This window comes from Paraburkholderia ultramafica, assembly GCF_902859915.1.
GTDB lineage: Bacteria > Pseudomonadota > Gammaproteobacteria > Burkholderiales > Burkholderiaceae > Paraburkholderia > Paraburkholderia ultramafica.
The window spans coordinates 1-57671 of record NZ_CADIKK010000033.1; the positions used below are offsets into that span (position 1 = coordinate 1).

53 protein-coding genes and 1 pseudogene (1 of these 54 running past the window's edge) are annotated in these 57671 nt (G+C 57.8%); 27 read left to right on the top strand and 27 right to left on the bottom strand.

The genetic code is table 11. The features are described from left to right. Window positions 1-348: 348 nt before the first annotated feature. The 10 genes from HV744_RS28000 (at window position 349) to HV744_RS28045 (ending at window position 11397) form a co-directional block, all read left to right on the top strand. Window positions 349-699: a hypothetical protein gene (locus HV744_RS28000; protein WP_175152614.1), complete on the top strand. Its 351-nt coding sequence runs from the start codon at window positions 349-351 to the stop codon at window positions 697-699. Continuing rightward, window positions 696-1733 (top strand): aKG-HExxH-type peptide beta-hydroxylase, encoded by a 1038-nt coding sequence (locus tag HV744_RS28005; RefSeq protein ID WP_175152615.1) that lies wholly within the window; start codon window positions 696-698, stop codon window positions 1731-1733. Before HV744_RS28000 ends, HV744_RS28005 begins: the two co-directional genes overlap by 4 nt. An 88-nt stretch (window positions 1734-1821) precedes the next feature. Further along, a complete protein-coding gene (locus HV744_RS28010) occupies window positions 1822-2955 on the top strand; it encodes a radical SAM protein (protein ID WP_246279228.1) in 1134 nt (377 codons plus the stop codon). After that, complete coding sequence (locus HV744_RS28015; protein ID WP_175152617.1) at window positions 2940-4031, top strand: hypothetical protein; 1092 nt, start codon at window positions 2940-2942, stop codon at window positions 4029-4031. The genes HV744_RS28010 and HV744_RS28015 overlap by 16 nt, the downstream gene beginning before the upstream one ends. After that, window positions 4028-5923, top strand: coding sequence for a RiPP maturation radical SAM C-methyltransferase (locus tag HV744_RS28020; RefSeq protein WP_175152618.1), 1896 nt, complete (start codon window positions 4028-4030; stop codon window positions 5921-5923). Before HV744_RS28015 ends, HV744_RS28020 begins: the two co-directional genes overlap by 4 nt. 68 nt (window positions 5924-5991) lie before the next feature. Then, window positions 5992-6882, top strand: a complete 891-nt coding sequence (locus tag HV744_RS28025) for a hypothetical protein (protein WP_175152619.1) — start codon at window positions 5992-5994, stop codon at window positions 6880-6882. Window positions 6883-6890: 8 nt separating this feature from the next. After that, entirely contained in the window at window positions 6891-8099 is a 1209-nt protein-coding gene (locus HV744_RS28030; RefSeq protein WP_175152620.1) for a YcaO-like family protein, read from the top strand. Then, window positions 8096-9229 (top strand): TfuA-like protein, encoded by a 1134-nt coding sequence (locus tag HV744_RS28035; RefSeq protein WP_175152621.1) that lies wholly within the window; start codon window positions 8096-8098, stop codon window positions 9227-9229. Before HV744_RS28030 ends, HV744_RS28035 begins: the two co-directional genes overlap by 4 nt. Before the next feature lie 466 nt (window positions 9230-9695). Further along, a complete protein-coding gene (locus HV744_RS28040; protein WP_175152622.1) occupies window positions 9696-10073 on the top strand; it encodes a RidA family protein in 378 nt (125 codons plus the stop codon). Between the two features lie 307 nt (window positions 10074-10380). Then, entirely contained in the window at window positions 10381-11397 is a 1017-nt protein-coding gene (locus tag HV744_RS28045) for a PIN domain-containing protein (protein ID WP_246279229.1), read from the top strand. 156 nt (window positions 11398-11553) lie between these two features. Here the strand turns inward: HV744_RS28045 and gfa are convergent, their stop codons facing one another. The 10 genes from gfa to ltrA all read right to left on the bottom strand — a co-directional run bounded on the left by gfa (window position 11554) and on the right by ltrA (window position 22843). Continuing rightward, window positions 11554-12129, bottom strand: coding sequence for an S-(hydroxymethyl)glutathione synthase (gfa, locus tag HV744_RS28050; RefSeq protein WP_175152624.1), 576 nt, complete (start codon window positions 12127-12129; stop codon window positions 11554-11556). Window positions 12130-12359: 230 nt separating this feature from the next. Beyond that, window positions 12360-13466 (bottom strand): S-(hydroxymethyl)glutathione dehydrogenase/class III alcohol dehydrogenase, encoded by a 1107-nt coding sequence (locus tag HV744_RS28055; RefSeq protein WP_175152625.1) that lies wholly within the window; start codon window positions 13464-13466, stop codon window positions 12360-12362. A gap of 24 nt (window positions 13467-13490) precedes the next feature. Next, window positions 13491-14213 carry an enoyl-CoA hydratase/isomerase family protein gene (locus HV744_RS28060; protein WP_175152626.1) on the bottom strand — a complete coding sequence of 241 codons (723 nt, stop codon included), beginning with the start codon at window positions 14211-14213 and terminating at the stop codon, window positions 13491-13493. Next, window positions 14210-15379, bottom strand: a complete 1170-nt coding sequence (locus tag HV744_RS28065; protein ID WP_175152627.1) for a CaiB/BaiF CoA transferase family protein — start codon at window positions 15377-15379, stop codon at window positions 14210-14212. Before HV744_RS28065 ends, HV744_RS28060 begins: the two co-directional genes overlap by 4 nt. Window positions 15380-15442: 63 nt before the next feature. Then, entirely contained in the window at window positions 15443-16972 is a 1530-nt protein-coding gene (locus HV744_RS28070) for a short-chain fatty acid transporter (RefSeq protein WP_343056469.1), read from the bottom strand. A gap of 57 nt (window positions 16973-17029) precedes the next feature. After that, window positions 17030-18145 carry an aromatic ring-hydroxylating dioxygenase subunit alpha gene (locus tag HV744_RS28075; RefSeq protein WP_175152628.1) on the bottom strand — a complete coding sequence of 372 codons (1116 nt, stop codon included), beginning with the start codon at window positions 18143-18145 and terminating at the stop codon, window positions 17030-17032. A gap of 74 nt (window positions 18146-18219) precedes the next feature. Then, window positions 18220-19236: a PDR/VanB family oxidoreductase gene (locus HV744_RS28080; protein WP_175152629.1), complete on the bottom strand. Its 1017-nt coding sequence runs from the start codon at window positions 19234-19236 to the stop codon at window positions 18220-18222. Window positions 19237-19416: 180 nt separating this feature from the next. After that, window positions 19417-20304 (bottom strand): LysR family transcriptional regulator, encoded by an 888-nt coding sequence (locus HV744_RS28085; RefSeq protein WP_175152630.1) that lies wholly within the window; start codon window positions 20302-20304, stop codon window positions 19417-19419. A gap of 479 nt (window positions 20305-20783) precedes the next feature. Beyond that, window positions 20784-21368 (bottom strand): hypothetical protein, encoded by a 585-nt coding sequence (locus HV744_RS28090; protein WP_175152631.1) that lies wholly within the window; start codon window positions 21366-21368, stop codon window positions 20784-20786. 158 nt (window positions 21369-21526) lie between these two features. After that, a complete protein-coding gene (gene ltrA, locus HV744_RS28095) occupies window positions 21527-22843 on the bottom strand; it encodes a group II intron reverse transcriptase/maturase (RefSeq protein ID WP_217469159.1) in 1317 nt (438 codons plus the stop codon). Window positions 22844-23094: 251 nt separating this feature from the next. Here ltrA and HV744_RS28100 point away from each other — a divergent pair. The 3 genes from HV744_RS28100 (at window position 23095) to HV744_RS28110 (ending at window position 27979) form a co-directional block, all read left to right on the top strand. Further along, window positions 23095-24665 (top strand): IS3 family transposase gene (locus HV744_RS28100; RefSeq protein ID WP_425497864.1). Its coding sequence is split into 2 segments (ribosomal slippage): window positions 23095-23556 and window positions 23559-24665, totalling 1569 coding nucleotides; the frame shifts between segments, so codons are not numbered across the junction. Window positions 24666-24692: 27 nt separating this feature from the next. After that, complete coding sequence (locus HV744_RS28105; RefSeq protein WP_246279225.1) at window positions 24693-26027, top strand: ATP-dependent nuclease; 1335 nt, start codon at window positions 24693-24695, stop codon at window positions 26025-26027. Beyond that, on the top strand, window positions 26024-27979 hold the full coding sequence (locus tag HV744_RS28110; RefSeq protein ID WP_175152632.1) for a UvrD-helicase domain-containing protein: 1956 nt from the start codon (window positions 26024-26026) through the stop codon (window positions 27977-27979). The genes HV744_RS28105 and HV744_RS28110 overlap by 4 nt, the downstream gene beginning before the upstream one ends. A gap of 204 nt (window positions 27980-28183) precedes the next feature. On the opposite strand, the gene HV744_RS28115 is transcribed toward HV744_RS28110, so the two are convergent. After that, window positions 28184-29830, bottom strand: a complete 1647-nt coding sequence (locus tag HV744_RS28115; RefSeq protein ID WP_175152633.1) for a tetratricopeptide repeat protein — start codon at window positions 29828-29830, stop codon at window positions 28184-28186. Window positions 29831-30056: 226 nt separating this feature from the next. Here HV744_RS28115 and HV744_RS28120 point away from each other — a divergent pair, with 226 nt between their 5' ends. After that, on the top strand, window positions 30057-31628 hold the full coding sequence (locus tag HV744_RS28120; protein WP_175152634.1) for a LamG domain-containing protein: 1572 nt from the start codon (window positions 30057-30059) through the stop codon (window positions 31626-31628). 137 nt (window positions 31629-31765) lie between these two features. Here HV744_RS28120 and HV744_RS36850 read toward each other — a convergent pair whose 3' ends face one another. Continuing rightward, window positions 31766-32905, bottom strand: coding sequence for an acyl carrier protein (locus HV744_RS36850; protein ID WP_217469160.1), 1140 nt, complete (start codon window positions 32903-32905; stop codon window positions 31766-31768). A 182-nt stretch (window positions 32906-33087) separates the two neighbouring features. Here HV744_RS36850 and HV744_RS28130 point away from each other — a divergent pair, with 182 nt between their 5' ends. Then, a complete protein-coding gene (locus tag HV744_RS28130) occupies window positions 33088-33531 on the top strand; it encodes a VOC family protein (RefSeq protein WP_175152635.1) in 444 nt (147 codons plus the stop codon). A 35-nt stretch (window positions 33532-33566) separates the two neighbouring features. Here HV744_RS28130 and HV744_RS28135 read toward each other — a convergent pair whose 3' ends face one another. Then, window positions 33567-34508 (bottom strand): DNA-binding protein, encoded by a 942-nt coding sequence (locus tag HV744_RS28135; RefSeq protein WP_175152636.1) that lies wholly within the window; start codon window positions 34506-34508, stop codon window positions 33567-33569. Window positions 34509-34669: 161 nt separating this feature from the next. On the opposite strand from HV744_RS28135, the gene HV744_RS28140 reads away from it, so the two are divergent. Both HV744_RS28140 and HV744_RS28145 read left to right on the top strand, forming a co-directional pair. Then, on the top strand, window positions 34670-35638 hold the full coding sequence (locus HV744_RS28140; protein WP_175152637.1) for a tyrosine-type recombinase/integrase: 969 nt from the start codon (window positions 34670-34672) through the stop codon (window positions 35636-35638). Between the two features lie 61 nt (window positions 35639-35699). Further along, entirely contained in the window at window positions 35700-36338 is a 639-nt protein-coding gene (locus HV744_RS28145) for a hypothetical protein (RefSeq protein ID WP_175152638.1), read from the top strand. Between the two features lie 18 nt (window positions 36339-36356). Here the strand turns inward: HV744_RS28145 and HV744_RS28150 are convergent, their stop codons facing one another. From HV744_RS28150 to HV744_RS28160, 3 genes are read right to left on the bottom strand one after another with little or no spacing between them, the layout of a single operon-like run. Beyond that, window positions 36357-36593 carry a hypothetical protein gene (locus HV744_RS28150; RefSeq protein ID WP_175152639.1) on the bottom strand — a complete coding sequence of 79 codons (237 nt, stop codon included), beginning with the start codon at window positions 36591-36593 and terminating at the stop codon, window positions 36357-36359. Window positions 36594-36611: 18 nt separating this feature from the next. Continuing rightward, window positions 36612-36971, bottom strand: coding sequence for an HVO_A0114 family putative DNA-binding protein (locus HV744_RS28155; RefSeq protein ID WP_175152640.1), 360 nt, complete (start codon window positions 36969-36971; stop codon window positions 36612-36614). Next, complete coding sequence (locus HV744_RS28160; RefSeq protein WP_175152641.1) at window positions 36968-37336, bottom strand: toxin-antitoxin system TumE family protein; 369 nt, start codon at window positions 37334-37336, stop codon at window positions 36968-36970. The genes HV744_RS28155 and HV744_RS28160 overlap by 4 nt, the downstream gene beginning before the upstream one ends. Before the next feature lie 1863 nt (window positions 37337-39199). Between HV744_RS28160 and HV744_RS28165 the strand changes: the two genes are divergently transcribed. The 6 genes from HV744_RS28165 to HV744_RS28190 all read left to right on the top strand — a co-directional run bounded on the left by HV744_RS28165 (window position 39200) and on the right by HV744_RS28190 (window position 45226). After that, window positions 39200-40387, top strand: a complete 1188-nt coding sequence (locus HV744_RS28165) for an ROK family protein (protein ID WP_175152642.1) — start codon at window positions 39200-39202, stop codon at window positions 40385-40387. Between the two features lie 19 nt (window positions 40388-40406). After that, complete coding sequence (locus tag HV744_RS28170) at window positions 40407-40952, top strand: hypothetical protein (RefSeq protein WP_175152643.1); 546 nt, start codon at window positions 40407-40409, stop codon at window positions 40950-40952. A 136-nt stretch (window positions 40953-41088) separates the two neighbouring features. Beyond that, a complete protein-coding gene (locus tag HV744_RS28175; protein WP_175152644.1) occupies window positions 41089-41907 on the top strand; it encodes a 2OG-Fe dioxygenase family protein in 819 nt (272 codons plus the stop codon). 178 nt (window positions 41908-42085) lie between these two features. After that, window positions 42086-42883, top strand: coding sequence for a hypothetical protein (locus HV744_RS28180; RefSeq protein ID WP_175152645.1), 798 nt, complete (start codon window positions 42086-42088; stop codon window positions 42881-42883). A gap of 65 nt (window positions 42884-42948) precedes the next feature. Then, window positions 42949-43866, top strand: a complete 918-nt coding sequence (locus tag HV744_RS28185; protein WP_175152646.1) for a hypothetical protein — start codon at window positions 42949-42951, stop codon at window positions 43864-43866. A gap of 1 nt (window position 43867) precedes the next feature. Then, window positions 43868-45226: a type IV secretory system conjugative DNA transfer family protein gene (locus HV744_RS28190; protein WP_175152647.1), complete on the top strand. Its 1359-nt coding sequence runs from the start codon at window positions 43868-43870 to the stop codon at window positions 45224-45226. Window positions 45227-45230: 4 nt separating this feature from the next. Here HV744_RS28190 and HV744_RS28195 read toward each other — a convergent pair whose 3' ends face one another. The 4 genes from HV744_RS28195 to mobQ all read right to left on the bottom strand — a co-directional run bounded on the left by HV744_RS28195 (window position 45231) and on the right by mobQ (window position 49037). Further along, window positions 45231-45905, bottom strand: coding sequence for a Fic/DOC family protein (locus HV744_RS28195; RefSeq protein ID WP_175152648.1), 675 nt, complete (start codon window positions 45903-45905; stop codon window positions 45231-45233). A 14-nt stretch (window positions 45906-45919) separates the two neighbouring features. Next, window positions 45920-46129, bottom strand: a complete 210-nt coding sequence (locus HV744_RS28200) for a hypothetical protein (protein ID WP_175152649.1) — start codon at window positions 46127-46129, stop codon at window positions 45920-45922. A 161-nt stretch (window positions 46130-46290) separates the two neighbouring features. Beyond that, window positions 46291-46638, bottom strand: coding sequence for a hypothetical protein (locus tag HV744_RS28205; RefSeq protein ID WP_175152650.1), 348 nt, complete (start codon window positions 46636-46638; stop codon window positions 46291-46293). 584 nt (window positions 46639-47222) lie between these two features. Beyond that, window positions 47223-49037 (bottom strand): MobQ family relaxase, encoded by a 1815-nt coding sequence (gene mobQ, locus HV744_RS28210; protein ID WP_175152651.1) that lies wholly within the window; start codon window positions 49035-49037, stop codon window positions 47223-47225. Between the two features lie 372 nt (window positions 49038-49409). Between mobQ and HV744_RS28215 the strand changes: the two genes are divergently transcribed. Further along, window positions 49410-49784, top strand: coding sequence for a hypothetical protein (locus tag HV744_RS28215; protein ID WP_175152652.1), 375 nt, complete (start codon window positions 49410-49412; stop codon window positions 49782-49784). Between the two features lie 80 nt (window positions 49785-49864). Continuing rightward, entirely contained in the window at window positions 49865-50488 is a 624-nt protein-coding gene (locus tag HV744_RS28220; RefSeq protein WP_175152653.1) for a hypothetical protein, read from the top strand. A 34-nt stretch (window positions 50489-50522) separates the two neighbouring features. Here the strand turns inward: HV744_RS28220 and HV744_RS28225 are convergent, their stop codons facing one another. Beyond that, window positions 50523-51215: a restriction endonuclease gene (locus HV744_RS28225; protein WP_175152654.1), complete on the bottom strand. Its 693-nt coding sequence runs from the start codon at window positions 51213-51215 to the stop codon at window positions 50523-50525. A 156-nt stretch (window positions 51216-51371) separates the two neighbouring features. Here HV744_RS28225 and HV744_RS28230 point away from each other — a divergent pair, with 156 nt between their 5' ends. Continuing rightward, window positions 51372-51716: a hypothetical protein gene (locus tag HV744_RS28230; protein ID WP_175152655.1), complete on the top strand. Its 345-nt coding sequence runs from the start codon at window positions 51372-51374 to the stop codon at window positions 51714-51716. A 23-nt stretch (window positions 51717-51739) separates the two neighbouring features. Here HV744_RS28230 and HV744_RS38555 read toward each other — a convergent pair. Continuing rightward, a pseudogene (locus HV744_RS38555) lies at window positions 51740-52200 on the bottom strand (DUF6012 family protein). 713 nt (window positions 52201-52913) lie between these two features. Here HV744_RS38555 and trfA point away from each other — a divergent pair. Beyond that, window positions 52914-54029 carry a plasmid replication initiator TrfA gene (gene trfA, locus HV744_RS28240; protein ID WP_175152657.1) on the top strand — a complete coding sequence of 372 codons (1116 nt, stop codon included), beginning with the start codon at window positions 52914-52916 and terminating at the stop codon, window positions 54027-54029. Between the two features lie 10 nt (window positions 54030-54039). Here the strand turns inward: trfA and HV744_RS28245 are convergent, their stop codons facing one another. The 5 genes from HV744_RS28245 to HV744_RS28265 all read right to left on the bottom strand — a co-directional run. Next, window positions 54040-54426 carry a stability/partitioning determinant gene (locus HV744_RS28245; RefSeq protein ID WP_175152658.1) on the bottom strand — a complete coding sequence of 129 codons (387 nt, stop codon included), beginning with the start codon at window positions 54424-54426 and terminating at the stop codon, window positions 54040-54042. Continuing rightward, a complete protein-coding gene (locus HV744_RS28250; protein WP_175152659.1) occupies window positions 54423-55205 on the bottom strand; it encodes a ParA family protein in 783 nt (260 codons plus the stop codon). Before HV744_RS28250 ends, HV744_RS28245 begins: the two co-directional genes overlap by 4 nt. 1027 nt (window positions 55206-56232) lie before the next feature. Continuing rightward, the gene (gene imuA, locus HV744_RS28255; protein WP_175152660.1) at window positions 56233-56949 is read right to left on the bottom strand and encodes a translesion DNA synthesis-associated protein ImuA; all 717 of its coding nucleotides are present in this window, start codon (window positions 56947-56949) and stop codon (window positions 56233-56235) included. A 92-nt stretch (window positions 56950-57041) separates the two neighbouring features. Then, window positions 57042-57275: a hypothetical protein gene (locus HV744_RS28260; RefSeq protein WP_175152661.1), complete on the bottom strand. Its 234-nt coding sequence runs from the start codon at window positions 57273-57275 to the stop codon at window positions 57042-57044. Between the two features lie 271 nt (window positions 57276-57546). Further along, a protein-coding gene (locus tag HV744_RS28265; RefSeq protein ID WP_175152662.1) for a hypothetical protein crosses the window boundary here: on the bottom strand, window positions 57547-57671 show its 3' end. The gene runs 247 nt beyond the window's last position; only the last 125 of its 372 coding nucleotides appear in the window; the start codon falls outside the window, past its right edge; the stop codon is at window positions 57547-57549.

The window sequence follows — 57671 nt, forward strand, 5'->3', positions numbered from 1 at the left end:
AAGATCTGCATGATCTTCCACCTTGGGCACTTTGATGCCGTCGGCCCGTGAGGGTCCACCTTCCTTCTTCGCTTCCACCGCTCACGGGTGGGAGGCGTTCATATCATTCTTATTTAGATCTTTCGTTTGCAAACGTACAAACCTTTGTTCTCGTCAAACGTGTTCGCATCCAAAACGAAACAACGGAAAGAAGCTTGAAAGACGTTGGGTTTTGAACTAGCGTCTTTAGAACTGCCTAGCATCTCCGAAGTTTCGATGCGATATTTCCACTGACCGATTGTTCTGTACAAGAAACCACGGGTACTAACGAAGGTACGTGCGGCCTGTTTTATCCCCTGGGAGATTAACATGGAAGAGAAGAATGTCCCGGTAGCCGTTGAAAAGCGGGTGCAAAACGCCTTGAAGGCGACGATCGAGGCCAATTTGGAGCGAGAGCGCGAGCTAACTGCGAACGCCGGCAAGTGGGCGGGCGCAGCTTTCTTCTCCAATGGGGTTATCTTCAGCAAGTCGGGCAACGGCACACCGTTCTCGAACGGTATTTTTTTCAGTAAGACCGGTGCGCAGACTGTCGACCCCGAGGATCTTGCGGCGATTCAAAACCTAGCGGCGTTTGATAAAGTCGCTTTTACCGAGTTCACGGAGCGCCTGCTGCGATTGAAGGAAGTCAAGGCGATCGGCGTCGGCAAGCGCGAGCGATGAGCACTAACACGCCTTGGGACTGGATTCCCGATCAGCGCGCATGGTGTGAAGACGTCGCTCGAGGCGCCGAAGCTTGGAGCCCCGCCCCCGGTCTGTGCCTTCCGGTCGATGAGTTTCGTAAAGGCATTCGCCGTGCGGCCGACGAGGGTTTAGATTGGATCCTCCACCCCTGCATGAGTCGGCTCACGCAGGCAACGCCCGTGGAACCGGCGCGCGACTTGATTCTTGCAGCTTGGGTGGCGGGCCATACAGGTTGTCCCGGTGAGATCGAATTGACTTCGCCCGTGGAGTTGTGGTCTGCCGCCGGCGACAAAAAGATGCGGGCGGGCCGGTGCGCACTGCGCGCCCTTGGCGCCGCGATGGTCGAGCGTGGACCCACGCAGCTCGCGCTCGATTTGTGGTGTCGGAGTACTGGCGTCGTCACTGCGGGAAGCTGGGCTTCTCTGGACAATACATCTTTGTCGTCCCGACGACCGGAATTGACGCAGTCGATCCATCAGTTCCTTACGCTGATGTCGGCGCTAGCGCAAGCCACCCCGTCGCTATTGGCGTGGGTCTTGGCGGCCACCCGCGTACTGCGCCCGCTCGTGCCCATCGCCGGCTACGCACGCAGTTCGCATGACCCGGAGGTCCCCGGCCTGATTGAGGCAGACCTTAGTCGCGGACCGACGCAAACAATAGAACTGATCGCCCATGAAACCGCTCATCTGCATTTGCGCGCGGCGCAGGCCGCCGCTCCGCTGGTCGACCCACATCATCGCAGTACGTATCATTCTCCCCTTCGCCGCGAGCCGCGGCCGCTGATAGGAATTCTGCTGGCCTATCACGCGCTGGCATATATCTGCGCCGCCTTGCGGCAGGTAACGGCCGCCGCCATCCTCTCGCCCAAAACAGCGGCGCGCGCCCTCGACGATCTCGCGCGCCGCTGTGATGACGCACGAGCAACGATGGACAGAGCTCGGTGTCATCTGACGCCCGCCGGCGCACAATTCTTAGACCGCACCCACAAGGTGGCCGACTTTGTCTTCATCTGAGCCGATCCGCTGGATTCGTACACGGCCTGTGCAGCAGGCCCGCGATCAGACACTTCCTCAAGGCTCAATCGCCTTTGTGCTAAAGGTTATGTCGCGTTGCAACCTCAACTGCAGCTACTGCTATGTCTACAACAAGGGGGATAGCACGTGGCGCACGCGACCGGTGCTGATGAGCGACCTTGTCGTTGACACGGCGACCGAGCGGATTTCCGACTGGTGCCGGCGCAGTGGGCAGTCACGGGTGCGCGTCACTTTCCACGGTGGGGAGCCGCTCATGGCGGGGCGCGAGCGTTTGGACCGGTGGTGCAGGCGTATTCGGGCCAAGCTGGCAGGGATCGCCGACGTAGGTTTCAACGTGCAAACCAACGGCACGCTGCTGGATGACCGCTGGGCCCGGCTCTTTCTCGAACACAACATCGCTGTCGGCGTGTCCATCGATGGACCCGCTGAAATTCATGACACGATGCGTGTCGACCATCGGGGACGAGGATCGCATGCGCGCGTGGTACGCGGAATTGAAATCCTTCGGACGCGGCAGGTGCCAGTGGGTGCGCTCGCCGTGCTGCAATTCGGTGCGGACAGCGTGGCGATTCATCGTTACATCACATCGCTTGGCTTCCCAAATGTCAACTATCTGCTACCGGATTTCACCCACGATACGGTGGACGAGGTGCATCGCCGCTTTGGCGCTACGCCCTGCGCCGACTACCTTATTCCCGTCTTTGACGAATGGTGGTTTCACGACACGATGGATGTGCGCATACCACTCTTCTTGGCAGTTGCCCGCCTAGTGATGGGTGGCCGTTCGAACCTCGACATGGTCGGCAACGAGCCGTTCGGTTTCGTGTTCATCGAGCCCGACGGCGCGATAGAGGATCTTGACGCCCTGCGCGTATGCAGAGAAGGCATGGCCGGAACCGGGCTCAACGTATTTTCGAATGACGTATGGGACGTGGCGGCATTGTCACCGTTGCATCGCGCCGCGATGTTCGATGGACTCGACACACCGCGCGGCTGCGCCGGCTGTCCAGAGGAACACACCTGTTCGGGAGGCTACCTGCCGCACCGCTGGTCACCGAGCAACGGCTTCGACAACCCTAGCGTCTGGTGCGCCGACTTGCTGAAACTGTTCACACACGTGCGCCGGCGCTTGGACGTGGACGTCGACGAGACCGCGCTCCGACGGCGCGTGCTGACGGAGATGTTATGCACGGCGAGTTGAATCCGGACTGTCTCGGCGACGCGCTGAGCTGGATCGGCGACACAGATCTTGCCGAGCGTTTAGACGCAGCATTCACGGCTGAGTCCGAAGCGGCGCTGCGCGTGCGCATCTCACCCTCCGTCGCCGAACGGCTTGACTGCTTGAGCGGCGCTTGCCGGAATCGACTCGTTCGGGCACCGGAGATTACGCGGCAGACTCTGTTCGCCCCAACGTTGACGCCCAGTCAGATCGACGCCTTTGTTGACAGCGCTGTGCAGGTCGAATCGGCCTTGATCGGCGTCGGCCTTCAGCCCACGGCGGCTCGCTGGTCCGCACTGGGCGACGTGATGCTCGCCGACGACGGCACGTTCCTCTGGTGGCCGCAAATCACGGGAGCCAATCCTATCTCACTGGATTTCGGCAGCCCGTGGGCCCAACGCATCGATCTGTCAGGTCGTCTGGAGTTCTGCACGGTGTCTCGGCCAGCGCTGACCGACGTAGAGGTGCATTTCATCCATGGTCGGCTGGTCGGCGCTATGGGTGAACTGCAACAGCTTTCGCCGGTACTTCCGAAGTTCGTCTCACTGTGCACAAGGGTGCTGGTGCTGCAGATTGATCCGCTGAACGCGTACGTCGCTTCGGGGTCGAACGGCCGTTTCGTCGGCCGGTCTTTCATCGCCAATCCGCAGCGCGCGGAGGCGACGACCGACTGCCTAGCCGAAGCTGTCGTGCACGAGGCCATCCACGGGCTGATGTATTGTGAAAGCCTGCACCGGCCATGGGCATGCGGCGACGCGGCGGTCGAGGTGGCGCGCGTGGAGTCACCGTGGACCGGTCGTGCCTTGCCGATTCGGCCCTTCTTGGAAGCGGCATGCGTCTGGTTCGGTCTAGTGCACTTATGGGCGCTTGCGCTGCGCAGTGAGCGCTTCGAACGCAAGGCGGCGCATATGCGACTGATGCGAAGCGTGCGTGGCTTTTGTCGCGGCTCGCTGGTTGACCGGGCGCGGCCGTGGTGGCACGAAATCCGCCCCGATGTACTGACTGCCGTCGATTGCTTGCAGGCGCGCGTTGTCGAAGCTTTAGGAGACGCCACGTGAACGGCGTCGCGCTGGTCGCCATGCCATGGGCGGCACCGGAAACACCGAGCATCCAAATCGGGCTGCTTACCGCGGTCCTGACAAAGGCCGAGGTGCCCGTCACTGCTCATAGCCTACATCTCGAAGCGGCCAGCTTCTTCGTAGAACGCGGCGTGGCGCTGGAATGTGTCGAGGCGGTCGCGCACCAGTGGTGGTGTGTAGGGCTCGGTGAATGGATCTTCGCGCCCACTGGCTCTGACCGGGCATGCGACGATGCCGAGTATCTGCGCTATCTCGCGCAGCAACGAGTGCCAGACGAGATCGTCGATGCGGCGCTGCGAATGCGGCAACTCGTGCCAAAGTTCCTGAGGCAGTCTGCAGACGACATTCTGATGCATGCGCCGCGAGTGGTCGGGTTCACCACGACTTTCGCGCAGACTCTTCCCTCCCTGGCGCTCGCGGCCCACCTCAAAACCGTTCGTCCCGAGGTTACGGTAGTGCTCGGCGGCGCCAACTGCGACGGCGCACTTGGCCAGGCGCTACTGAACACCTACGAGATCGTTGATTTCGTCATCCAGGGTCGAGCCGAAGCCTTGCTGCCGCGCCTGTGCCGCGCGGTGCTGGTCAACCGACCGCCGGCTGTCGAACCTGGGTTGCTGAGCCGCGAGATGACGAGCACATCGGTGCAAACCCCGCACGCCGTTGCAGACTGGTTCCAGCCCATTTATGACGAGTACTACGACCGACTTGACCGCTCGCCTCTGCGCGATGCGCTTCTGCCGCGCACACGGCTCGTCCTCGAGACGGCTCGCGGCTGCTGGTGGGGAGAGCGGCACCATTGCACTTTTTGCGGACTGAACGGAACGTCGATGACTTTCAAGGCGGCCCCTGCAGACCAGGTGCTGGCCGACATCACGGCCCTCGCCGCACGCTATCGGCGCACCGAATTTGATGTCGTCGACAACATCCTCGACCCGGCTTTTTTTAGTAATGTGTTGCCCGAACTGGCTCGTCGCCGCAACGAATTCGACTATCGATTCTTTTGGGAGGTCAAGGCTAACCTGTCGCCAGAGCAAATACGCCTGCTGCGCGACGCCGGCGTTCAGCGGATCCAGCCCGGCATCGAAAGCCTGAGCACGCGCATTCTGCGCCTCATGCGCAAGGGAATCACTGCATTGGAGAACGTCAAGCTGCTCGTGTTCGCGGCCGCCGACGATCTGATGGTGACGTGGAACATTATCTACGGCATTCCGGGGGAGACTGAGGATGACTATCTCGCCATGGCCGAAATGATTCCGTCTCTCATTCATCTGAAGCCGCCCGGTCTCGTGCGACTGCAGGTGCAGCGCTTTAGCCCGTACTTCGACAATCCGCCGGCGCACGGGCTGCGCCTTCTCGGCCCGGCTCCCTACTACAGACATTTACATGCCGTAGACGAGGCACGTCTGTGCGAATTGGCTTACGCCTTCGAGCACGAGTACATAAGCGGATACGATCCCGAACGCGCCGTCGCTCCCTTACGTCGTGCCCTCGAACAGTGGGACCGGTCGTGGTCACCCGGCAAGCATCATTCACTGCGCTATGAGCGCGGGCCGGGCTATCTTCGACTGCGCGAACGGCGCCTTGGGTTTCGCTCGCGCGACATTTTGCTGGATCGCCTCGAGGCCGAACTCTATCTTTCTTGCCGTACTGTAACGACGCCCGCTGCGGCGGCGGCGGTCGTCAAGCGAGTGTGCGATATTCAGCTGGGAGTTGATGAAGTGCGCGCCTTCTTCGCCGAGCTGAGCGAGGGGCGGCTGCTCTTGCGCGAGGGCGATCGTTACCTCGCGCTCGCGTTGCCGATGAACCCCGACGCAGCTCCTCCTCCGATCTCCGCGCCGAAATGGAAGGTGTCATGCGCACCCGCACACTAATCCTACCGCGTGCGGTGTCGGAGCATGCCCAGCCCTTGGCGGCACTAGCGCGCCGATGCTATCCCGACATGGCAATCGCCGTGGAGGACGATGCCGCGAACTGGCTCGTGCACGTCACACCAGCGGGAGAACTGACTCGAGCGCGCGACCGCGGAATCGCTGCGGCGCTGGCGATGACTGGAATTGGTTTCGATGACATGATGACCTGGCACCGCACGGCGGCCGTCGGGCCAGTTGTCTGGCTCGAATCGATGTACCACTCGTGGGCGCTATTGGCGTGGTCGCACAGCTTGCGCGACCACGCGGATGCCCGGCCTTGGTTGGTGCACGTCGCGCCGAACGACGACTTGGGGGTGCCAGCGGTGCTCGGGTGTAATGCGCCCGGATCGCTTCTGGCGATCATGGAGGATTTGACGATCGAACTAGGCAACCCACGCAGCGTCGGCCGCGCGATCGAACACGGCTTAATAGGCGTGGGTTCCTATATCGTCCCTTGGCTACATGCGCAGCCCGCTGACGTGGTGCATCTGGTCCCTGACGCTTTAGCTCCGGCCCAGAACGTCTGTCGTTTCTGCATCGAATCCGAAGCGCCCAATGAGCCATCGCGACTCGTGATGAGCAAACGCGTCGACGGTGCTTGCAGCTATCAGCGAACGGACGATCCAGCCGCACTAGCCTGCGGCTGGACCGCCGGGCAGCCCGTTCTGCTCGACATTGACCTCGCATATTTTGCCCTTATGCGAAACGGACAGCGGAAAGCACCCGCGCAACCCTGCCTGATCAGCCAGTTGGTCGACGGTTTGCGCCCGCTCGTGCCGTGGATCGCGACCGTGACCATCGCTTATGCCCCGGGAAGCTGCCCCGCCGAGCGATGGGCGCCACTGGCCGCTCAACTGCGCGAGGCGCTTACGGACGTGCTTGGTTCTGACTTCGACGCATCAGAGACCCCAACCTCGTGAGGCGCAACATGACACACAAACGCTTCACGGCCGGCACCCATCGGGCGAGCACACCCACAGAGACGCTAGCGCGCATCGCGCCGCTTATGGCGCCGCTCGGCATCACTCGCGTCGCGGACCTCACCGGTCTTGATCGCATCGGCATCCCAGTGATGGCCGCTTACCGACCGGACGCGCGGTCGGTTGTGGTATCGCTTGGCAAAGGCACCACCGCTGCGGCGGCGCGCGCCTCTGCGGTCATGGAGTCGATCGAGCTGTGGCATGCCGAGCATTCGGTGCTCGAACGTCACTGGGGCGCCGCCGATGAACTAGGGGCGCATCGTCGCCTGGTCGACTGGCGACGACTTGCGACGAACGGCGCCGGCTTTACTGCCGAGACGCCGACCGCGTGGGTAGACGCGACGTCGATGCTTGACAACGAGCCTATCCTTGTGCCGTTCGAGAGCGTTCACACCGATGGCACCGTACCGGAGCCTCCTGGCAGCGGCTGGTTCTTATGTACCTCTAACGGCCTGGCGTCCGGCAATCACATTGCCGAAGCTCAGATCCATGGGTTTTGCGAACTCATCGAACGAGACGCAGTCACCCTGTGGCGGGCCAAGAATGAGCCAGCCTCCACCGTGATCTTTCCGCAGACGGTCACTCACCCGGGTTGTCGCGCGCTGATCGAACACTTCGAGGCCGCAGGCATTTTCGTGCTGCTACACGATGCGACCACCGACATCGGCATCCCCGTTGTGATATGCACCGCGTTCGACGAGCTAACCGAGCCTGCGTTGCAGATGGGCATGGGCTGCCATCCGAGCCGGGACGTTGCGGCCTCGCGCGCGCTCACGGAAGCTGCGCAGAGCCGCCTGACGCTAATCAGCGGCGCGCGCGATGACCTATTCCGCGAGAAGTACGTCTCGCCACGCCGAACCGATCTGCTTCGGCAATTCAAAGCCTGGGCGGGCGATCATCAAGGGCGCGGTCACGCACTTTCCTTCGACCGCTTGCCCGACCTCGCCACCGATTCACTAGAGGGAGACCGCGATCTCGTAGTGGCGCGGCTACAAGCGCGAGGTTTGCATCCCTGTTGGGTCGATCTCGGACAGCCCGAGATGGGCGTCGCCGTCGGGCGCGCCGTGGTGCCGGGGCTCGAGCCTCCGAGCGAAGTGGCACACTATAATCCAGGCGCGCGCGCTCGCGCTGCACTGGCGCAACGGTGTGCGGAATGAACCGCGGGCGTTGCGTCGTCTTCATAGGACCCACGCTGACGACCGCCGAGGCCAGATGCGTGCTGGATGCAGAATTCCTCCCGCCGGTGCAACTCGGCGATGTCTGGCGGATGAGTCAGGAGCAACCAGAGGCGATTGGCATCGTTGATGGCTATTTTCATCAGGTGCCCGCCGTCTGGCATAAAGAAATTCTGTACGCGCTTTCGCGCGGAATCGCGGTCTACGGCGCGGCGAGCATGGGCGCACTTCGAGCCGCTGAGCTCGGCGCTTTTGGGATGGTGGGCGTGGGAACCATTGCAGCGGACTACGCAAGCGGCGTAATCGACGCCGACGACGAGGTCACCTTGCTGCACGCTCCCGTAGAATTGGAATACCAGGGCCTATCCGAACCGCTCGTAAACATCCGGGCGACGCTTGATGCAGCGCGGCGCGAGGGCGTGATGTCCACGGCCACGGCCGAGCATCTGCTGTCGCTGGCCCGCTCGCTCACCTATCCGAATCGGGTCTGGCAACGTATTCTTGAGGCCGCGTCCGGCGAAGAGGCGCGCGCACTCGTTGCTTGGTTGCCCGCTGGGCGTGTGAACCAGAAGCGCAATGACGCGCTGTCGATGCTCGAGCGCATGCGCGGCGATTTGGCCGCTGATTCGCACCCCTCAATCCAAGCATCGCCGGTCTTCTTTCCGACCGTGCTATGGCAGCAATTCGTGCTGCGTGAAACTCCGTTCTCTGAGATCCTCGACGAATTCCTGCTTATGGATCCCTTGCCTCCCGAGTTCGGCAACATTCTTGCTCCGGATAGGCGGACCGGGGGCATCGACGATTGCGCGATCCTGTCTAAAGCGCCGCAGTGGCCGATCTGCTGCCGACGTGCTCGGATCAAGAGAAACGCGATTGCGGGGCGCGCCATCGAATGTTATGCGACTGACTCTGACCGGCTATTGTCGTGGTTCTTCGCAGAACGCCTGGGCTGGCCGAGCGATCTCGGCGCCTTTCTGCTATCGCGCGGTTGGACCGATCCACAGAGTGTGTTGCGCGTCGCCGCGCGCGAGGCAATGTTTCTGAGCGCCCGCACCGGCGATGCCCTCGATGCCAAAGCACCGGATTTTGTCGGGCTCGTGCGGCCTGGCTGACGAGGGTTTGACAGCGGTTTTATTGAGTAGGATAACGCTCGATAAATTGGACGTTGAGCCTCCCCGACGGGACCTAGTTAGCAAGGCGACTACTGGCGCCAGTTGGACGGCCCGCGCCGATGGCTGCGTGCCGTGCCCGGTTCGATTATTCCCATGGATTACCTATCCGTGAACCATTGAAAGGACCATAGTTTTTCGCCGCGCGACTGATCTCAGAGCAAATGGCTGATGTCGAAGCGGAAGAGACATTCGAGTGACCAAATCGCCGGGAGCCCAATGACCGGAGGCGGCCACGAGCGGACGCGAGGGAACGTGGCCCCGTCACCGGACTCTCACAGGATTTCGGGGGAAATGGATGGACTGCCGAGCGTAGGCTGTAGAAGGGACCTCGGAGGCTCTTCCGCGATGTGCCCCTTGTTCATCAGCGGTCGCAGGGGCACACTGGTTTTTTGCGGAGGTGGCTCAAATGACGACTCAGTACTTTGCAGAGAGCAATCCGGGCACGCGAACTCTTCCACGCTCGCTAGCGACGAAAGCTGGCGACTTTGTGTTTGTATCCGGTCAGGTAGCCAGAAATGAAGATGGCAGCATCGTCGATGGCGGGATAGAAGCTCAAGCACGTCAGACGTTGACGAACGTCGCTCATGTACTCGCGCTCGCGGGTTGCACGCTCGAGGACGTCGTGAAGACAACTGTCTGGCTTGAAGACGCTCGCGACTTCGATAAATTCAATCGCGTTTACGGAGAGTTTTTCCGCGACAACAAGCCATCACGTTCGAAAATACAGGCGACGAACATGGTCGGCACCAAGATAGAAATCGAGGCCATTGCATATAAGCGTTGAACCAATGCCCGGCGGCTCATGCTCACCCTTGAGAGTCCGCTACTACGCCGAGCGACCGACTCTTTCGGGTCGCGAAGCGCCAAACGCCATAGATACACTGGCGGCTCAGGCACTCGCATGGTTACCAGAGCTCGATAAGGAATGTTCGATCAATAGAACACTCACCAAGTCAGCCGAACCGACCCCTCCATTAACGCTCGCTTGCTTCGCTAGCTTGTGGCCATTCGCCTTCACGAAGCCCAGTTCCACCCTGCCTTAGAATCGTGGCTTTCTCTGCATGGCGAGGGTCGAAATGGCAATACGGCTGATGGTGGACACATGCGTCTGGCTGGACCTGGCAAAGGACTATCGCGAGCAACCCGTCATTACCGCGCTCGAAGAATTGATTGGAAGCGGCGACGTCGAACTAATCGTCCCACAGCAAGTGCTGGACGAGTTCGATCGAAACAAGGCCCGCATCGCAGAGGAAGCGCGGCGCGGCCTCCAGTCACACTTCCGGCTGGTCCGGCTGGCCGTCAACCGCTTCGGCGACAACGCAAGGAGGGCAGACCTGCTTGCCGGGCTGAACGAGGTCGACCACCGAATCGGCGTCGACGGCGATGCGGTCGGCGAGTCGATCGAACGCATCGACGGCCTTCTGCGCGGCGTTCCCGCTCTCGCGACCAACGATGGGGTAAAGCAGCGGGTTACCGAGCGAGCGCTCGCGAAGAAGGCTCCTTACCATCGTGCGAAGAACAGCGTCGGCGACGCTATTCTCGTCGAGATCTACGCCGACATCGTATCGACAGCGACAGCCGACACCCCCTGCGCGTTCATCACACACAATACGAAGGACTTCAGCGACGCGGACGGCGATTTCCGCCAGCCGCACGGCGACCTCGCGCACCTGTTCGAAGCGCCGAAGTCTACCTACCGGATCGCAATGGTCGAGTTCCTGAAGGAACACAGTCCCGACCCGCTCGGGGACCACGACTTCGAGTTCAACTATTCACAGGAGGCGCGCCGGCTATCGGAAATTCTCGAAGCTGAGCATCTACTGTCCCGCCAGGTTTGGTACAACCGGCACTGGAATCTACGCACAAAGATCGAGAAAGGAGAGCATGAGGTCGTCTCAGAACAAGACTACAGTCGGAACCCATACCGCGCCGACCAGACGCTAGATAGCGTGTGGGAACTCGCGCTCGCCGCGGCGAAGAAAACCGAAGACGAGGTCGGCATCGAAAACCTCGGCCCTTGGGACGATTTCGAATGGGGCATGCTTAACGGCAAGCTATCCGCGCTGCGATGGATACTCGGGGACGATTCGGACACGCTCGATGCCTGACCTGCTTACTTCACGGCTGCGACACTAAAAATCCATTGGCCCCGTTGATTTAGCCGGACCTGCGCTGCCGAAAACTAGCGGCGAAGCGCGAAGGCATAGCTGCACTGCAATTCTTCGATTCTGGCGACGCGACCTAACACGCCGCCTAGAAGAACACTATTTCAAAACGCCATTGCGCTTTGCGATATGCGTCGCCATTGCGTCCATCAGAGGAGGATTAAGGCAGTCGTACGGCGGAATACCAAGCTCGGTAAATCGGGCTCGCACGTCGTCCATTTGCTCTGGCCGCGCGCCTCCGCTTTCGATAACCGAAGAGACGAAGGCTGCAAACCGTGGTTCCTCCCAGCCAATGTCCGGCGAAAGTTCGACGTGAATGAAGTCCAGACCGTAAAACGGATGGTCACGGTTTTCGATACGGCCGTACATATGCGCTCCGCAGACCTTGCAGGCATAGCGTTGAATCGGCGCGCTCTTGTCTACGATCTCAAGTTTTTCTGCATGCTGTGTCACTTCGAGTTTGTCCCGCGGTACGACGCCTATGAGAGCGAATGCTGCTCCAGCCGGTTTCCAGCACTTCGTACAACCGCAAACGTGGTTGTGCGCGACGTTGCTTTGTACTCGAACTTCGACAGCGTCGTCATTGCATTGGCAACGCAACGTGCCGCCGGTGAAATCGGGAGAGCCCTTCTTGACACCAACATCCACAGACGGATGTATTGCTACGTTAGTCATTTGAACCTCGAATGTTTCGAATCAAAATCGGCGCCATGAATCGGCGCCGCGGACGCCGCACGCTCATGCTTTAGACTTTAATCACCATGCGAATCGACCTGCCAACGTGCATGAGATCGAACGCTCTCGAAACCATACAGCCTCCTCATCTTTGCTCTCCATGTCACAACATCGTTATCCAGATTGCTCAAAGAATTCAGATACCCTCGCCCTTCCGCGTTGCTTCTCTATCAGTACAGCACGACCGAGCGGATCGACTCGCCCTTCTTCATCAGATCGAAGCCTTCGTTGATGCGTTCGAGCGGCAGACGGTGCGTGATCAGATCGTCGATATTGATCTTGCCTTCCATGTACCAGTCGACGATCTTCGGCACGTCGGTGCGGCCACGCGCGCCGCCGAAGGCCGAGCCCTTCCACTCGCGGCCCGTCACCAGCTGGAACGGACGCGTGCTGATCTCCTCGCCCGCCGCCGCCACGCCGATGATGAACGACTGGCCCCAGCCCTTGTGCGTGCACTCCAGCGCCTGACGCATCACCTTGGTATTGCCGATGCATTCGAACGAATAGTCGGCGCCGCCATCGGTGAGTTGCACGATGTGATCGACCACGTTCTCGACTTCGTTCGGGTTGATGAAGTGGGTCATGCCGAACTTCTTCGCCAGCTCGACGCGGCCCGGGTTCAGATCGACGCCGATGATCTTGTCCGCGCCGACCATCTTCGCGCCCTGGATCACATTCAGTCCGATGCCGCCGAGACCGAACACCACCACGTTCGCGCCCGCCTCGACCTTTGCCGAATACACCACAGCGCCGACCCCGGTCGTCACGCCGCAGCCGATGTAGCAGATCTTGTCGAACGGCGCGTCTTCACGCACCTTCGCGACCGCGATTTCCGGCACGACGATGTAGTTCGAGAACGTGGACGTGCCCATGTAGTGAAACAGCGGCTTGCCGTCGAGCGAGAAACGCGAGGTGGCGTCCGGCATCAGCCCCTTGCCTTGCGTCGCACGGATCGCCTGACACAGGTTGGTCTTGCGCGACAGGCAGAACTTGCACTGGCGGCATTCCGGCGTATAGAGCGGAATCACGTGGTCGCCCTTCTTCAGCGTGCCGACACCGGGACCGGTATCGACGATCACGCCCGCGCCTTCGTGGCCGAGAATCGCCGGGAAGAGGCCTTCCGGATCGGCGCCCGACAGCGTGTAGTAGTCGGTGTGGCAGATGCCCGTCGCCTTCACTTCGATCAGGACTTCGCCGGCGCGCGGCCCTTCCAGATCGACTTCCTCGATCGTCAACGGGGCGCCTGCTTTCCAGGCGATGGCTGCTTTTGTCTTCATTGCCTTCCCTTAATAGTTGCAGCGTTAGCGTTCGCTCATATAGGCCAGGATGCGCGCCTTGAGTCCTGGTCGCGACGCGGAACGGACCAGGTCGGCGAGATCCTTATCTGCTTGTTCGCGATCCAGTACACGATACAGTTGCTGCTGTGTCGTGGGATCGAGCAACGTCGCAATGCGCAGCGCCTCGGTGACGGTATCGGGGCGCTCGTCGGCTCCGACCAGGTTCGTCACGAGGCCGATGCTCACCGCCTCCGATGCGCTCATCTGCCGAGTTTGCTCGAGAATCTCACGCGCTTTCGCATATCCCACAACATCGCCGAAACGCCGAGTGCCGAGCACAAGACCGAAGCGCAAACCTGGCATCCTGAAACTTGCATCGGCGGCGCTACAGCGATGCCGGCACACCGCAAACAAATCCACGCCGGCCCCAAAGTTACGCCCGTGTGCAAAAGCAAGCGTCAGACAGGGCGACGACGCGATCAGATGCAACAGAGTCTCAACCCTCACGAGCCGCAGGAGAAGGTCCGCGTCGCTCTGGCTTTCCAGGTCCCCCTGGTCGAACCCGGCACTGAAGTTCCGGCCAACGCCCTGAAACACGAGTAGTCTTGCGCCACTTGCATGCGCGTCGCCAACGCCTTGTAGCAAGGCCTCAACCAGTTCCCCATTCAGCGCGTTCATCTTGTCCGGACGGTTCAATGTGAAAGTCCAACACTGCGCGCTTTTCTGGATCTCAAGTACACCTGTCATTGCTTCTCCTCGGCGTGCCGCTCTTTGATGTCGGCGATAATTTCGTCCGAATGTTCGCCAAGCGCGGGTGGCGCACGGCGTATCGGCAAACCGCGTCCCGACAGGCTGATGGGTGAGCCAAACGTTCGGGTCTCGACGCCGTTGGGCAGGGTCAACGGCTTAACCCATTGCATATGCTCCACCTGCGGATCGGCGAGCACGTCCGAATACCGGTTGATTGGCGCGCACGGCACACCCGCAGCACGAAACTTGTCGAGCCAGAAAGGAGCGCCATCGTCGGAAAAAATCGCTTCGAGCAGGCCCCGGAGTTGATCCTGATGACGCGCGCGATTACTCGGCGTCGTGAAGCGGTCGTCGTCCAGCCATTCAGGATGGCCGACTGCGCGGCACACTGCTGCCCACAGCCCGTTGTTGCCCGCCGCCATGCCGAAGTAGCCGTCCCGACAGTGAAAAACCTGATAAGGCGCATTGCGCGGATGCGCCGAGCCCATCTTCACGGGGTCGCGCCCGCTGCCGAAATACTCCGACGTCTGCAATGCCGCGATGCCGAGCGTTGCGCCAAGCATCGAGATGTCGATATGTGAGCCGTGGCCGGACTCCGCGACACGCCGCAATTCGGCCGCAATCGAGAATGCAGCGTACAGACCGGCAGAAAAGTCGGCCAACGGTACGCCGCATTTGACCGGTGCTCCGCCCGCCTCCCCCGTGATGCTCATGATCCCGCTCATTGCCTGCAAGGTCAGATCGAAGCCGCCTTCTTGCGACCGCGGCCCGCTCTGGCCGTAAGCGGAAATCGAGCAATACAGCAGGCGCGGATTGAGATCCGTAAACGCGGAATAACCCAACCCAAGACGGTCCATCACCCCTGGCCGGTTATTTTCGATTAGCACGTCGGCGTCCGAAATCAACACTTTGGCCAGCCGTACGTCGTCCGCGTCTTTCAGGTTCAGCGTAATCGAACGCTTGTTCCGGTTCAGCGATGCGAAGTTCTCGCTAAAGCCGTCCGTTATCGGCGGCCACGAGCGCAGCGAATCCCCTCCTTCCGGATGCTCGATCTTGACGACGTCCGCGCCCATGTCGGCAAGCAACATGCCGCAGTACGGACCGGCCGCCACATTGCATATCTCGATGACTTTCACGCCTTCTAGTGCGAGGTGATTGTTCATTACTGTTCCCATGTAAATTGCGTAAGAGTCAATGCGCGGCTGACGTGCGGCGCGAGCGGGGACCTATGCTCCGGAAAATATCGGCACGACAAACAGATAGACGAATCCGAGAAAGCTCCCGGCCGTCAGGAAGATCACCAGCGTGAAGCCAAGTACCCTCTGCACGCCGACGCCTGCAATCGCGACCACTGGAATGGCCCAGAACGGTTGAAGCAGACTGCCCGCCATTTCTCCGGCGGCAATCGCCATTGAAGTGCCCGGTAACGAAGCGCCAAGATGCATCGCTGCGGGAATCGTGAAGGGACCTTGCACCGCCCAATGACCGCCACCGCTTGGAATGAAGAGAGTGATCAAACCGGACGCGATATAGCTCAGAAACGGCAATGTCGTGGCCGACGCGACATGGATATACGCATTGGCGATGACTTCTGCGAGGCCAGTTGCGGCCATGATCCCCATGATCCCGCCATAAAACGGGTATTGAAGCAGCATCGGGCCGGTCACTTTGGCGGCTTCGGTCACCGCTCCCACGTATCGTGCGGGGTTGCCGTGCAGACACAAGCCCGCAAGCAGGAAGATGAAAATCACCGTGTTTATATCGAGGCTGATGCCGTGGCGCGTCCATTCGATCGCCAGATACGCGGCCCCGGCCATCACGAACACCAGCGCGCAGAGCCGCGAACTTTCTAGCCTCCCAGCAAACGAATGCCGGCGCGGCGCGTCGTCGAGTTCTGCTGCCTGGTCCGCGGCATTGAGCGCGTCTGATTTGGCTGCGATGATGTCGCTCTCCGCAGGCCGCATCAGAATGAAAATCACCGGAATCAGTAGCATGGCAGCCAGGCCCGTCAACAGATTCCAGGACGAGAACACCGTATGCGATAGCGGCACGACCATGTGCGTGTGCTGCTCGACCAGATTCAGCGGGTTGCCAGGCGATGCAATCGAGAGCGCAATCGAACTGGACATGCCCGTGAACGCCCACAGCACCCATGAGCTATACCCGGCCGCGACGAGCCATGCGAAGTCCACGCGGACCTGCTTCGCGACCTGCTTCGAAAGCATGGCGCCGACCACCAGACCAAAACCCCAGTTGAGAAAAGTCGCGATTGCGCCGACTGTGAACACCAGCACCACAGCCGAACACGGGCCGACTGCGAGCCGGCTGACACTTTGCAAACCGGCCTTGATGACCGGCGCACTGGCAAGCGCATAGCCAGTGACCAGCACCAGCACCATCTGGAAGGCGAAGGTGAAGATGCCGAAGATTCCCTTGTACCAGCCGCTCAGAATCACATCTGGCGAGCCCTTCTGGGCAAAGGCCATCGCGCATAATGCGGTCATGACCGTCAATAGAATCACGATCACGAAAGGGTCGGGCATTAATCGCTCGAACAGATAAACGCACGATGCAACGGCGCGCTGCATCAACGATCTCCCCACCGGCCGGGCAGGCGATGACGGCGGCGACGCGACGCCTAGCGGCGCCGGAGTTTCATGAGTTTTCACGGTTTGTCTCCAGGCATTGAGCCGAATACTTATGGTGTGCCGGACATTCCCTCGAACGTTGCTAAGTGCAGGCGCCCGCAACACCATCTAGGTCAAATCGTCGCGCGCTGCGAACCGCATTCGCGCGCAACGTCATACTGATGCTCAGGTAGTGACCGGCTCCTTGACTGCCGCCATGACATCGACCGGCTTGATCTGTAGCTCGCGCTCCTTACGCTGCAAGCCCATCAGAATCTGGCGGGCACGGCGCAAGGCCTTGTCGGTTTTAAGGAAGAGTTCGGAATAGCCGTCGTCCGGAAACTCCATCATGGTTTGCTGGCGTTCGAGCGCCCACTGGTCCTGTGCGACGACTTCAGGGAACATTTCCGCGACGCGCTGCGCGGTCGGCATCGTCGGATCACTCAAGGTTCTGTGCGAGTTCTTGCACGACACAGACCAACGCCAGACCAGATTGCGCTCGTCGACTGGCATGTGCAGATGCAGCAGCGAGTAGCCGCGCTCCTTCTCCGTACCGAGCTCGCCAGGTGGCGCGACGCGCATCACGACGCGAGTGAGCCCTGGTGTCACCATGCAATGCGTGTGAATCCGCTCGACGATGTCGTAGAGAAACCATTCCTTCAGATACGGCGGCTGCTGATAGCCGTCAACGTGACGCGTTGTCTTAACGAACGTATAGCCCTCGCTTTCGCCCTCTTCCAGTGCGACCGGAATCTTGCTGTTCTCCTTGTCTCCGATATTGCCGTCATGCAGCGGATAAAAATGCGTGATGTCGAGCAGGTTTTCGATCAGCAACAGATAGTTGGCGGGCACATGCAACGGCGCGGGCGAGCCGATCGACAGGTTCTCGGGGTCAAGAATCTCCGGCGTACGCGGCGGCGCCACGCGTTGGGACGCGGCTGGATTTCCCGGCCAGATCCACACGACACCGTCCTGCTCGCTCACCGGAATCACACTCAAGCGCGCTTGTGGCGGGATCGGCTTGTCCGGCGCTGATGGGATCGCTATGCATTGGCCGCTCGTGTCGTAGCACAGCCCGTGGTAGGCGCACTCCAGACGTCCGCCGTCTAGCAGTTTGCTCTGCGATAGCGGGAAGCGCTTATGGCAGCAGCGATCGTCAAAGGCGACCACTTCGCCCTTATCGGAACGCCACATCACGACCGGCCGACCGACAATCTTGTGTCCCTGCAATTCGCCCTCGGGAAACTCCGACGAGAAACCGATCGGATACCAGCAGTCCTTCACATATTCGAATGTGCTCATGGTGAACCGTCTCCAGTTGATTTTTTAGGCTGGCGCACCGCGCCGGGCAGATGGCGCAAACCCAGTATTAGAAACTACAGGTCGAGAACGAGAGCCCCGCTCTTCGCGCGGCTGCAACAGATCATGATGAATTCCTCGCGGTCGTCTTCGTCGAGCACCGAGTCGCGGTGCAGCGGATCACCCGACAGATAGCGGGTCATGCAGGTGCCGCAATAGCCTTCGCAGCACGACGTATCCACTTCGACGCCTTGCAGCTTCAGCGCATCGACGATCGTCTCGCCAGGATGCACGATAAAGCGCATTTTCGAGCGGGCCAGCTCGACCTCGAAAGGCTGCTCAGGGTCGTCTCCGGCAGTGCGCACTGGTGTACCCGATGCCGAAAAACGCTCGCAGTGAATCGCATCGCGAGGCCAATGTGTACTAGCCGCTTCGATAGCGTCCATCAATCCGGCGGGTCCGCAGTAGTAGAGATGCGTGCCTTCGGACTGCCTTCGCAAGGTGGCCTTCAAGTCGAGCCCCTTACTGGGGTCGCCGTTGTCGTAGTGAATGGAGGCGAGCCCACTGGCGACGAGACCGCACAGTTCCCGGGTGAAAGCAGTTCGCTGCGGCGTGCGTGCGCAGTAGTGGAGATGAAATGATTCGCCGCGACGCTGTACTTCGGCAATCATCGACATAATCGGTGTGATGCCAATCCCACCCGCGATAAACAGGTGCTTCGTCGCCGCGCTCGACAACGCGAAATGATTGCGCGGCGCCGACACGGTCACGATCTGTCCGGCGCGCAGCACATCGTGCATTGCCATCGAACCACCGCGGCCGAGGGGATCGCGCAGTACCGCGATCACATAACGATGACGCTCCGTGCATGCATTGCACAACGAGTACTGGCGAATCGACCCTTCCGGCAGATGCACGTCGATATGCGAACCTGGGGTAAACGCGGGTAACGTATCGCTATCCACGCTGACGAACTCGAACTGATTGATGTCATCTGCGAGGTAGGACACTGCCTGCACGCGCACTTGCAGTTTCGAAGGCGCAACAGATTCCTGACGCCCGAGTGGGGACTCGTGCAGTACGACTGCATTCATGTCTTCCTCCATGTGCTGCTCTGGGTGCAACTTCGAGTCCGCTGACCAGATCGGTGAGGGCGCCGCTGCTTTGAAGAAAGATTAGATGCGTTGAGCTATAACAACAAACGAGTAATTTACGGATGTGTCCATCAACTTTCTTGAACTGATTTGCTGCTTTGCAGCACGCAAGACGCGCTTTTATTGTCTGTCGAAAGTGCTAACTTCAGCAGCAAGCTCGGCCACCGTGCGAGCGAGTGAGTAGGAATGCCCCAATGGAAACACCGCGACAAACTGAACCGGTTCGAGTCGCGGAACCGTCCGAATAACCTTGAGCTTGCCAGCATCAATTTCGTCGGCATAGTGTTTCGCTGGCAGGTAGGCGACGCCCATACCTGCCATAGTCATCGACGCCGCGACCGCGACGCTCTTGCAGCGCGCGAGGTAGCGGCACCGCGCGTGCTGGTTCTGAAACCAGTCTTCAATAGCTGAATAGTGGAACGACTCCGATTTCATACCAATGATCGGATGCTCCGCAAGCTCCGCAGGGCCGTAGACTCGGTCCTCGAGACCCAGCGTTGGACTCGCCATCCACTCGAAAGCAACGCGGCCCAATGACAACGTCGATAGATCCCGCGCACTGGGATGACCTGGAGCCAACACGAGGTCGAGTTCGGCCTCCAGCAAGCTGTCCATCAGTTCGCCTGTCAGCGCCTCTTCGATCTCCAGGCGCAATTTGGGATGGCGCTCAGCAATGGTGCGGATCAATTCCGGCAACCATGTCGTAGTGATTACTTCGGCCACACCGAAGCGCACCGTGCCGACAACCGACTCGGGCGAAGCCAGCCGGTGTTCGAGTTCAGTCGACAAATCGAGAATACGGCTCGCGTACTCCATCAGCTCACGCCCCTTGCTTGTGAGACGGGCGGTCCTGTGAGTACGATCGAACAGCTCGACGCCCAGGGTGCGCTCAAGTTCGCGCACACGCATGGAGACAGCTGATTGGGTTGCGTAAAGACGCTCTGCCGCCGCCGAGAAGCTGCCCAGCGATGCAGTCCAAAAGAAGGTCTCCAGCTGCTGTAAGGTCATGGTGCCTCCGCAATTTTTGTGGACCGACGATTTATCGCCTGATCGTGGCCAGTCAGTTTACGCAACCGACGCGAACTCGTATGCGGTGGAAACTCCTAGTGTCTCATATGCTTTGACATGAGAACTTCAATGGCTCGCGGCGCATTCTTATAAGCGTCGTGTCAACACTACACCGATCTAATTTAGGAGCAGCGTCAAATCAACCGCCGCGCCGACGAAGGTGCGGGTTTCAATTAGTTAGTGATATAGACGCCGTCTCCCAGTTCTCGGGCCCGGCGTCGATCTTGCTGCACGCTTCGGATATGGGGAATATCGAGAACTCGATACCCGTGCTCTACTGAAAGTAACGATGATGCCAGTATGCAGAGCTACCTTGCACGAAGTCCCGATCTACCAGCCGGTGGCATTCGAGTTCGGCAATGCACAGCATGGCACCGATTTGTTCAACCTGTCCGTGCCGGGAAACATCTACACCGCATCTACCAGTCTACGTGTTCTTGGTTAGGCTGGTGCAGCCCGTTATGAATAAGCCGCCACTCTGAACCGATGCTGCGCAGATAGCCATTGTGGACGGCGCCCTGAGCATTCAACCTGTGCTTGAAGATCGCTGGTTCCAACGCTTTGCCGCGCTCGCGGTCTTCCTCGTCACCGTATGCGGTCGCGTAGAGCGAATAGAGCCACTGCGAGAAACCTGATGCTGTTGCTTGAGGGTCTTCCGGCCGCATCTTCTCCGCGCGGCGCAAAAATGCAGACGGCAGAAGCTTGAACGGCTCTCTGGTGTCGGGCTGGTCGCTCAGGTTGCTGGAGTATTTGTCGAAGTGGAACCGGTCTCTCGCCAGCCGCGTGCCGAATAGGACTTCGGCGCCATACCTACTTTCGTTTTGGATCGACCTGTCGTAGAGATGCGGTTTCCTCTCCTGCCAGAAGTTGATGACCGTATCGCGCGGTAGCTCCGGGCCGGCCAGCTCGGGCGGCTCACCCTCTTCTTCAATTTTGCGTAACCGTGTGGCTTCCTCAATCTTCGATTGCGCCTTGTAGAGTGCGGCCGTTAGAGTCGGAAGCACCAGTATAAGGGGAGAAGGGTTGCCTCGAAGATTAGGCGGTCGGTTCAATGACCTTATAGGCGGCGCTATCCGAGTAGGTGAGGAGGTCACCCCCCTCACCCCTCACAGTCCCGGACGAGCCCAATTAAGGCATCCGGTTCTTCATCGTGCAGGTTCGCTCACGGTTTGGCGTAGCTATGGACAATCCGAGGCTGCGGTAACGGGAATAGTTGGAGTATTCTCGTGAAGGCAACCCATGGCATGGAGCGTTCGTTCGACCTGCGCGACAACCACTTGCGCCAGATGCGTGCGACCTGATACGGCAGGCTCGCCAGGCGCTCGTAGTTCCCGCTGATGCCAAAGTAGGCATAATGCCCCTTGAGCATCCGACTCAGGCGCTGGTGCTGATCGCGAAGCGGCCGGTTCCGCATAGCGCGGCAGACACGGCTGATTGCTTTGAGTGTACGCGCGACGCGATCTTTGGCGGTCAACTGCCGCACCATGGCCCGACCCTTCTCCGAGGTCACCCACACGTGGGTGAATCCCAGGAAATTGAAGGTCGTAGTCAACGGCTCCTGATAATCACCGTGACCGGATTGAGGTTGGAAGCGGAAATCAATCATCCGGGTTTTGTCCGGATGTAATTCCAGGCCGTACTTGCCAAGTCGCTTTCCCAGCGCCCGCAAGACACGCTCGGCATCGTCCTTGTGCGCGAGTATCACGACAAAGTCATCCGCGAAGCGAACCAGAGTGCTCGTACCGCGAAGGCGCGGTTGTACCTCCGCGGCAAACCATTCGTCCAGAACATAGTGCAGAAACACGTTAGCCAGGCAGGGCGAAATCACCCCGCCCTGGCGAGTACCGGAATCGGGATAAGTTAGCTGGCCGTCTTCCAGTACGCCCGCTTTCAGCCACTTGTCGATCAATCTTCTTACCACGCCATCGGTGACTCGTCTGGCGAGAAGCTCTCTCAATTTGGCCCGGTCGATGCTGTCGAAGTACTTCCGTACATCAACGTCGAGCACCCACTGACCACCGCGATACATAACTCCCTTCCACACGGACCGCAGCGCCTCGTGAGCACTGCGACCGGGTCGGAAACCGAAGGAACAGTCATGAAAGTCCTGTTCGTAGATCGGCTCCAGAAGCATAACAATGGCACGTTGCGCCACCTTGTCTTCGAAGGAAGGAATGCCGAGCCCGCGACGGCCGCCGTCCGCCTTGGCGATGAAATGCCGACGGACGGGCTGCGCGCGGTATCGACCCGACTTGAGCCGGTCGACGAGTCCGAGAAGATTCTGCGTGAGATTGACCGCATAATCCTCTCCAGACTGACCATCGACGCCGACTGCACCATCCTTACGCGTACAGTCGTAGGCATACCTCACCCACTCATAGTCGATGTAGTGATTTAACGAGGTGAACGCCATCTCGGGATTACTTCTCGCCAGCATGGCTATACGTTCCTGTTTCGTTGACACGCTTTCAGGTTTCAAGGCACCTCCGTGTTTCCCATGAACGATTCTGCAACAACGACGCCCCCCTTCCCATCGACCGGGTCCGCCTGAGCGGCGTTCCCCGGCGTCATCGGTACTACGAGGGCGCTAAGACTTCCTGCGTCGAATACGAAGTCGCTTATGGATTCGCTCCCTCGCCCCAATCCTTCTTCTCCGTGTTCCCCCGGCGTCACACTAGATGTCGCCTCTGAATTTTCTTATTTTCAAGAGATCAGAGGTGCAAGTTGAAGGTGAAACAAACGTATTCTGTCGAGTTCAGAGAGCAGGCGCTGTTGAAGGTCTTACACCGCGGAAGTCGCACCATTGGATCCGTGGCAGATGAATTGAACATGAACGTGATGACCTTGAAGAACTGGATGAAAGGTGCCGCGGCATCGGCTCGGAGCGAAGGCTCCGGGCACGCAAGACGACCGGAGGAGTGGTCGCTGGAAGAGCGTCTGCTGGGCTTGCAGCAGAGCCATGGACTGGCCGACGAAGCGCTGAACGCGTGGTGCCGTGAACGGGGTCTGTTTGCTCATCATCTCGCGCAGTGGCGCGTGGACTTCTGCGCGGGCGGCGGGGCTGGGAGCCGGCGTGAGAACGCCCAGGAAGTACGCGCGCTCAAGCACGTCAACGCACAGCTTGAGCGCGAACTGAACCGCAAGGAGAAGGCATTGGCGGAGGCGGCCGCGTTGCTGGTGCTGCAAAAAAAGTATCATGCGCTGTTCGGGGACGGGGTCGAATGACGTCCCTCGAAGAGCGCAAGACATTGATCGATCTGATCGTCGAGGCAACCGCGGCCGGAGCTCGCCAGGCGCGCGCCTGCGGGGTGCTGGGGCTGAGCGCCCGAACCATTCAGCGCTGGCAAAGCGGCGAGCCTGACGCGGTGGATGGGCGTTCGTTACGATGCTATGAGCCGCCTCACAAGCTGAGCGCTGCCGAGCGCGCCGAGCTGCTGGCAGTGGCGAATTCGGCCGAATTTGGTCATCTGCCACCGAGCCAGATCGTTCCACGCCTTGCTGACCAGCAACGCTACATCGCCTCGGAATCGACTTTCTACCGGGTGCTGCGCGAGGAGAAGCAGCTCGCACACCGGCGCAGTGAGCGGCCGGCCAGCACGCGCAGCAAGCCCCGTGCGGTCTGTGCCGATGCGCCGAACCAGCTTTACAGTTGGGACATCACTTACTTGCCAGCGACGATTCGTGGGCAGTATTTCTATCTCTATCTGTTTATGGACGTGTTCAGCCGAAAAATCGTCGGTTGGCAGGTCTATGCCGAGGAGAGTAGCGCCCAGGCCAGCGAGATCCTCAAGGATATCTGCGCCCGTGAAGCAATACCGCCCGGTCAGGTGATTCTGCATTCCGACAACGGCGGGCCGATGAAGGGCGCCACGATGCTGGCCACCTTGCAGGCCCTGGGCGTCATGCCGTCATTGAGTCGACCGGCAGTGAGCAACGACAACCCGTATTCCGAATCGCTGTTCAAGACGCTGAAGTACCGGCCCGCCTACCCGCTGCAGGCGTTCGACACCCTGTTCGCCGCGCGGACCTGGGTCGCAGAACTGGTGCGCTGGTACAACCACGAACATCGTCACAGTGCGATCCGGTTCGTCACACCGGCCCAGCGCCACGCGAACCTTGATCAGGAGATCCTGGATAGACGCGCGGCGTTCTACGAGAGCGCACGCCAGCGTCATCCGCTGCGCTGGAAAGGTCCCACGCGCAACTGGCAGCGCATTCACGTCGTGCACCTGAATCCCGATCGCGCTGACCCGGACAGCGTCATCTCACAACCCTACAACCAGGAGTTGAAAGCAGCCTGAATTCCAATCGTCGAGGTGACAACTACTTTGACAACGGCCGTTCTGGGGTATCCGGGACTGCATGACCCCCAGCAGTTTCACTTCCGCACCCGCATCCAAACTGCAGACCTTCTTGCCCACAGCACGGCAGTCCAGTACCGCCTAGACAAGACTGCGGTCGACGAGTCCTTGCCAGAGCACTCTATCGGACTCGGCTATCAGAATCTGCAGTCGCTGAGCTTCACGGTCGTGTCGTTCCGCGCCGCGCGCCTCAATCCGCCGCAGGGCACTCCGGCGGCAGTTCACCTCGTGATGGTTGAGGAGCCTGAGGCCCATTTGCACGTTCAGGTTCAACGCAACTTCTCGTCGAACGCTCACGGACTCATTCGCCCGAAGGAGCCGGTGCATAGCAACCTTCGCAGTCAACTGCTTATCAGCACGCACTCAAGCCATCTGGCTCATGGAGGCAGTTTCACACGTCTGCGATATGTGAAGCGGGTAGCAAGTACTGGAGCGGACATCAAGCCCAGCACGGAGGTCGTCAATCTGGGCGACGCCTTCGGCGAAGACACTCAAACCAGGACGTTCGCCGAGCGCTACTTTCAGGTCCAACACACAGACCTGCTCTTCGCTGACGCGGCAATCTTCGTGGAGGGCACCGCTGAGCGGATGCTGGTGCCGCTTTTCATCGAGCGGGACTTTCCGAAGCTTGCCAAGAAGTATGTGTCCTTCCTTGATATCGGTGGCAGCCATGCGCACCGTCTCAGGCCACTTGTAGAGCGGTTGGGGATTCCAACAGCTGTTATCACCGATTTGGACCCCGTGGTACCAACCAAGAACAAAACGGGACGCATTGTGCGGGCAGCCGTGCACATCGCAGGCCAAGCAGACCTCGAGTGCGGGAACGACACACTGACCTCGTGGCACCCGATGCTGCCGGACTTCCAAGCTTATGGGAAGCCGACGCCCGCTCAGCTCGAGTGGACGTCAGACTCCGGCGTCAAAGTCCGCTTTGCATGGCAGCTTCCTGTTGTGGCCGCAAGTGACCAATGGCCCAGCTCGTTTGAGGACGCTCTCGTCCTCTCCAACATTGATTGGTTCAAGGCGTTGGACGAAGAGAAGGACCCTGTCACGGGCAAGAAGGCGGTCCACCGCGGCGCCTTGGGGAAGGTGATTGGTCTCGTGCTCGATCACCCCGATCACACCGAGCTGCTTAGGGAACTCCACGCGATGTTACGCGGGAACTTCAGCAAGGGCGATTTCGCGGCAACACTGTTCGAACGGCTGAACGCCGGTCAAGCCCTGGCATGCCCCTCGTACATCTCTGATGCACTCACTTGGCTGAGTGGCGAACTCAACGTCACGGCCGGAGAGACCCCTTGAGCGCCGCACTGCAGTCCCTTGGAAACGACCGCGACGCTCACGTCGTCGAAGACATCTGCGGCTACATTACTGCGACCCCGCCTCGCAGCTTCTTTCTCTTCGCCGGCGCAGGATCCGGGAAGACTCGCACGTTGGTTGAGGTCCTGCGCCGAGTCACTGGAGTGGTGAAGCATGAAGCGGGAGGCCGGCATGCAGAGCGGCTCCGGTCCCGCGGACAGTCGGTTCGCGTCATCACCTACACCAAGAACGCGACCGCCGTCGTCAACGGTCGACTCGGCGAGAACTATCTGACCGCAGTGTCAACCATCCACTCCTTCTGCTGGGAACTCATCAAGGACTTCCACGATGATATCCGAGACGCCCTGCTTGCACGCAACGCCAAGAAGCTTGCCGCCGCCAAGGCCTATGCAATGGGTAAGGTAAAGGGTGAGTCGGAGAAGGACCGGGAAAAGTACGCCGAAATTGAGGCGGAGGCCGAGGAGATCCGGAAGACTGACGCGTTCATCTATCACCCGGACCGAGATACCTACGGACAAGGTGCGCTGTCACACGGCGAGGTCCTGGAAGTGACAGCGTGGCTCATTCGTGAACGCCCAACGCTGCAGCGCATCCTGGAGGACCGACACCCCCTCATCCTCATCGATGAGTCGCAGGACACGATGAAAGGAGTGCTTGACGCGCTGTTCGAGCTTTCGAGGAGCCGCCCGGGTCAGATCACGCTCGGGCTTCTGGGCGACCATCGGCAGCGCATCTACCCGGACGGCCACGACGACCTCCCGTCGCATGTGCCCGAGGACTGGGCCCGCCCCGCGTTGCGGATGAACCATCGCAGTCAGCAGCGTATCGTCGAGCTCATCAACAAGATTTGGGACGCTGACATCGAAGGCCGTACTCAGCCCAAGACTGGCGTGCCCCAGCATTCGCGAACGGAAAAAAACGGTGGAACCGTTCGCATCTTTGTCGGCGATACCAAGACGGATACCGCCGAGAAGATTCGGAAGGAGACGGACTGTGCGCTCGCCATGGCTGCCGAGACTGGCAGCTCGGCCTGGCAGCATGATGTGCGCGGCTACAAAACGCTGGCGCTTGAGCACAAGCTGGCTGCCAAGCGGGGCAACTTCTTCGAGGCATACAACGCGATGGACTTGCTGGACAAGGACGCCGCGATGCCCAAGAGCAACGGGGAGCGGACCGGTCCTTCTATCGTTCGGCCGCTCCTCGGCCCAATTCTTGAGCTCGCCCAGTGCCGGCATCCGGACGGTTCGCTGAACGAGTTTGCCTCCACTGACGTGCTGCGTCGGCACGGCGCGCTTGCAGAGCTGCCGCAAGCCAGCGCCGAGCGTCAGGCCGCGCTGGATAACATATACGCGGCAGTCTTGAAGTTCGCCGACGTTATCTCCAAGCCCGAAGCAACTGTGCGGGAAGTCTTGGCACCAGTCCTCGAGGGACGGCTCTTCGAAGCGGACTTCCGCCTCGTCCAAGCATATGGCGACTCCTCGCCTCCACCGCCCGAACCGAAGGCCAGAGGTAAGGAAGCCAAGGAGGACCGACGCAAACGCGGATGGCACGCCCTCTTCAGCACGTCTTGGCGACAGATTGCCCGCTATCGCGCCTACCTCGACGGACAAGCCGAACTCGCGACACACCAAGTCGTCAAGGGCTCGGAATTCAAGCACGTCATGGTCGTCATGGACGATGAGGACGCCGGAGGCACGCTGATCTCCTACGACAAGCTCTTCGGTGCCGAGGAGTTGAGTTCGACTGACCGGGAGAACGTTGACGGGGGAAAAGAGACAACCATCGACCGGACCCTGCGGCTTCTGTATGTCACATGCAGCCGCGCCGAGGAAAGCCTCGCTCTGGTTCTTTGGGCAAAGAATCCCAATGCAGCGATCGACGCAATCAAACGGTCCGAATGGTTTGCCGCGGACGAGGTGATTGCTTTGAAGTAGTTCGGCAGGCAAAGTATCTGAGAGAAGGAGTGTGCCTCATCCTTCGGCCGTCCCGACGCCGAGCGAGTGGTCATATGAGATCAAATTCGACGGGCTCCAGATTATTCAGGATGGGTTTCATAAAGACATCCCCGAGAAACCCGCGATAGGCGCTAAATGAAGGGATTATGCGCCCTCTAATATCTCAATTATTAAAGCGGGTGTTTATTGATGCTGCGCCAGAATGGCATCTGCACGATCATGATAATATTTGGCCTTATCTTTATCACCGAGATAGTCATAGATGGAACCTAGAGTTTGATCAGAGCGATAAAAGTTCGGATCCATTTCTAACGACCGCTGTAAATTTGTAATCGCATCCGGAATATGGGCCGTCCAGTCAGGCAGCTGCAAATAGGCTCTCGCCATAGCGTACCGTACATCTGGACGGGAGTCTGATATCTCAACCGACCGTTTAAACTGCTCGATGGCTTTAAAGTAATCGCCTGTCTGGGAATAATATACCCCCAGACTACCATATGCAGCCGCTGAACGTTGATTGTAACGGATTATATTATTATAAAAACTGACAGGGTCATGCCAGATTTTGTTCTGCTCATGGGTTTTAGAAAACATCGATCCGGCAAAAATCAAGGCGATGGAGGAACAGGCGAACACAAGAAGACGCGGACGGTTTTGTAGTATTTTTGCCAGCGTTTCGCCCGTCCCCAGAAACAACCCGACCGAGGGCAGATACATCCAGTGTTCGAGGAACAACGAATTCATCGGGCTCAAAATCCCGCTATCGGGCGAATGCGCCGCGGCGAACCACAACAATCCCCAACTCATCTCAATGCCATGTTCGGGCTTTTTACTGCTCCGAATAATTTGCGCGGCGGCGAGAAGTACAATTCCGAGCCCCATCATAACCGGCTCACTCTGGACGACTTCATGGAGCGAGAGATTGTAGAACGGAAAGCCTCGCTCCATATGCAGATTTTGGGGCCAAACAAGCAGGTCAAGGTAGTCAGGCAGAGTGGCCAAGAAAGTATAAATTCGATAGGCCGGATGGTACGCATATTCTCTAAGAGCAGCATTGGCTGATAACGCGGCAAAATATTCTGCGGATTGTGTGCCAAAGAAGTTATCAGCATGAAGTCGCCAGGTGGCATAAATAAGCGTTATGCTCCACAAAGGCCATGTGCAAAAATAGGTGCGGACATTTAAGCGCTGCGGGTTTGTGAGGAACAGGCAGGCCATGACCAGAAGTGGGAACATAACTGCGGCTTCTTTGCTCAACAGCGCCAGCAGGAACAAAGGCATGATTTGTAGAATTTTACGTGGCGTAAAATCGGGCAGCAGGATAATAATCGCCCACAGGCAGAAGAACGTGAATAACGGATCGGCTGTCGCGCTCATGTAAGTGACGGCTTCGGTGTGCAGGGGGTGCAATCCCCACACCAGCGCCGCCAGAAAAACGCCCCAGGGCTTAAACCTCAGTTTTGTGCCAAGCCTATACACAAAGCAGGTATTCGCCATGTGCAGCGATAGGTTTAAAAGATGAAAGAAAAATGTCGCGCCGGCGCCCAGATGAAAAGCAAATAAATAAAGCAGCATTTGCATGGGGCGATAAAATCCGCCCCCCATATGCGCCCCGCTTTGCGTCGAACCCGTTAGAATATCGCCGATATGATCCCAACCGCGCAAATACTCGTTCAGGATGATTAATACTTTATCGTCATAGACAAAAACATTGCCGAAGATATTGCCATATGCGGCCAAAACGACGAGCATCAAAGCCCAATAAGGCGCTATTGGGCGCATGAAGGCGGGGATGAAATCGTCTTGGGATTGTGCGGCGGCTGTAGACATAAAAGCGCTGACAAATCTGTGAAGAGTGAAGTTACCTTACGGACGGTTTTCCATTCCCGCCAAGGGTATTAGAAAATTAGGCCTCAGATTATCTTTGTGCCTAGAAAAATGATTATATTGATATGGGGCCGGATTGTGAATTTTATTGTTTACCTTTCTTTAATGATTCCCCCATAGGTTGATTGTCGCACCCGCTTCCAAAGCTCAACCAATAGAGGTTCCTGACATGCGGTTAATTCTCGCCATCCATGCTTTGTCAATTTTATCGGTATGCTTTTACTCCCATTCATCTCAGGCGGGTACCGTTAGTGGCCCAGTATCTTCGGTAGTGGGCAATGTCGTTTTATGGAATGACACCACGGGGACGACCGTTAGTGATAGCGGAACGCCATTACAATTAAATGGATTGGCAGACGTAACTTACCAAACGGGCGGATCACCCAGCAATCTGATTATGGGCCAGAAAGTGACGTTGGCTAGCGGCGCGACACAAAACGTGTTTGTCGGGGAACTTGCGGGGGCAACTGCGGCTAATAGTACGTTAAACACTAAGAACAATACGGCCATTGGCTATACCACCATGTCGAGCTTAACAAGTGGTTCCCGCAATACAGCTCTAGGGGCCGCTTGCCTTCTGGACATTACGTCGGGGACGTCTAACGTAGCGATCGGGCCTGTCGCCATGCAGGATATGACTACTGGTCATGACAACATAGGCATTGGGGATGGCGCTTTGTCAACCTACACAACAGCTCAATATAATATAGGAATGGGAGCTAATGCCTTAGCTGGTCATGTTGGAATGAGTGGCGATTATAATATCGGCATTGGCGCTAACACTGGCGGCACGCTGACGACAGGATCGTCAAATATTTTAATCGGCTATGGAGCCGATGTGCCGTCCAGTTCTACCAGCAATTTCCTGAATATCGACGGCGTGATATTCGCCACTGGCATGACCGGCTCGGTGTCATCTCCAGCCGGAAAGGTCGGGATTGGAACGGCTTCTCCTGCCGTTTCACTCGATTTGAGTCAGAACACGGATGCGCTGGCTTTGCCTGTGGGAACGACGGGCCAACGGCCTACGGGGACTAACGGTGAAATTCGCTATAACTCCACAACGGCAGCGCTTGAAGCTTATATTGGCGGAGCCTGGGCAAGTTTAGGAACAGGTAGTTCGGTATCCGGTGACGCTTTCTGGAATAACGTCGTATTCATGCCCCGCGCGGCAGCAAGCAACACAGGGACGGATGTTTCGGGCAATGCCGTTACTTTGACATTAACTGGCATGACGACGAGCAGCTCGACAACAAAACAGGACACATATTCTTGGATTTGTGATGGAACTCATACTATTTCTGCCGCATCATCAGTCCCGGCATCCCTTTTAAGCGGGGATTTCACAATAGAGTTTTGGTATTACCAGACCGCTAATGGAGCTGATTTTTATGATGCTCAAGTAACAAATGGTTTTGATATTGAGATGACTTCAACTAATACCCCTACCATTCATCAGAATAATGTTGGTAATATTATAGTTAGCTCAGGAGGCAATACTAGCCTGAATGCGTGGCATCACTTGGCAGCTGTTCGCCAAGGCGGAGAAATGTATCTATGGATCGATGGAGCGTTAAAGGGCACTGCGGCTAATACAACGATATTCCCCGCAGGCTCTGTGTCTATGTGCGCTTATACGGGATACCAATCAGCTATTAGGGTAAGCAAATTTGCTCGTTATATCGCAACGTTCACACCACCGACAACGCCGTTCCCCACGACCATGCTAGGTGGGCCATGACCTGTAATTTCAAAAGTCAGAATTAAAACTAGGTTGTCAGCCACAATACGGTATGAAGATCGAGAGATGTAGTGCGGAATCCTGTCCTCCGCGTAGGGTCTGATCTACTACTAAGCTTTTGCCGGGATTTTATAATATTAGGCTTGAAGCTTAGACGCGATGAGAGCTGCAAGGTCGCCGACACAGGTTAGTTTCTCAACTTCAGGTCCGGTGAATTGCACTGCGAGTCTTTTTTCAACTGCCGCTATGATGCGTAGATTGTTAAGGCTATCCCATTCAGCAACATCATGTGAAGTCAGACTCGATGTTACAACAAGGTCTGGGTTATCAAGTATTTCCCGGAATATAAGTTCAAGACGGAAAATAATTGGGGAAAGATTAATTAACTTTCCTTTGTTATCGATGGCCTTGTCTAGATATAAGGTTTTAATGGCATCGCTGGTGATGGAAGCGATAAGGTCGCATCCCTTTATATTCGGATGATTCCAATCATAGAAATAGCTGCCATGCTCTAAATCAGCAAAGCTTCTTTCGAGATCGATCAGCCCGCATTTTTGTTCACGGGCGATAGCACGCACAACCTCATTAAGCGCGGATGTCTGTGCCTCTTCCTGATAAAAGCTATCCAGATTGCTGTGCTGTTTTTGCATGTATGCATCGACAGGGCCATAAAGCGGCCACGTCGCCATTAGCAAAGGAATATCGAAGCGCTTGCATACGTCACATAGAATCTGGAGTAATTTTTTTTCGTCTTTAAACCCACCCTTATTGGCAAAACTTTCTCTGAATTTTATTTTCACTTCCTCTTTTGCTTCGCGCAAAGGGTTAATTCCATGATCCGAGTTCCAGAAAGAGTTATCGGCTTCGTTCGCTATAATATCAAGACCGGGTGTTGCATAATAAACCACGCATTGCGGACGCAGGCCTATCCCCTTATTCAAAAGCAGATTGATCATATGCAGAAGATGAGAGTCAGACACGCCTGCGCTGTAGACTTTGGCATCCCTCCCCGAAGAGGCCAAGATAGTTTCAATTCTTGCTAAAATACGTTTATCAGCGGGAATAAAAAGATTTTCAATCGCGCTGCCGCCAAGCAGCAAAATTTTACTATCATTTTTCACATATGGCTTATCAGAAACCATGAAGCCATTGGCATCGATATTTACACGGCAAGTTTCGGGCACCAAAGTACCATTTGTTTTCTCAATATAGCTAAAGGGTGGAACGATATCCATGACCATCCCAGGCTGAAACTCTAGTAGGCTGATATGGCGCATGAGAATTTACCTTTTCAATATCAAGACCAAGTGTAATGTTTTAACACTGTCTGCACGGCAAGTATAGATTAACAAAGCGCAGCCAAAGCTACATAAACTTGTTTAAGCTAATAGCCTTTCCAATTGGGTGGACAGAGTATAAAATAAAAAAACTCGCAATTATTTAGCGCCAAAACGAGATTATGAGCCGCGAATCCTACCTCAATAGATTTGGCCTGACATTCCACCACTTAGGGCTTGCGGTTAAAAGACCTGATGCTGCAATCGCATTTCTTGAAGCCCTCGGCTATAAAATCGGCGAAGTTGTCTTCGATGCGTTGCAGACGGTCAACGTGGTTATGTGTAGCCATGAATCTATGCCCTCCATCGAGATTATATTTCCAGCGGAAGGGACAAGCCCAATTGATCGCTTCCTACAGCGGCACAAGGAAGGACTTGTCTATCACATGTGTTTTGAAACGCGCGATATAGAGAGCTCGCTTAGTAAAGTTAAGGCAGACAAAGCTTTACAATTAATTGATGTTTCACCTCCCACACCTGCCGTGCTTTTTGGAGGAGACCTGGTTTCTTTTTACCTTATAGAGGGAGTCGGACTAATTGAGATTATTAGCCGTCCCCAGAGTTAATGCGGCTCGAAGCGCCGCCGGGGAAAGGGTGAGGATCATTTCTTCTCCTTCGGGTGTTGCTCTCTCCCTTCAAGAGCAGCCAGCAACGCCGCGTTCTGTGTATTGAGCGCTTCGAGTTTGCCGGCCAACTTGGCGGATTCCTCGCGCGCGAGACCAGCCTCCTTGTGAGCTACATCGCGCTCAACTTGGGCCTGCATCACTTTTTCTTTCTGCTCGGCAGCTTCTCGCTCGGACGCCTCTCGCTGTTCTGCGTGGGCCTGTTCTGCGGCTTTCGCCAGGCCTTTGAGCTCGCCGTTTTCGGTACGGAGCGCCTCGATCTTGGCAGCCGCATCTTGACGCGCATTACCAAGCTCCGTCCGTAGGCGATCGCCGGCCTCGTGGGCGTTCGCCAGCTCAGCTTTGTGCTGTTCCGCCGCAGCTTTCATGGCTTGTTCCCCGGCCGCCAGGCGCTCGCGGAGCTGCACGATTTCGACGGCCTGAGCTTCGGCCTTGGCTTGCGTCTCGGCCAGGTGACGTTTCAGCTCATCGAGCTGGCCTTTCAGGGCCGCGACCTCTGCATCGAGCTCATCCATTGTCTCGGCCGCATCGGCAAGTTTCCGTTCCGCCTCTTCGCGTTGCTCCGCTGCTGCGTCGAGCGCCTCCTTGGCTACCGCAGTCGCCGCTCTGGTTGCCTTGTCGTTGAGGTCCGTCACGAGTTTCGCGAGCCGTTCGGTTGCGGCCGCGGAAAGCGCCGCGATCAACGCCTCATTTAAGGCTTCGACCTCTTGCGCGACTTCGGGCGGAAGCTCTGGGCCGGACTGGTCGTTTGCCGGCGGCTCGGTCGCGACGTGGGTCTCCCACACCCGCAGCATGCGAACGGGATTGCCGCCGCCCAGTTGGTGCCGAAGCGCCGAGCCGGTGACGTTGCGCCCGGCTTCGCGGACCTTGATTCCGGCGTCGACGATCTCTTCTTTGCTGAATTCTGGGGTCCGTGCCATGGCGGCTCCTGGGTAGGGTTTGCTGTTGAAAGTTATATTAGTGCTACATTAGTGCTAACACAAATTAATTTATGACCGCACTTATAACTTTTGACAGCCACCCTGCCCTATGGTATTTATCTGTGATAAAGGACGTTATCAAAGACAAAGAGCCGCCGACCATGCCGACCGAACTAACCACGATTGTCCAGAACCCGGAATTCAGTCCGCCGGCGGTCTTCGCGCCGGACCGGGCGTCTGCAAAACGCTTCCTCGAATTCTTCACGGCAAACATCCGCAACCCGAACACGCGGCGGGCCTATTGGCGTGCCGTCGTCGACTTTGCGTCCTGGTGGGAAATGCAACGCATCGGCGAGCTGCGGGACATCGAGCCGGTCCACATCGCCGCCTACGTCGAGACGCTGGCACTTCGGCTGGCCGCGCCCTCGGTCAAGGTCCATCTGGCGGCCATCAAAATGCTGTTCGACTGGCTGGTTGTCGGCCAGGTCGTCGCCAGTAACCCGGCGTCGGTTGTCCGTGGACCAAAGCATTCGGTCAAACAAGGGTCGACGCCGGTTCTGTCGGCGGAAGATACGCGCGCCCTGCTCAATTCGATCGACGTGTCGACGGTCGTTGGATTGCGTGATCGGGCGCTGATCGCCTTGATGACGTACACCTTCGCCCGCGTAGGCGCCGTCATCAAGATGAAGGTCGAAGACGTCTACGAGAAAAATCGCCGTCTCTGGGTTTGCCTACGCGAGAAAGGCGGGAAGCTGCACGAGATGCCGGCGCACCACTCACTGGAAGCCTATCTGCATGCGTATCTCGAGCAGAGCGGGCTCACAAGTGGCTTCCTATTCCGCTCGGCACCCGCGCGCACCGGGCAGCTGACTGAACGCCCTCTTGCCCAGGCGGACGTCCACGCGATGATTGGCCGGCGTGTTGTCGCTGCGGGCATTGCAACGCCGCGCATGAAAAAGATCGGGTGCCATTCTTTCCGCGCGACAGGCATTACCGAGTATCTGCGCAACGGCGGCAAGCTCGAGGTCGCGCAACAAATGGCAAATCATGAATCCGCCAGGACGACCGGTTTGTACGATCGACGGAATGACCAGGTGAGCCTCGACGAGGTAGAGCGGATCGTCATTTGAGGACTTGGACTATGAATCAAGGGGTCTTTTCAGCTGCGCCGCAGGCTGCTATGTGTGGGCCATGACAACGACTTCGCCGCCAATCGATGATGAGGAAATTCCGAGGCCTATTCTGGGCGGATATATGGCCGTCGAGCATGACGGAAAAACCGCTTTCAACTGGGGAACGTTCGACAGTTATGAATTAGCTCGGTCTATTGCCTACTTAGTCGAAGAAGACGACGAGAAAGCTAAAATCAAGCCGTCAGCGTCGAGAAAAGTTGACGCGTTCCCTATCACAAGTGCTCTTTATATTGAGCTCTTCGACCATGAACATCCGATGCGGCAATCTTTCGATTTGACGGAGGCGAACCGCAACATTATTTGGGTTGAAGGAATTAAAGGATGGGGAACAGCGGAGGAAGCTCAAGCGTTTCCGCCTAAGTCCGCTAAGAAGGCGGCCGAAACGCAGCCGAAAATGACGGCGCAGGAAAAGGCCGCCATGCTTGGCGTTACCGTATCCTCGATTTTCTACCACAAAAAGCCTGTCGGCTCGCCTCTGACGGACCAAGAAAAGCTTGTTCTCGACCACGACTGGGCAGCGTACCAGGCGAAGACATCGAAAAAAGCGACAGCCTCCAAAACAAAAGAAGCGTACCTTGAATCGCGACAAAAAATTGCCGCTGAGGTAAGGGAGAGGGCTCGAGGTCATACGACGTAGGCCCTAAACACACCAGATTCATTCAAGACTGATTTGCGGGCGCGTAGACGGGCTCGGCGTTACATCGGCTTTGGGCTGGTCCCCTGCTTGTGCCCGCTTCATGGCGCGCTCGGTAATTTCCTGCGTTAAGGCGGGCGTATAGGGCTTGGTGCGGCCCGCCGCAATGTCATCTTCCCCGCGCTGAATGGCTTCGCGCAGAAGCGCCTCGCGGAAAGCGGGGTCGCCCGCGACGCTTCCGTTGTTTTTCTTACTCATGACGCGGGCCTTCTTTCTTCACTGAAAGGACATCGCCAGTTCGACGCCCGAATAATTCACGCGCGGAACCAGCTGGCGGCCTGGGCCCTTATCGAAATGCACCAAACCATAGGTTTCCATAGTCTTAAGTGTGCGCGAAAGGTTGGATTCAGCCCTGCCCGTTTTCTCGGCCAGCTCCCTAACCGAGGTAGGTTCGGTCTGCGCGATCAGCGTCAGCAACGCGCGGTTTTTGTCCGAAAGAACACGGGCGAAGCTTTCCAGCGACTGAAACCACACTTTGGGTTCGTCGGGAGCAGGCACATACTCGCCGCGCGCAATTGCCATCGTGCGAGCTTTGTATTGTTCGAGACTGGCAATACCTACTTTCAGCGTGGTCATGGCTCACTACTCCTTTCCTGCAAAATCGCCTCAACCTCTGTCCAGAAGTCCGCCAACAGTGTCGCGGCGTCCCGATAGAGATAAAAGCGCACCGTCTCTCCGCTATGGCGGTGATCGTATTCGATGCGTGTCCTGGCTCCGGGGCCCGTTCCTTCGCGAATTGCATGCGCATTGTCGAAGCCCAAAAGGCGGCGACCATCTTCTCCGTGCAACGTCAGAGAATAGCTAAGGCCGTGTGGCCGCTCCGGCGTCACCGCAACATGCCTGACAGCAAACTTGACCCAGTGCTTTCCCTTCTCATCCGCGAAGAAGGTTTCCCCGTCCAGCAATAGAAGCGCATCGAGGCTGGCATCGCGGTTTTTCATGGCTCTAAACTTATCATTCACTGATAAGTTCGTCAAGAAAAAAGGGCGCGCCTTCCCGCGAACTCCCTACCGAAGTTGCCATTGGTGCACCTAAGATTAGCCTGGTGGGCAATTAGGGCCACTACAGTCGGGCAAGTTGCACCGAACTTGCCCGTCGCTTGGATCGAGAACGGCACTGTCATTTGGGTCGCAGCAAATCTGCGATCCATAGGGAGGGACGACCGCTCCGTGCGGCGTGCATGCGCGACATATCTGAAAATTACAGATTGCCGGGGTTGGACTTTGACAACAGTGGGGGCCGGCTTGCCGATCCGGTACGCACATAGTGCCCAAGGCGCTGCAGGGCTGGCCGGATGCCACGCACTGGTTTCCTTGACATAAAGAACCGGTCGGGCATACGTTCCCGCATGCGCCGCAATTGTTATTCGAATTGCTTAACACACAGTGGCCTTGGCAACAAAGACTGCCCGCAGCGCAAGCAGAGCCCGTGCCACATTTTGGCCCGGGCGGAGGACCAGTCCCGATTGGAGGAGGGCCCGGGTAGTAACAATTGGAGCAAACATAGGTGACCAGGATAGTTGTGCGTTGTCCATTAAAGTTGTCCGCCCATCCTTCTACTGTGGTGGTCGTTACACCGGTTTCGGTAAAGAGAAGTGAAACCCTGCTACCGGCTTGACCGGCGCCATCCGACCCAAAGATATAGAGCGCATCAGGCACCACGCTAAACGGAGCCGAAGTTTGCACCGTGTAGAGGGTCGTGCTGCCCTGCTTTATCTGCAAGCCGAAGTCCTTGACTCCTCCTGGATTGCGCGCGTTAGCGAGCACCATGACATTAGTGCCGTTCTCCACGGTGACCGTGCCGGAGGAACTAATGTTCTCAGGGTCTGTAAGGCCGCCCCCGGAAGGAAAACTTGTAATTGTGATGATCGGCGGTCGATCTAGGCCGACCGGTGGGATCGAGACTACATTGGTGCATCCGCTAACGACGATTGCGGCGCCCCAAGCAATCGCCCAGCATCTACTTCGGATCTGATCCAGGGCGAGCATTAGGCGAGCGAGGAGAACACGCTGGCGATTGCTCGCGTAGTGCCGGGACTGGTCATCATCGCGTCGTGCGGGCATATGCGTGTTGCTGTAGCGGGAACGTGAAACGGAGGTTTCGACACGTCGCCTCGAACCTTTTCTCTAGATGTAGGCGATGTGCAAAGGAAAAGCTACCTCTGCGGCGTCGACGACCAGATCATTGCCGCTGAACTGCTGTAATTAGATGCGTAGAGTGCGACGCTCGGTGCCCGCCCCTTCTCGAAACGTCCGGGTCGAAAGATCCATGGTCTTCAGCGTGCGCTGAGCGCCTGGGAGCTCGAACCTGCTTCGGCGCTCGCCTTTGGCTGCAAGGTGCCGCAGCCTCGAAATTCGCTGTAAAGCTTGGGCATCGTGCGCTAGGGTCCATCCATGCTGCCCGCCGCCCTGCCCCATCTCTCCCCTTCCGATGTTGCCTCTCTTTGGACGGCCATTGCAGGATCCGCCTGCACAAAGTGGATGATCGCCGTAGCGATAAAGCGTTACCGCAGGCGACTTTGGTACAGGCGGCAAAACAACATGCGGGCACTTCGGGCCATGTCCTGGTGGGAGTGACTATCATTCGTGAAATGGCGGGCGTCGCGACGCGTGAGAAAGCGGCCGCCGCGATCGTGGTAACGGTCGGCCGCTATTACGCAAGATGCAATCAGCGATGCTGCGAAGCTGCGTGTCCGTCTTGTTGACGGCGACGAGTTGCTTCGGATGAAGACTTCCCGCAAGAGGTGAGCGTTTTCGGGAAGCGTGCGTAGTATGGCTTGCAAGTCACTGACGAGGGTTCATGAAATGAACGCCGTTCTTGCGATTGCAATCGAGGATCGTGTCGATCTGTGGTTCCATGATCTTGATGGGACCAAGAAGCCGCGTGATTGTTCGCGCGAAATCCCCGAAGGGGAAGGGTTGGACTTTTGCGAGGAAGTTCACAAGCTGCTGTCCGAGCTGGTCGGGATGATGTGTGCGACGCTCGGTAGCGCGCGGGAAGTATTCGACTCGCTCAGGGCTGTCGTCGTGAGTGTTCCCGGCGTAGTGGACAAGAACCGGGTCTTGCGGCAAATCCCCGTCTGGCATACCGGCGCGCGATACAATGTTCAATGGAACGGACGGCCCTGCTTTGACTTTGCTGAAGTGCTATCGGGCGTTGCCGCAAACCTGATCGCATCTCAAGGTGAAAGCTGGCCGGAGCCAAACCGCTTAGCTTTCCAAAAGACCGTCTACTGCGTCAACGATTCGACGGCCTGTGCCGCCTTCGAGGATACCCGGAGAAAAGACGACGATCCGGATTTCATCTACCTGAAAGTCCATAACGGGATCAACGTCGGCATCGTTCAGCGTAGCTATGACGGTCGCGTTGTAGTCAGCACAAAACCGCATCCCGAAGTCGGACATGCGTATCCGATCCGGCATGATGATGACTATGACGCAGGGTATAAAGGTATCTGCCACTTCCATGACTCTTGTTACGAAGGCATGATCGCGGCAGCTGGTCTGCGCGAGCGTATCGTCACAACCGAAAGTCCGGTATTCGGCGCCTGGAAACAGCGGCTCGATGAGCTCGAGACTGAAGGCTTGCACGGCCAGGCGCTTGACAATGCCCTTGTGCATTACATCCTTGGACATGGGAAACGACCGCCGGCCGGGCACGGCGAGGGCGTTGATCTGGTCGCTTGGTATGTCGCGCAGCTCGCATTCCACCTGTCGCTGTTGGCGCCGAAGCATATCGTGCTCGGCGGCCGCATGGCGACATCGGCGGTCATCACGGCCGTGCGGCAAAAGCTTGTAGATTTCGCGAACGGCTATCCGCAGCGCGATGAGCTGACGCCCGCCGGAATATCACGGCATATCGTTGCTAGCCAGGCGAGGGAATCTGACAAGGATACAATCGAGGTTCAAGGAGCGTTGGCTATCGCCGTGTCTCGGGCCAAGGCGAAGCCAGGGGAAAAGGGTCATCCTCATCTCGCCCTTGTCCGTCCCTGACCTTTGTTTATGGAGTGACATGATGCCTGCCAAGCCGGCCGCGAAGAATAGCCGAGACCCCGAAACCTCCAAATCGCCGCGGCAACCTGGTCGACAGTCCATTGGGAAAACCCAAGCTTCCCAAGAGGTTCGCTCACTCTCCGCGGCGAAAGTAAATACGTACTTGCAACCCGGTTCGAATGAACGCTATACCCCTGACGAGCAACAACCAGGGAATGGCAACGTGTCCGTGAAGAACAAGGCAAAGCAGGTCGGCAGTGAAGTCGCCAAACGGAAAACTCAACCAGTACCGAAGCGCGCAGGACTGAAGGGTGTTGTGGGCTACCTACCGGAAGACCAGGTCGAGGATCTCACCGCAATCGCCGCTGCGGTAGATTTCGGCCTGACGGACTATGTAAGCAGGCTGATTGCCGAGCACGTTGCTGCCAATCCGGAACTTGTCGCAAAAGGCAGAGAGATGCTCGCGACCGGCTACCGCGCCCCCCGTCGGCCTCGCCGCACGATAGAACTTGAAGAAGAAAACGCTCGCCTTCGCGCTGCGCTGCTCAGCGTAAACCCACACTAATTCTCACCTGCCAGAATGTTGACGCCACGACGTCAGTGCGTTAGTGTTTACTTCAAGTGCTAGCACTAAATGCTGCACTAGTACCTCCCTACCCAGGGACGGTCCGATGGGCAATTTCCCCATAGGAGGCCTCACCATGGCCACCACCCCCCAGAAGTCCGTGAGCCACGAGCTTGCGCATGAAGACACTGCGGTTGTCATGCCTTTGCATCCCACCCTGACCGTCGATCCGGGCGGTATGGCACAGCAGCTGGCGAGGAATGTTGAAGTATTCGGCGCGGCTCTCACCGACACTGGGCACTACGACAGGCATCTGGTCGATCGCGAATTGAGCAGCGTACAGAAGGCTTATGACAATATTCCGTCGGATCCCAACGCGCATGACAAACGTCGCTGGTTCACGAGTCTGAGCCGCTCGTGCAGAGGAGAACTGACGCCGCTCCCGCACTTCTCATTCAGCCAAGCTGTGAACACGGAGAACCCGGGCCCGCGCGACATCAAACAAATGCCCGACGACCTGCGGTTGAATCCGCTGGTCGAGGCAATGACCCGCTACACCGTTCGAGTAGCTGAATACTTCGTGCCGGAACTCTTCGACGATGCCGTGCGCGTTGATCTGCATGCCATACGGTACCAAGTTCACGGGGCTTTCTTGGCTCTTTCTACACCGCCCTTCGCTCATCGCGATAGCGAAGAGGTCGTACATGTGATTTTGATCGATAGAAAGAACGTCATCGGGGGGCTGAACTACGTGGGGGTCGGTTCGCGTCAATGCAATATAGGGTTTGAAATGAACGAACCGCTGCGGGGTTTCATGATCTCGAATACTACCTTGCACGGCGTTTCTCCGTTGTTGAGCGCAGATGGAGGAGCTGGATATCGTGACATATTGGTCGTAACAGTCCAGAAACTGGCCGACGGCGCCCTTGGCAGGAAATACGACCAGGCGAACTGACCGCATCCGGCTCCCCGACGCTTGCCGGAGCGGCGGGGAACTCTGCTCAGTATTCCGGCCATAGCCCACATATCGCCTTCGCAACACAAAGTTCAGGGTTACCGCCAAAAGCGTGAGCCTTTATGAAGCCCGTCTAACCCTTGCGGGTCAGCAACGCGTTGTCCTGAGGAGCGCCACCATGATTGAAATCATCAGATGTACTAACTGTCCAAACCAAATGCGGATGGAGACGCCGCGCGAAGGCCAAAAGCTCAAATGCACGGCATGCCACTTTGAATTTAAATGGTCGCGCGCTATGGTCTCCGTTGTTCGGCGCGATAGCGAGCCGGCGCGCCGCGAGAATGTGCCGACGGTGCGGCGCGTGAGCTCGCCCGCTCGCTCCGGCAACGAGAACCCCGTTTTCCGAGCTGTCTCTGCGATCAGGCGCGTTGTTCAGCCCGTGACGCGAGATGTCGTGACTGCGGGCAAGAGCGACTCTGCGAAGGCTCTACTAGAGTGGTACGAAGCGCCCGATGGGTTCGGCACCGCGAAGCCCTTGGTTGATATGACGCCGATCGTGGAACTCGGGGTGTTACCCGTGGTTTGTAGCGGTGACGGCCGCAAATTCACGCAGACCTATATCAAGCAAAAATTAGGATCGCCCTTGCGCCTGTGTGACAACCATTCGGCAGACTCGTACATGCGCATGGCGAAACTCAACGGAGCCCGCATCTCCGAAGGCAAGCCGCGTATGTTTTACGACGGCGAAATCGACAGAACCGGGTGGCAATGCATCTGCGGGTGGGGCCGAGTGCAAGGCACATCCAGAAATAGCTTCTGGTGTGGAAACTGTGGCTGGGAGAATTGCGCTAGATCCGTGCTGGAAGGACGCGGATGCGTTGCGACGGCCGAATGCGGCAACTGCGGTTTCATAGGCATTCTTGAAGAGAAAGAATTCGGTCTTCAAGGCCACCAGTTTGTTGCAAGACGAGCTTAGTAGAAGCGCACGGCCGTAGACGTCCGCTACGGCCATTTTCCTGTCACCGTCTACAGGGAGCCGACATGAAAGCCTATTCCGCGGTGAGCCTCTTGTTCTTCGTGTTCGTCGTCGCCGCCGCGAATTTCTGCGTCAACTGGATATCGAACACGTGCCCGCATCTCGGCTGGTGCGAAAGCTGGGTGATGGAGCCGGTGAGCACAACCGTCGCGCTCGCTTGGCTCGTTGCCGTCTTAGGTACGGTTGTGTTGCTTGTGATGGTGGCCATTCATGGGCGGAGCATGCGAGGCAAGCCCTTCAACACTGGCGCCACTGTCGCTCAGCACTACGAAGCGTCTAAGCCGATGTTTTGGGGAGCAATGGGTGTGTTCTACGCTCTCAAATTGATTGCCTGGGGCAGCCTGCCATCCGACCTTCTGGCTTTGTATGCCGCTGCGCTTTTCGCGGGCATCATCGGCTTTTTCTCGCTGCTGCAGTTGCTTTCCGGCTTGTGGCATTTGCTGTGCTTTCTCGCTCTCGAGGCTAAGGGTATGGAATGGGATGGCGCTGAGAGCGGCGGAAACCAGCTCTTCCGGGTGTGCTACAGGCGAGGCGATGGTTCGGGGCTCGTCAGTCTGGCGACGCGGGAACAGCGCAGCGTTGAGGAACTCAACTACAACCGGAAGCGCCGCTTCTCGACGATTTGTTATCCCGTCGCGCTCGTAGCAGCGTTTCTCGGCCGGCCCGACGCATATCAGTATTCGGAATATGTTGGTTGGGCTTTGACCTATCTGGTTCTTCCGCCGTTGTGCGCCCGGGTCGCCACGGACCTGATTTACACGCTTGCCTATCACTGCGGCGGGCAATTCATCCCCGCCGCTAAAGTGGTCGAGCCGCCTCGCGCGCGCATCGATCCCAAGGAGCTGATGGTCGGCCTGCCGGACGCCACTGTAGAGAATCCGGCTGACGTGGTGAAACAACTGAGCAACATGCACAGGAGTTGATATGAGTTCGGCCTGGGGAGAGAACGGCGGGGTTTATTTCGGCTATGCGACTGACAGAGCGGAGGGCACACCACAATGGCACCCTGGCGAGGTGCCGGCGCGCTATGTCGGCGATCGCCACATCGTGACAGTGGGACCGAATGGCAGCGGAAAATCGCGGCGTCTGCTTTTGCCGAATCTTGTTGATCTGACCGGCTGGTCGGTCCTGGTGGTCGACCCCAAGGGTGAGCTCGCCGCGATGACGCACGCTCACCGATCGAAGCATGGGAATTTGATTGTCCGCCTGAACCCATTCGACGCCCTCGAATTAGGAAGCGACGGATTTAACCCCGTCGCTGCTCTCGACCCCGCAAGCGAGGATTTCCCGGATGACGCACTCGGTCTTAGTGAAGCTCTTATTCGGGTGGAAGGCAAGGATCCGCATTTCAGCCAGTCGGCGCAAGATTTGGTGGCGGCGATCATCATGTATGTTCGCATGACGATGCCGGGCACTGGTTCGCTTGGCGACGTTCGCGCGATCCTCGGCAAGCCCTCGAGTGATTTAAGCAAAGAAGTCTTCAAAATGATCGAGGTGGGCATCGATTCCGAGTGTGAAGAGTTAGTGGTCAAGGCCGGCCGCTTCGCCGAAATTGATCCTGAAAACAAGGAGCTCAACAGCGTTATTTCGACGGCCCTTACGCAAACGCGCTGGCTCGACAGCCGCCCCGTGAAGGCCGACCTGGCGCGCGGCGCTTTCGATTTTTCGATCATGAAAGAAAGGCCGACGACCGTGTATTTGATCTTGCCGGCGCGGCGCCTGGCAACGCATAGCACATGGCTCCGGCTCATGATCGCGGCGGTGCTGCAACCCTTGATGAAAGACACGCGCAAAGCGAAAGTGCCGGTCCTCTTCATGCTTGATGAATTTGCGCACTTGGGCCATCTCGGAATCATTGAAAACAACCTCGCGATGATGCGCGGCTATGGCATCAAGCTGTGGGCGATATTCCAGGACCTGGCGCAAGCGAAGGCGATCTACGGGGAGCGCTGGGAAAGCTTTATCAGCAACGCCGGCGTGCTTAATTCCTTCGCGCCGCAGGATGTCTTCACCGCGGACTACCTGTCGCAGCTGACGGGACAAACAACGAAGGTCGTGAAGGCGATTGGAGAAAACCGGAGCGCCGGCCAGCCCGGCAGCGAGAGCCTCAATTATTCTCAAATGCAGATGCGGCTGCTGCTGCCGCAGCACGTGCGCAACATGGATGACGGATACAACCTGTTTTTGTCACATCGCACCAAAGGGCCGGCGCACACCTATCTCCCCTACCCTACGTCGCTGCCGCACCTGAAAAGCATCTGCGCGCTCGACCCGAGCGGGTAAGTGATCATCGGGATGATCGGCCTCCTCGATGGTGGCTGCGATCTTTCCTTTCTGCTTGCCTCTCTTTGAATTGCCGCTCCCGCTCCTGGTTCGCGGCAATCCGCGCTTGCTTCTCGTCCATGCCCGCGCCGGCGATTACCTGACGCATCAATTCATAGTCGCCGCGATGGAATCCGGTAATGGAAGCCTCGTTCCAAGCGGTCGGATCGATGCGCGTCAAGTCGACGGGATGTCCGGCGTTCTGTCCCAGGACTTCAAGAAAAGCGCGCTGCGTGCGCCCATTTCCCTCGCGGAAAGGGTGAATGGCGTTAAGTTCGGATAGATGTTCGGCCGCGCGGCCGGCGAACTGCTCCGCCGTCAAGCCCCGCAGATCGCCCTCTGCGTGGATCGTGGCAAACCGCTTCTGCAGCTCTTGTTCTACGAACTCAGGGCGGCAAAACATGCTGGAGCCCTTCGCCAAGGCAACGGTGCGCAAATCGCCGGCCCATTCGTACACGTCCTGGAATAGATGCCGGTGTAGCTCCCGGTAACCGGCGGGGGACATTTCGACGGTGGGTGATCCATCGCGCATTCTTTGCAGAGTCATCATGCGCTCGAACATTGCGAGCTTCTCGGCATGGCGAATGTCCTCCTTGTTGATGAGGACTTGCGTGCCCGGATAGACGTAGGGATCAGCCATCGGGCAGATGTGCCTTATCCTTCTGCGCGCTTGGCGCGAACGTACGCGATAATTTGTCGCCGGCACTCGTCGGGTGGCAACCGTTCAGCCTCGAAGCGATCGAAGAGAGCCTTTTCCTCTGCGCTGAGATAAATCCCTTCGCATGCAAGGGAAGCTTCGCCGGCCTCGCGGCGACGTTTTGTGGCGGCCAATTCTTCGTCGGTCAGTAGATGCAACTCGGGCATGAAAACCTCCACTTTTGTCCCTCTGTAATTAGCACAGTTTGGGGGCAAAAGTGAAGGTTTTTACCAGTCGATGCGCTCCGGCCGGTTCGCAGGCTGACACGAACACGGCTCGTCAAACTATTGCCAACCGATTTCAATCCGGCCTATGGAAATCCACTCAATTAGATTTTCTGCATATGACTGATAAAGCGCCGCAGTCCGTCGAAACGTGGTCTCGACGGCTCATTTTGCGGGCTCGCTACTTCCTGCGATGCGAGGGGAGGACCCAACCGCAAACCCGCCAGTTCCATTTCGGCACGGTCCTTCGGATGTGACCAGTCCATAAAGTGGGATTCGCCCATGGCGCGCGCCAGATCATTTTGCATTTTCGCACGCCGCTGCTCGCTCTTTTCCGCCTCGATCAAATGGTAAAAGTCGAAATAATGCTTCCGGTAAAAATCCGGTCGCAGGCAGCACGACTCTACATAATTCCATAAATTTTCGTCATTTTGTTTTTTAAAGTTTGACATCGCTGAATCCCGGCAATTTTGTTTTTATGTCCTTAGCTTATAACCAAATCCATGAAAATATGAAAATAAAAATCTCGCGGATCTGATTTTAGAGGTAATGGTTAATTTTCAATAAGTAACACTATATGGCTTTTATGTTACGAGGATTTTAAGGGATTTTCAGGATATAGAGCATGATATGGTGGGACATGACTGAAATTACAAACCAGCTGATGTACGAAGTCTTGATGTCCATACAGCCTCAAGTCGCTCTTACCCGTGAAGATGTGGTAAGTATCAAAGCCCGCTTGACCTCGATTGACTCGCGCTTGGGGATTGTTCACACGGACATGTCGTTGCTGTCAGACCGCATGGACAGGCTGGAAAGTCAAATGGACAGAGTGACTACGCGCTTAAATCTGACAGACGCTTAACTCGCCAAGCTTTTCAGCCGGTTGATTACCCGTCGATAAACTCTCTGGCACGCCTCGCGTAACACGCGCACGCGACTGGTCACCTCGCGGGCCGCGGCGGCGAATTGCTCGAGCAACGAAACGGGTTCCTCTCTTCCCCTGCCAGGCCCTACCCACGGGCCTGCAGGGTAGTCATCGCGATGATCGGCCACCTCGATGGCGGCTTCGATCCGCTTTCCTTTCTACTTGCCTCTCTTTGAATTGTCGTTCCCGCTCCTGGTTCGCGGCGATACGGGCGGCTTTAGCGTCGGTCATTTCGCCCGCGGCCGCCTCTCCGCCGGTCTGCTGCCCCTCGCCGCGCCGCGCCGGCTGTTCCTTCAGCTGCTGCTCCCGCTGCCTCTCCTGGGCCTCTATAAGCCGTACTCGCTCCTCACGCAACTCGTTGGCGCGCTCTGTGAAGGCTCGGGCACGTTCTTCATCTTGGAGGGCTTGCGGGCTGTCTTTTCGGCCCGTAATGACGCGGCTCATGCCTGCCAGGCGCTGGCTTGTGATCGCCATGTAGTCGTTGCCCTCGATTTCCTTGCGGAGTTCGAGCTCACGGCGTTTTTCGGGATCTTGTTCCGTGGAGATTTCCTTGGCGAGCTGCTGTTGTTGCTGGCGGAACATTGCATGTTCGCTCATCGCCGCGCGGGCCAAAGACGCGTAAGGGTCTTTGATGTCGTAATGGCGGAGCGCCTGCGCATAACGCGTCTGGGCGCTGTTGATGTCGCCTTCGCGGGCTTCAACGGACCGTCGACGGCGTTCTTCCTCGCGCTGTGCCTCGGCTTTTGCTTCTCGCTGCTGCGCCTCGAGATACGCCTGAGTATCCTGTTGGTGGCGCTCCATCTCCTCGATATAGGACTTCTGCCGGGCCAATTGTTCTGCGGCCTGCTGCTCAAACGATGTGCGCGCCTGCTGTTGGCGATCTTCATCCTTGCGCACTTGCTCGGCCCGCGCGGTTTCTTCGCGCTGCTGTTTTTCGCGATCGGAATCCGCCTGCCGTCGTTCTTCATCTTTTCGGGCTTGTTCGACGCGCACAGCCTCTTCGCGGCGATGCTGCTCTTCCTTGGCCTCTTCCTGTCGGCGTTGATCGTCCTTGCGGGTCTGTTGAGCCCGCGCGGCCTTTTCCTGACGTTGCCGCTCTTTTGCGGCGTCGATTTCGAGTGCCAAGGCTTGGGCCTCCTGTTCCAACGCTAGCCTTTCGGCGTTGCGAGCCTGCGCTGCACGGCGGTCATCGCCAGCGTGCGAGTTTCGCCCTTCCCGTTCCATTTCCGTCGCGACAGAGCCTTGTTTAGGCTCCGGCTCCCGGTTGAGACCTCGATCGGCATAGCTGCGATGATCGACGGTTTCGGCAATGCCGTTTTGCGCGAGAACGCGGTTGACGGCGTCGGCCCAATGCTCGCGCCATGCTTCAAGTTGCGCGGTGTTGTTCCAGTCACGATTCTTGTTCCCAAAGCCGGCGCCGGTCAAGTTCCGCATCGTCAGCATGACGTGAGCATGATGATTTCGGTCATCGCCGCCGCGGTCGGGCGCATGCACCGAGAAATCCGCGATCATGCCTTGCGATACGAATTCCTCCGTCACAAACGTGCGCACCAGGTCGACGCGTTGCGCGTGGGTCAATTCATGCGGCAACGACAACTCGATGTCGCGGGCGAGCTGCGCGTCGCGGCGTTTTTCAACGCGCTCGACGGCGTTCCAGAGCTGTACCCGATCGCGCATCCATTCCGGCGCATCGTCGGGAGCGACGATCTCGGAATGCAGAACGCCGCGCTTCTTTCGGTAGTCCCAAACTTCGCCGAGACGTTCATCCTCGACGCGCGCGGCGGCCCGGTACGCAGCCGCGGCCGTCGCGCTGCGGCCAGCGGATCGGGAAATGACTTGGGCGGAAAAGCGATAGGTAGCCACGCCGGTCAACCAACGGGAGGAAAATGCAAAGCGGGCAGCGCCGTGAAAAAGGTCGCGCATCCAACCCGCGCAGGGTTGGTCAGGGTCAAGGGGCAGGAACGTCCCTTGTCGAAGGTGCAGGGGCGCGACAGCCCGTGCCGGCATCCAATCCGCGCAGGGTTGGTCAGGGTCGAGGGGCAGGAACTCCCCTCGTCGTGGATGCAAGGGCGCGACAGCCCGTGCCCATGTGCAGAAGCGGAGCTTTTGCCGCGCACGTTGCGTAGCAATGTATAAGCGCGCACTTCGTGGGTCTCCATCGCCAGCTCCAGCCAAGTCGCAAACGCCAATTCTGGGTTGTATTTGACTCCCGAATCACCCTAAATACAAGCAACTTCCCACCTATATCCGGCAACTGTCCGGAAAATTCGTCGACTCGCCACAGGATGTTCTAAGATGGTCAATACACGCTTTGATTACCGGACTGCGACCGTGATCCAACGCCCCTCCTCCGCCCGCAGAGCAGCACTCGAGAAACGTCAGGAAGAAATCAGGAAAAAGCTCGCGGACATGGACGCTCGTGAGCGCGCGGTGCAACGAAAGCTCGATACAAGGCGGAAAATTATCGTTGGGGCAGCGGTGCTAGGCCGCGCGGGCCTCGACCCGCAATTTGCGGCTCAACTCCGTCAGCTGCTCGATGAGGCCGTGAAGGAGCAAGTCAATCGGGCGGTTATCCAGGATCTGCTCGAGCCGACGACACCACGTTCAGAACCCGCCATGTCAACTGCATCGGACTCGCAAACAGCAGTTTCTCCGGCCCCTGGCCCGTAAGCCGGAGGATGGCACTTCGTGCCATGCGAGAGGGACCAGCCCCTCTCGCGCTCTCCCCGGAGTACTTCAACAAGGAAATCGTGAGCTTTTTGTTTCGTGTGCGAAATTTGTTGGACGAACCCGGGCATCACCGTACCGGCTGGGAGATTGACGAACAGCTTCTTCCACGGGTTCGCCACTTGCTAGGGGCCTTCAACCGGCCTCTCGGTCTCAGACTCTCCTGGGAGTATTTCATCAAGGAAATCGGCTCGATTTTTTGTTTCCTCACGCGCGAATTTCGAGTTAGCATCGGTCTTACGGTACAGGCTGGAGAGCCGATGACCGTCAAGGAAATGGAGCCGATACGCCGTGCGCGTATCGGCTCTTTTCAGCTTATGAACCCGCGCACCTATGGGCTGGCTTGGCGCCGCGAATTGAGCTACAACCGGCGCATGAGTAGCTTTCAAGAAAACAAACAAAAAACGATGGCCGAGGAGCTGGCCGGGCTCTCGGAACAGAGCCTCGCAAATCTCGGAATCGGGATAGAGATCTGCATGATCGTGGCGAAGGCCCGGATGAGCCAAAACGAGGCGGACCTGGCGTTTGCACGCGAGGTGATGCGACGGCTATTTGAATCTTGCCAGGGCGACGAGCTGAGGGTCGCTGCGTATCAGGACTGGATTCGGCGCGGCTATTTTGGGTACTACCCGGATACGCTCATTTGAGTTTCATTTTCCGAGCGCTGTGTGGTTGCCTAAATCATGCGCGGCTTGGATCGAAGCCCGGCGCTGGGTTGTCGGCTCGGCGAGCGCGCGACTTGGCCTTACGGCTGCGCATTCGCGCTTCGTACTTTGAATTGTGCCGATAGACATCGCGGCGGCTGTATTGAGGCGGAGGCGTGTAGCTGCTGCTGGTAGAGCCTCTCTCCAGCTTGCGGCCGAAAATGGCGGCCTGGGCGATGGTCGGCGCGACGCTGTGCCCGTTGCGACACGAGATAGCCTGAACGCAGCTGAGCCGATGGTGCACGATGTCGCCGCACAGGCGGCACATGGCTTGGTAGCTGTCGGGAGGCGTCATGCCAGCCATGCTTATCTCGAGAGATTTCAGTAGCTTTGGCGTGTCGACGAGCGTGATTGGCGCCGTCGCCGCATAGGCCTCAGCATCGCGCGTAAAGCCGCGCGTGGTCACGTAGTAGCCGGAGATCGCATTGGCGGTCAGGATCGCGTCGTGAAGCTGCTTAACCTGCGTTAGCGACGTCGCGTTCCTGTGGCTTGGCAGAGCGCAAGCCACGACGTATTTCTGACCGTTCTTCCGGGTCAGCATGTAGACAGTCGTTTCGGAGGTCAGCAGCTCATGGCCGAGCCGTTCGAGCATCGTCCCTACGACGGCGCGGAATTGCTGTCCTGAGAGGAACTGCAGGGATTCCAAAGTCGGCACGACTGCCGCGGACATTCGGGCGGTTTCCTGCATTCGCAACTGGTCGGCGGCCTGAGCGAAGTTTATGGGTAAAGCTGGGCTATTCATTCCGGCCGGATGGTAATCGGTGAAATCTCCCGTTTCAAGGCTGCATATGGAATCGGGCGATTATTTTGATTTAACGCCTTCATCATGGACAAGATGGTGATCGCGGACGGTTTTCCCACCCTGGCAGAGGCGACGGCGGTTCATCCCAAAGTCGCCGACATTTACGCTCGCTACGGCGTCGTGGCATTGCAGGGTATAGAACGATATAAGGCCCCTGCCCTACCTGAAACGGAGCACGCAGACTTCTGCGGATGGTCGCACGGTACAGGGCTGGATAGCCGTCGGCTGAGATTTTTCCATTTTTCCTGCCCGCTAGCCGATCCGGAAGGCTGTATTGATCGACGGCAAGCGTTCGTCGATTGCACGTCCCGAAATCAGCCGGAAGCGCTCTATCCGTTGGCACCGGGAAAGTCTCGGACCTCTCCGTGATCCGCCCGTGAAGCATGCGATCTTCAAGGATGCCGGTGCGCCTTGGCGCCGACGTAAGCTGCATTTTTTGGCTGCGCCGTGTTTGGAAAGACCCCTTCATGTACCTGAGGCCATCGAGACCGCCAGTCGTCGTTATACGTGGCGCTCCACAACGACATGCGATCGGAGACGGCATCGAAATCTTGATCCAGCACGCCGTACCGGACGCGATGCGTCACGAGAGCATCTGCATTAATCTCCCAGCGCATTTCGACCGTGTATTCGGGAGCTGGTTGGGCGTGTCGACGAGGATCCAGTCGATCGCTTTGCTGCCGGCTTTGCGACAGGCGACGGCAAAATGTTTGTTTGGGTAAGGCCGGCGGGTGGTCAGCTCTTTCCCACCTCTGAGGAAAAGATCGAGGGGATCGATGCGTAAATCGATAAGCTCGACGAAAGGCCCAGACTGATCGCAGGTGAAAAAACGCGGTGTGATGTGAATGAGCATCGTCGTCCTTCCGTCGCGGGTATATCTCACTTTCTCTGGCGCTACTGCCTGATTTCCTTGTTCAAATACTCATCCATCGTCTGACATATGTGCTGCGTCTGGAAAATTATCCACAGGCAAAGACAATGTTATAGATGTTAGAGATAGAGTTACACGAATCGATCCTTCTATCAGGTCGTTGATTAAAAAAGGAAAATCTTCTCCGAATCGGTCTAGGTGGTGGGTAATAACACGAAAACAGGTGGGTAATAACACGAATGATGGTGGGTGATAACACGATGGCCGTTCCTCCCTCCGGGACGGACTTATCCACAGCTTCTGGTATGTCGGAGCGGAGCTAGTGGTGGGTAATAACACGAAAAGTCGTTGACTCGGTGGGTGATAACACGAATAATCCGGTCCGTGGTGGGTGATAACACGAATCGGGACGTCGGCACCTTGGTGGGGCCGGGCGAGGAAGAAACCAACCGGCGGGCTCTAAGGGGCGGAACACCCGGGATGGCGAGAGCTGGTGGGCGATAACACGAAAAACGAACCTACCGTGAGTTGCGTTTCAGTTCTACGACGAGGCCGAGTTTGGGCAGGCGGTGGGTGATAACACGAAAGCGGGTGGGTAATAACACGAAAGATGCGTCGGGAAGTTTCCGGGTCAGCTGCATGCAGGACTGACTGATCACAAGGGGAGCGAACAGCAGAAACAGGACGGGCGAGAGATGGTGGGTGATAACACGAAAGAATTGGAACTGGATTTCGGACCTGCCGAGCTTGCGGAGTCCGAAGACTGTGCTGAAGTTGCCGAGCCCGTAAAGCAGCAACGATCTCCCCTGCTCCCTGTTCGTCACGCGGCCGATTTCTTTGTCTGCGATGTATTTGACGGAGCGATGAAGGGCGACACGGCTGCGATGGAGCATCCGCTGTTTTCGCTCTCGAAGAAGCCGGATATGAAAGTTCGCCGTTACGAAAACGGCGACAGGTGGCTCGAGGTCCGACCAAGTGTCAAAGGCCTTGCGAACGTCTTTGACCGCGACATCCTCATCTACTGCATCAGCCAGCTTGTCGCTGCGAAGAACGCCGGCAAGCCGATATCAAGGACGCTGCAGATAAAGGCCCACGATCTTTTGATCTGCACGAACCGCGACACGAGTGGGCGGGGCTATACGGCTTTGCGTGACGCTCTCACACGCCTGCAGGGCATGCAGATGGAGACGAACATCACGACTGGCGGTGTCGAGGAGATGGAACTTTTCAGTCTCATCAATCGCGGCAAGATAGTCCGGGCAACGCGGGACGGCCGCATGCTCGAGGTTGAAATCCAGCTGTCGGACTGGATGTGGAAATCTGTTGAAGCCCTGGAGGTCCTGACGCTCGATCGGCGTTATTTCCAGCTGGCGAAACCCCTCGAGCGGCGGCTCTATGAAATTGCGCGTAAGCATTGCGGCAATCAATCGCGCTGGCCGATAGGTCTCGACAATCTCCGGAACAAATGCGGTTCGCAGTCAACCTTGAAAGAATTCCGGCGCATGTTCGAAGACATCATCGAGGATGACAAGACTCACGACCATATGCCGGAATATGCATTCGAGATGGTCAGCAGCGACCAGGTCGTCGTAAAGCCTAAGCTGGGTAAGGCCCCTACCCTGCCCCGTCCTTCTCTGATGCTCAAGACAGAAACCTACGAAACCGCCAAGACACTCGCGCCAGGCTGGGATATTCATGCCGTCGAGGCAGACTGGCGCGACTGGGTGGCCAAGAAGAACATCGTACCGGATCGCCCTGACGGTCATTTCCTGGCCTTCTGCAAGCGTCGCGGTCGTTATATATCGAAGTAACCCAAACTTGCTACCGCGAGCCTTGCCGAAGCCGCGCTATGACTTCCGGCTTGATGGCCTCGAGCGCGTTCAACGCTTCTTCAAGGATGACCCCCAACGGTTGGTCGAGATCATCGCGCAGGCGGTGCAGGTGTTCCTTGCATTCCTTGGTGACCTTGAAATTCAGAGGCTCATTTCGGCCGTTGCGAAAATAGCGCGGGCGATGGATTTCAGGATCCGGCACTGGCTCGATCGGTTCGGCCTTGCGGCTAACGAAACCGCGTTCCTTGGCCGTTTGCTCGATGGCGCGTTTTTCCTCGGCCGAACGAGGTTCGGCGGCGGCCTTTGGCTGAAAACTCGTCAAATTAGCGAGAGGATCGTCATCAAGACTTGCGAGTGGATTTGCACGGTTGCTCATGATGCCACCTTTGCCTGTTTCTGTTCCTGCTGCTGTTGAAGCGCTTCGATAATCCGGGTGAGGACCTCGCGGGTGAAGGCTTCCGCGTTCTCGACCGCCTTGTCGACACTGGAGACTTCTTTGCGGTCGAGTTTGTCCAGAGGCATCCGATAGGAAAACATGGCCTTGAAGGCCGCCCGTTCGTGCAATTCGGTCTGCAGGAACGGAATGCCCGCCGTTTCAAACGTGTTGCGGATAAAGCGCGTATCGCGGCTCTCAATGGCGACGTTCGTCCGCGTGAACACGACGGCGTAAGGCAAGCGGTAGTCCGGCCTGTATTTCTGCACGGTACGCTCATGCGCCCGGATGAGCGCGAAGGCCCTGCTCGCCTGCTCGGCGTCGAGCTGAGATCCTTGCGTCGGCACGATCACAAAATCGGATTCGGCGATCGCGTTGCCGACGATGAGCTCGGCCGTCCCTTCGAGATCGACGATGACGAACTGCGATTTCGCAGCGTATTCCTCGATGACGTCCCGGATCGTCTCGGAATTCACGAGACGCAAGATAGCGCCGGGTATCACGGCTTCTTTCTCGCCAACTTTGGAGGGTTTCGGGTTGGAGACGATGGTCAGCGACTCCGGCACCTGCTCCCCCTCCCCCCACGTGCGCACAGGATGGTTTGGATCTCCGTCGACTAGCGTCACGTCAGCGCCGCGGGCGGCAAGCTGCGTGGCTAGGAGGAGCGCCGATGTAGTCTTACCCGCCCCACCTTTGGGACTGACGAAGGAAATCGTTGGCATCGTGACCTCGGTTTGTTTTGTGAATATAGAGACGCGAAGAGAAAGCAGATAAGAAAGCTGGATAGCTTTCCGAGTAGCATGCCAAATAGCTTGCCTCAAGGAATGCAAAAAGGCAAGCTCGTAAGAATGCCGAAAAGAAAGCTAAAAGGAAAGCCAACAAGAAAGCTGCTAAGAAAGCCATATGCTCGCCCTGAGAGCCCCACTGCGGCTTTTACTGGTTTGGCCTTCACGTCAGCAAGCTAAAAGGAAAGCCAACAAGAAAGCCGAAAGGAAAGCACTTTGGAAAGCCGCTGGACAGCACATTCCCATGGACCTGCGAAACAAGGGGCAGGGCTTTCAGAAAGGCAAGCTGAGGAGAAAGCCGTTAAGAAAGCAGAAAAGAATGCTTCGGAGTAGGGCAACGCGCTAACGTCTCCGCATTCAACCCGATCCGGCTCATCTTGAAAGCGCATTGGAAAGCAGTAGAGAACGCTGGTAGGAAAGCAATACAGCTTTCAGAATGGTTCTGCGGGTAGGCGAACGGCGATCGCCGTCGCTTTTCCCTGATGCAAGGCGCGCATGTGTCGGCTGCGACTATCCGCTCACGCTCCCCCGACCGAGAAAGCTCCAGATGCCAGCAAAAGGCGACCGCCCCGCCGTTACGTCGTTACCGCACCTAGGCGAATGGAAAGCACTTTAGAAAGCATATAGGAAAGCTGAAAAGATTTCCGCATTTCTCATGACGACGAGCGGCGCTTGGTGGAAGGATTGGCTTCCGCCATAAAAACGGGGCAGGGCAGACTCAAAAAAGACGCCAGAAGGTAACGGCATTTGTGGATGATTTGGGTTCCACAGGGTTCCACGGGCCTCGCTAAGTTATTGATACGTATGGCTAATACATTGATAAGACTTAATAATTGTTTCATGAGGAACAATTCAGGGCAGCAACGTTAGCGCTTGTCCGTGAGCTTCCCTCCCGCTCTGGCTTTCCTGCGCTCTTGGTTCATCGTTACGTTTTCTGTACTGAACGATACGACCAACTTCGAGTTCATCCATTAGATACAACAACGGCGGCTTCACGCTGGACGGGCGCGTTGGGAATAATCACCGTTCGTTTGTTTCTGCCATGCGGACTGAGAAGGGTAGGGGCTGGCCGTAAGGTGATCTGCAGAGGCGCCGTCGCCATGGGACCCTTGCGCTTCAGAATTTCGACGTTGAGGCCGTTTTCGGCAGGCCGCAAAGCGACGCGGAGCTCGGCAGGGGAGGGATTTGTGGCCTCGACCAAAGGCCGGAACACGAAAAATAGCGTTTCACTCGATTTGGCCGCGAGCTGCAGCCGTCGCAGGCTTTCGGTCCGAATGCGTTGCTGCCAGAACAGCAGGGCGGCGCAACTGCCGGTGCGGAGAACCTGCTCGGCGGTCCAAAGGGCGTCGGCCGTGCGCCGCGCCCTCAGCCACATCAACCGGTCCTCCGACAAACCCATATAGGCCAGACCTTGGGAATTGGGAGTCTGGGGAGGCTCAAGGAAGACGACGGGCCGTTTGCCGTGGCTTGCCAAGGCCGGGGCAAGCAGGCGCAGCTCGCCGATACCGGTCTGTTGGGTAAGGCATTCGATGACCGTACCGACCGGCCAACCCCCGCCGGGCAGTTCCGCGGAGAGGGTTTCATAGCCGGTGTCGACAACCATGCCGGCCGCGCGCGCGAGCTGGGAGCCGCGCCATAGCGACGGGTGAAGGTCTTCGAAGTTCTGGGGTAGGGCGCTCATGCTAATACTGTACATCCATACAGTCATCGGCGTGCATCGCTCCGTGCGACCAAAAAGATAAGGCCCCGGAGGGCCTTATCTCTGATCCCAGCCTAGAAGCCGATCGTGTCGTCGAGCTGCCCGGCCGTTTCTTCGCCGTCTTTCTTCGGCTGACGAAGGACGATCTTACCGTCGAGCGGGAGGGCATCGAGCTCGATGCTGAAGCCTTCGCCGTCGCTGTGAGACCAGGCAGCGCCGATCCGGGTCCACTTCGTCTTCTTGGTTTTGCCCTGACCGAATTCCTTGACGCTGTAGGCGAAGAAGGTGGGGGTGTTGTTCGTGCTCATTTGTAGCTCCTTTCAAGAGGTTGTGTTGATGGCAATCGGAGGAGCCGGCGAATAAGCCGCTGGTGTCAAAACCGTAATGGGAGGTCCTTTCAGGGGGGAAACCGTTCGGTTTTGACAGCTGCGGCGCGGCGGCTAGATTGCGCATCGAATAAACACAACTCCTTGGGAAGGCAGCGAGAGCACGAATGGCCCCGGCCATTGCAGCCAGGCAAGGAAGGCCAAGGTCAGGGCAGGGGGAAGTGAATCCGGTCGATGGGCTGGTTTTGCCCCGTCAGGCAAAGCGGATCGGGCTGGGTGCTATCCGGGTTAGCATCAAGTCGTAGAAGTAGGCAGTGGAGAAGGCACAGAAACCCGCCGCAGCTGTCGCCAATAGCAGAACAATCTTCTGGGGATCAG

Excerpts from the sequence above, each read along its gene's own strand:
- HV744_RS28130 (WP_175152635.1), top strand. The coding sequence starts at position 33,088 with ATGAGCCGCGAATCCTACCTCAATAGATTTGGCCTGACATTCCACCAC.
- HV744_RS28155 (WP_175152640.1), bottom strand. The coding sequence starts at position 36,971 with ATGACCACGCTGAAAGTAGGTATTGCCAGTCTCGAACAATACAAAGCT.
- HV744_RS28145 (WP_175152638.1), top strand. The coding sequence starts at position 35,700 with ATGACAACGACTTCGCCGCCAATCGATGATGAGGAAATTCCGAGGCCT.
- HV744_RS28165 (WP_175152642.1), top strand. The coding sequence starts at position 39,200 with ATGAACGCCGTTCTTGCGATTGCAATCGAGGATCGTGTCGATCTGTGG.
- HV744_RS28040 (WP_175152622.1), top strand. The coding sequence starts at position 9,696 with ATGACGACTCAGTACTTTGCAGAGAGCAATCCGGGCACGCGAACTCTT.
- HV744_RS28140 (WP_175152637.1), top strand. The coding sequence starts at position 34,670 with ATGCCGACCGAACTAACCACGATTGTCCAGAACCCGGAATTCAGTCCG.
- gfa (WP_175152624.1), bottom strand. The coding sequence starts at position 12,129 with ATGACTAACGTAGCAATACATCCGTCTGTGGATGTTGGTGTCAAGAAG.
- HV744_RS28190 (WP_175152647.1), top strand. The coding sequence starts at position 43,868 with ATGAGTTCGGCCTGGGGAGAGAACGGCGGGGTTTATTTCGGCTATGCG.
- HV744_RS28045 (WP_246279229.1), top strand. The coding sequence starts at position 10,381 with ATGGTGGACACATGCGTCTGGCTGGACCTGGCAAAGGACTATCGCGAG.
- imuA (WP_175152660.1), bottom strand. The coding sequence starts at position 56,949 with ATGAGCGCCCTACCCCAGAACTTCGAAGACCTTCACCCGTCGCTATGG.
- HV744_RS28135 (WP_175152636.1), bottom strand. The coding sequence starts at position 34,508 with ATGGCACGGACCCCAGAATTCAGCAAAGAAGAGATCGTCGACGCCGGA.
- trfA (WP_175152657.1), top strand. The coding sequence starts at position 52,914 with ATGGTGGGTGATAACACGAAAGAATTGGAACTGGATTTCGGACCTGCC.
- HV744_RS28025 (WP_175152619.1), top strand. The coding sequence starts at position 5,992 with ATGGCAATCGCCGTGGAGGACGATGCCGCGAACTGGCTCGTGCACGTC.
- HV744_RS28160 (WP_175152641.1), bottom strand. The coding sequence starts at position 37,336 with ATGAAAAACCGCGATGCCAGCCTCGATGCGCTTCTATTGCTGGACGGG.
- HV744_RS28225 (WP_175152654.1), bottom strand. The coding sequence starts at position 51,215 with ATGTCCGCGGCAGTCGTGCCGACTTTGGAATCCCTGCAGTTCCTCTCA.
- HV744_RS28185 (WP_175152646.1), top strand. The coding sequence starts at position 42,949 with ATGAAAGCCTATTCCGCGGTGAGCCTCTTGTTCTTCGTGTTCGTCGTC.
- HV744_RS28215 (WP_175152652.1), top strand. The coding sequence starts at position 49,410 with ATGGTCAATACACGCTTTGATTACCGGACTGCGACCGTGATCCAACGC.
- HV744_RS28035 (WP_175152621.1), top strand. The coding sequence starts at position 8,096 with ATGAACCGCGGGCGTTGCGTCGTCTTCATAGGACCCACGCTGACGACC.
- HV744_RS28250 (WP_175152659.1), bottom strand. The coding sequence starts at position 55,205 with ATGCCAACGATTTCCTTCGTCAGTCCCAAAGGTGGGGCGGGTAAGACT.
- HV744_RS28075 (WP_175152628.1), bottom strand. The coding sequence starts at position 18,145 with ATGAGCACATTCGAATATGTGAAGGACTGCTGGTATCCGATCGGTTTC.
- HV744_RS28120 (WP_175152634.1), top strand. The coding sequence starts at position 30,057 with ATGCGGTTAATTCTCGCCATCCATGCTTTGTCAATTTTATCGGTATGC.
- HV744_RS28180 (WP_175152645.1), top strand. The coding sequence starts at position 42,086 with ATGATTGAAATCATCAGATGTACTAACTGTCCAAACCAAATGCGGATG.
- HV744_RS28060 (WP_175152626.1), bottom strand. The coding sequence starts at position 14,213 with ATGACAGGTGTACTTGAGATCCAGAAAAGCGCGCAGTGTTGGACTTTC.
- HV744_RS28005 (WP_175152615.1), top strand. The coding sequence starts at position 696 with ATGAGCACTAACACGCCTTGGGACTGGATTCCCGATCAGCGCGCATGG.
- HV744_RS28150 (WP_175152639.1), bottom strand. The coding sequence starts at position 36,593 with ATGAGTAAGAAAAACAACGGAAGCGTCGCGGGCGACCCCGCTTTCCGC.
- HV744_RS28065 (WP_175152627.1), bottom strand. The coding sequence starts at position 15,379 with ATGAACAATCACCTCGCACTAGAAGGCGTGAAAGTCATCGAGATATGC.
- HV744_RS28030 (WP_175152620.1), top strand. The coding sequence starts at position 6,891 with ATGACACACAAACGCTTCACGGCCGGCACCCATCGGGCGAGCACACCC.
- HV744_RS28010 (WP_246279228.1), top strand. The coding sequence starts at position 1,822 with ATGTCGCGTTGCAACCTCAACTGCAGCTACTGCTATGTCTACAACAAG.
- HV744_RS28170 (WP_175152643.1), top strand. The coding sequence starts at position 40,407 with ATGATGCCTGCCAAGCCGGCCGCGAAGAATAGCCGAGACCCCGAAACC.
- HV744_RS28115 (WP_175152633.1), bottom strand. The coding sequence starts at position 29,830 with ATGTCTACAGCCGCCGCACAATCCCAAGACGATTTCATCCCCGCCTTC.
- HV744_RS28195 (WP_175152648.1), bottom strand. The coding sequence starts at position 45,905 with ATGGCTGATCCCTACGTCTATCCGGGCACGCAAGTCCTCATCAACAAG.
- mobQ (WP_175152651.1), bottom strand. The coding sequence starts at position 49,037 with ATGCGCGACCTTTTTCACGGCGCTGCCCGCTTTGCATTTTCCTCCCGT.
- HV744_RS28080 (WP_175152629.1), bottom strand. The coding sequence starts at position 19,236 with ATGAATGCAGTCGTACTGCACGAGTCCCCACTCGGGCGTCAGGAATCT.
- HV744_RS28175 (WP_175152644.1), top strand. The coding sequence starts at position 41,089 with ATGGCCACCACCCCCCAGAAGTCCGTGAGCCACGAGCTTGCGCATGAA.
- HV744_RS36850 (WP_217469160.1), bottom strand. The coding sequence starts at position 32,905 with ATGCGCCATATCAGCCTACTAGAGTTTCAGCCTGGGATGGTCATGGAT.
- HV744_RS28205 (WP_175152650.1), bottom strand. The coding sequence starts at position 46,638 with ATGTCAAACTTTAAAAAACAAAATGACGAAAATTTATGGAATTATGTA.
- HV744_RS28200 (WP_175152649.1), bottom strand. The coding sequence starts at position 46,129 with ATGCCCGAGTTGCATCTACTGACCGACGAAGAATTGGCCGCCACAAAA.
- HV744_RS28260 (WP_175152661.1), bottom strand. The coding sequence starts at position 57,275 with ATGAGCACGAACAACACCCCCACCTTCTTCGCCTACAGCGTCAAGGAA.
- HV744_RS28245 (WP_175152658.1), bottom strand. The coding sequence starts at position 54,426 with ATGAGCAACCGTGCAAATCCACTCGCAAGTCTTGATGACGATCCTCTC.
- HV744_RS28000 (WP_175152614.1), top strand. The coding sequence starts at position 349 with ATGGAAGAGAAGAATGTCCCGGTAGCCGTTGAAAAGCGGGTGCAAAAC.
- HV744_RS28055 (WP_175152625.1), bottom strand. The coding sequence starts at position 13,466 with ATGAAGACAAAAGCAGCCATCGCCTGGAAAGCAGGCGCCCCGTTGACG.
- HV744_RS28070 (WP_343056469.1), bottom strand. The coding sequence starts at position 16,972 with ATGGTGTTGCGGGCGCCTGCACTTAGCAACGTTCGAGGGAATGTCCGG.
- HV744_RS28085 (WP_175152630.1), bottom strand. The coding sequence starts at position 20,304 with ATGACCTTACAGCAGCTGGAGACCTTCTTTTGGACTGCATCGCTGGGC.
- HV744_RS28230 (WP_175152655.1), top strand. The coding sequence starts at position 51,372 with ATGGACAAGATGGTGATCGCGGACGGTTTTCCCACCCTGGCAGAGGCG.
- HV744_RS28015 (WP_175152617.1), top strand. The coding sequence starts at position 2,940 with ATGCACGGCGAGTTGAATCCGGACTGTCTCGGCGACGCGCTGAGCTGG.